Annotated in this window: 49 protein-coding genes (1 of these 49 running past the window's edge); 24 read left to right on the top strand and 25 right to left on the bottom strand. The window is 37.8% G+C overall.

What is annotated here, in order from left to right; all coding sequences use genetic code 11:
• The 4 genes from eno to ZA05_RS09225 all read left to right on the top strand — a co-directional run.
• Positions 1-541, top strand: the end of a protein-coding gene (gene eno, locus ZA05_RS09240; protein ID WP_053991415.1) for a phosphopyruvate hydratase. 749 nt of this gene lie to the left of the window's left edge; only the last 541 of its 1290 coding nucleotides appear in the window; its start codon lies beyond the left edge, outside the window; the stop codon is at positions 539-541.
• A 235-nt stretch (positions 542-776) separates the two neighbouring features.
• On the top strand, positions 777-2342 hold the full coding sequence (locus ZA05_RS09235; RefSeq protein WP_053991414.1) for a glycogen synthase: 1566 nt from the start codon (positions 777-779) through the stop codon (positions 2340-2342).
• Positions 2343-2524: 182 nt separating this feature from the next.
• Positions 2525-3811: a citrate synthase gene (locus ZA05_RS09230; RefSeq protein ID WP_053991413.1), complete on the top strand. Its 1287-nt coding sequence runs from the start codon at positions 2525-2527 to the stop codon at positions 3809-3811.
• 82 nt (positions 3812-3893) lie between these two features.
• Positions 3894-4808 (top strand): dimethylarginine dimethylaminohydrolase family protein, encoded by a 915-nt coding sequence (locus ZA05_RS09225; protein WP_053991412.1) that lies wholly within the window; start codon positions 3894-3896, stop codon positions 4806-4808.
• 45 nt (positions 4809-4853) lie between these two features.
• On the opposite strand, the gene ZA05_RS09220 is transcribed toward ZA05_RS09225, so the two are convergent.
• The 6 genes from ZA05_RS09220 to rsfS form a co-directional block, all read right to left on the bottom strand.
• The gene (locus ZA05_RS09220; RefSeq protein ID WP_053991411.1) at positions 4854-5129 is read right to left on the bottom strand and encodes an acyl-CoA-binding protein; all 276 of its coding nucleotides are present in this window, start codon (positions 5127-5129) and stop codon (positions 4854-4856) included.
• Positions 5129-5779, bottom strand: a complete 651-nt coding sequence (locus ZA05_RS09215) for a phosphatidylserine decarboxylase family protein (protein WP_053991410.1) — start codon at positions 5777-5779, stop codon at positions 5129-5131. The genes ZA05_RS09220 and ZA05_RS09215 overlap by 1 nt, the downstream gene beginning before the upstream one ends.
• On the bottom strand, positions 5769-6587 hold the full coding sequence (locus ZA05_RS09210) for a phosphatidate cytidylyltransferase (protein WP_053991409.1): 819 nt from the start codon (positions 6585-6587) through the stop codon (positions 5769-5771). The genes ZA05_RS09215 and ZA05_RS09210 overlap by 11 nt, the downstream gene beginning before the upstream one ends.
• A 44-nt stretch (positions 6588-6631) precedes the next feature.
• Positions 6632-7243, bottom strand: coding sequence for an LUD domain-containing protein (locus tag ZA05_RS09205; RefSeq protein ID WP_053991408.1), 612 nt, complete (start codon positions 7241-7243; stop codon positions 6632-6634).
• 112 nt (positions 7244-7355) lie between these two features.
• Positions 7356-9284 (bottom strand): ATP-dependent zinc metalloprotease FtsH, encoded by a 1929-nt coding sequence (ftsH, locus tag ZA05_RS09200; protein ID WP_053991407.1) that lies wholly within the window; start codon positions 9282-9284, stop codon positions 7356-7358.
• 10 nt (positions 9285-9294) lie between these two features.
• The gene (gene rsfS / locus ZA05_RS09195; protein WP_053991406.1) at positions 9295-9666 is read right to left on the bottom strand and encodes a ribosome silencing factor; all 372 of its coding nucleotides are present in this window, start codon (positions 9664-9666) and stop codon (positions 9295-9297) included.
• A 96-nt stretch (positions 9667-9762) separates the two neighbouring features.
• On the opposite strand from rsfS, the gene ZA05_RS09190 reads away from it, so the two are divergent.
• Positions 9763-10494 (top strand): biotin--[acetyl-CoA-carboxylase] ligase, encoded by a 732-nt coding sequence (locus tag ZA05_RS09190; protein ID WP_053991405.1) that lies wholly within the window; start codon positions 9763-9765, stop codon positions 10492-10494.
• On the opposite strand, the gene ZA05_RS09185 is transcribed toward ZA05_RS09190, so the two are convergent.
• Complete coding sequence (locus ZA05_RS09185) at positions 10491-10886, bottom strand: SRPBCC family protein (protein ID WP_053991404.1); 396 nt, start codon at positions 10884-10886, stop codon at positions 10491-10493. The genes ZA05_RS09190 and ZA05_RS09185 overlap by 4 nt on opposite strands.
• 22 nt (positions 10887-10908) lie before the next feature.
• Positions 10909-11553, bottom strand: coding sequence for an orotate phosphoribosyltransferase (pyrE, locus tag ZA05_RS09180; RefSeq protein ID WP_053991403.1), 645 nt, complete (start codon positions 11551-11553; stop codon positions 10909-10911).
• A gap of 121 nt (positions 11554-11674) precedes the next feature.
• Here pyrE and ZA05_RS09175 point away from each other — a divergent pair, with 121 nt between their 5' ends.
• Both ZA05_RS09175 and ctlX read left to right on the top strand, forming a co-directional pair.
• Complete coding sequence (locus ZA05_RS09175) at positions 11675-12256, top strand: NUDIX hydrolase (protein WP_053991402.1); 582 nt, start codon at positions 11675-11677, stop codon at positions 12254-12256.
• Positions 12257-12357: 101 nt separating this feature from the next.
• Positions 12358-13305 carry a citrulline utilization hydrolase CtlX gene (gene ctlX, locus ZA05_RS09170; RefSeq protein ID WP_053991401.1) on the top strand — a complete coding sequence of 316 codons (948 nt, stop codon included), beginning with the start codon at positions 12358-12360 and terminating at the stop codon, positions 13303-13305.
• Between the two features lie 63 nt (positions 13306-13368).
• On the opposite strand, the gene ZA05_RS09165 is transcribed toward ctlX, so the two are convergent.
• A complete protein-coding gene (locus tag ZA05_RS09165; RefSeq protein ID WP_053991400.1) occupies positions 13369-15432 on the bottom strand; it encodes a tetratricopeptide repeat-containing sensor histidine kinase in 2064 nt (687 codons plus the stop codon).
• Between the two features lie 546 nt (positions 15433-15978).
• Between ZA05_RS09165 and argS the strand changes: the two genes are divergently transcribed.
• Positions 15979-17757 (top strand): arginine--tRNA ligase, encoded by a 1779-nt coding sequence (gene argS, locus ZA05_RS09160; RefSeq protein ID WP_053991399.1) that lies wholly within the window; start codon positions 15979-15981, stop codon positions 17755-17757.
• Positions 17758-17784: 27 nt separating this feature from the next.
• On the opposite strand, the gene ZA05_RS09155 is transcribed toward argS, so the two are convergent.
• The 3 genes from ZA05_RS09155 to ZA05_RS09145 all read right to left on the bottom strand — a co-directional run bounded on the left by ZA05_RS09155 (position 17785) and on the right by ZA05_RS09145 (position 21582).
• Entirely contained in the window at positions 17785-20097 is a 2313-nt protein-coding gene (locus tag ZA05_RS09155) for a TonB-dependent siderophore receptor (RefSeq protein ID WP_053991398.1), read from the bottom strand.
• A complete protein-coding gene (locus ZA05_RS09150; protein ID WP_053991397.1) occupies positions 20090-20986 on the bottom strand; it encodes a FecR family protein in 897 nt (298 codons plus the stop codon). Before ZA05_RS09150 ends, ZA05_RS09155 begins: the two co-directional genes overlap by 8 nt.
• 77 nt (positions 20987-21063) lie before the next feature.
• Positions 21064-21582: an RNA polymerase sigma factor gene (locus tag ZA05_RS09145; RefSeq protein ID WP_053991396.1), complete on the bottom strand. Its 519-nt coding sequence runs from the start codon at positions 21580-21582 to the stop codon at positions 21064-21066.
• Between the two features lie 159 nt (positions 21583-21741).
• Between ZA05_RS09145 and ZA05_RS09140 the strand changes: the two genes are divergently transcribed.
• The 7 genes from ZA05_RS09140 (at position 21742) to folD (ending at position 33302) form a co-directional block, all read left to right on the top strand.
• Positions 21742-23700 (top strand): hypothetical protein, encoded by a 1959-nt coding sequence (locus ZA05_RS09140; protein WP_157514635.1) that lies wholly within the window; start codon positions 21742-21744, stop codon positions 23698-23700.
• Between the two features lie 256 nt (positions 23701-23956).
• On the top strand, positions 23957-25978 hold the full coding sequence (locus ZA05_RS09135) for a WG repeat-containing protein (protein WP_082333731.1): 2022 nt from the start codon (positions 23957-23959) through the stop codon (positions 25976-25978).
• Positions 25979-26065: 87 nt separating this feature from the next.
• The gene (locus tag ZA05_RS09130) at positions 26066-27409 is read left to right on the top strand and encodes an SWIM zinc finger family protein (RefSeq protein ID WP_053991393.1); all 1344 of its coding nucleotides are present in this window, start codon (positions 26066-26068) and stop codon (positions 27407-27409) included.
• Between the two features lies 1 nt (position 27410).
• Positions 27411-30377 (top strand): DUF6493 family protein, encoded by a 2967-nt coding sequence (locus ZA05_RS09125; protein WP_053991392.1) that lies wholly within the window; start codon positions 27411-27413, stop codon positions 30375-30377.
• Between the two features lie 253 nt (positions 30378-30630).
• Positions 30631-31959 (top strand): signal recognition particle protein, encoded by a 1329-nt coding sequence (gene ffh / locus ZA05_RS09120; protein WP_053991391.1) that lies wholly within the window; start codon positions 30631-30633, stop codon positions 31957-31959.
• A 42-nt stretch (positions 31960-32001) separates the two neighbouring features.
• Positions 32002-32373, top strand: coding sequence for a four helix bundle protein (locus ZA05_RS09115; RefSeq protein WP_053991390.1), 372 nt, complete (start codon positions 32002-32004; stop codon positions 32371-32373).
• Between the two features lie 44 nt (positions 32374-32417).
• Positions 32418-33302 (top strand): bifunctional methylenetetrahydrofolate dehydrogenase/methenyltetrahydrofolate cyclohydrolase FolD, encoded by an 885-nt coding sequence (folD, locus tag ZA05_RS09110; protein WP_053991389.1) that lies wholly within the window; start codon positions 32418-32420, stop codon positions 33300-33302.
• Positions 33303-33363: 61 nt separating this feature from the next.
• On the opposite strand, the gene rluF is transcribed toward folD, so the two are convergent.
• Genes rluF through ZA05_RS09080 form a run of 6 tightly spaced genes read right to left on the bottom strand, consistent with a single transcriptional unit; the run spans position 33364 to position 38442 of the window.
• On the bottom strand, positions 33364-34122 hold the full coding sequence (gene rluF / locus ZA05_RS09105) for a 23S rRNA pseudouridine(2604) synthase RluF (protein ID WP_053991388.1): 759 nt from the start codon (positions 34120-34122) through the stop codon (positions 33364-33366).
• Between the two features lie 16 nt (positions 34123-34138).
• Complete coding sequence (locus tag ZA05_RS09100; protein ID WP_053991387.1) at positions 34139-34966, bottom strand: alpha/beta fold hydrolase; 828 nt, start codon at positions 34964-34966, stop codon at positions 34139-34141.
• Positions 34966-35328: a cupin domain-containing protein gene (locus ZA05_RS09095; RefSeq protein ID WP_053991386.1), complete on the bottom strand. Its 363-nt coding sequence runs from the start codon at positions 35326-35328 to the stop codon at positions 34966-34968. Before ZA05_RS09095 ends, ZA05_RS09100 begins: the two co-directional genes overlap by 1 nt.
• A 5-nt stretch (positions 35329-35333) precedes the next feature.
• A complete protein-coding gene (locus ZA05_RS09090; protein WP_053991385.1) occupies positions 35334-36299 on the bottom strand; it encodes a YitT family protein in 966 nt (321 codons plus the stop codon).
• Positions 36300-36314: 15 nt separating this feature from the next.
• On the bottom strand, positions 36315-36869 hold the full coding sequence (locus ZA05_RS09085; protein ID WP_053975694.1) for a hypothetical protein: 555 nt from the start codon (positions 36867-36869) through the stop codon (positions 36315-36317).
• Positions 36870-36909: 40 nt separating this feature from the next.
• Complete coding sequence (locus ZA05_RS09080) at positions 36910-38442, bottom strand: helicase HerA-like domain-containing protein (protein WP_053991384.1); 1533 nt, start codon at positions 38440-38442, stop codon at positions 36910-36912.
• Positions 38443-38546: 104 nt separating this feature from the next.
• Between ZA05_RS09080 and ZA05_RS09075 the strand changes: the two genes are divergently transcribed.
• Positions 38547-39176 carry a 7-carboxy-7-deazaguanine synthase QueE gene (locus ZA05_RS09075; RefSeq protein ID WP_053991383.1) on the top strand — a complete coding sequence of 210 codons (630 nt, stop codon included), beginning with the start codon at positions 38547-38549 and terminating at the stop codon, positions 39174-39176.
• Positions 39177-39227: 51 nt separating this feature from the next.
• Here the strand turns inward: ZA05_RS09075 and ZA05_RS09070 are convergent, their stop codons facing one another.
• Positions 39228-39764 (bottom strand): DUF2911 domain-containing protein, encoded by a 537-nt coding sequence (locus ZA05_RS09070; RefSeq protein ID WP_053991382.1) that lies wholly within the window; start codon positions 39762-39764, stop codon positions 39228-39230.
• A 234-nt stretch (positions 39765-39998) separates the two neighbouring features.
• Here ZA05_RS09070 and asnB point away from each other — a divergent pair, with 234 nt between their 5' ends.
• Both asnB and gyrB read left to right on the top strand, forming a co-directional pair.
• A complete protein-coding gene (gene asnB, locus ZA05_RS09065; RefSeq protein WP_053991381.1) occupies positions 39999-41663 on the top strand; it encodes an asparagine synthase B in 1665 nt (554 codons plus the stop codon).
• A 376-nt stretch (positions 41664-42039) separates the two neighbouring features.
• Positions 42040-43980 (top strand): DNA topoisomerase (ATP-hydrolyzing) subunit B, encoded by a 1941-nt coding sequence (gene gyrB / locus ZA05_RS09060; protein ID WP_053991380.1) that lies wholly within the window; start codon positions 42040-42042, stop codon positions 43978-43980.
• Between the two features lie 52 nt (positions 43981-44032).
• Here the strand turns inward: gyrB and ZA05_RS09055 are convergent, their stop codons facing one another.
• Positions 44033-44368 (bottom strand): cupin domain-containing protein, encoded by a 336-nt coding sequence (locus ZA05_RS09055; protein WP_053991379.1) that lies wholly within the window; start codon positions 44366-44368, stop codon positions 44033-44035.
• Positions 44369-44605: 237 nt separating this feature from the next.
• On the opposite strand from ZA05_RS09055, the gene mdh reads away from it, so the two are divergent.
• The 4 genes from mdh (at position 44606) to ZA05_RS09035 (ending at position 49877) form a co-directional block, all read left to right on the top strand.
• Positions 44606-45532, top strand: a complete 927-nt coding sequence (gene mdh, locus ZA05_RS09050) for a malate dehydrogenase (RefSeq protein WP_053991378.1) — start codon at positions 44606-44608, stop codon at positions 45530-45532.
• 150 nt (positions 45533-45682) lie between these two features.
• Complete coding sequence (locus tag ZA05_RS09045) at positions 45683-46321, top strand: hypothetical protein (protein ID WP_053991377.1); 639 nt, start codon at positions 45683-45685, stop codon at positions 46319-46321.
• 202 nt (positions 46322-46523) lie between these two features.
• A complete protein-coding gene (gene secDF, locus ZA05_RS09040; RefSeq protein WP_053991376.1) occupies positions 46524-49544 on the top strand; it encodes a protein translocase subunit SecDF in 3021 nt (1006 codons plus the stop codon).
• 168 nt (positions 49545-49712) lie between these two features.
• Positions 49713-49877: a hypothetical protein gene (locus ZA05_RS09035; RefSeq protein ID WP_157514633.1), complete on the top strand. Its 165-nt coding sequence runs from the start codon at positions 49713-49715 to the stop codon at positions 49875-49877.
• A gap of 213 nt (positions 49878-50090) precedes the next feature.
• Here ZA05_RS09035 and ZA05_RS09030 read toward each other — a convergent pair whose 3' ends face one another.
• The 5 genes from ZA05_RS09030 to folE form a co-directional block, all read right to left on the bottom strand.
• Positions 50091-50585: a DUF192 domain-containing protein gene (locus ZA05_RS09030; protein WP_053991374.1), complete on the bottom strand. Its 495-nt coding sequence runs from the start codon at positions 50583-50585 to the stop codon at positions 50091-50093.
• A gap of 1 nt (position 50586) precedes the next feature.
• Positions 50587-51417 (bottom strand): prolipoprotein diacylglyceryl transferase, encoded by an 831-nt coding sequence (lgt, locus tag ZA05_RS09025; RefSeq protein WP_053991373.1) that lies wholly within the window; start codon positions 51415-51417, stop codon positions 50587-50589.
• A 79-nt stretch (positions 51418-51496) separates the two neighbouring features.
• Entirely contained in the window at positions 51497-51718 is a 222-nt protein-coding gene (yidD, locus tag ZA05_RS18025; RefSeq protein WP_076664186.1) for a membrane protein insertion efficiency factor YidD, read from the bottom strand.
• A 74-nt stretch (positions 51719-51792) separates the two neighbouring features.
• Positions 51793-53274: a cysteine--tRNA ligase gene (cysS, locus tag ZA05_RS09020; RefSeq protein WP_053991372.1), complete on the bottom strand. Its 1482-nt coding sequence runs from the start codon at positions 53272-53274 to the stop codon at positions 51793-51795.
• A gap of 27 nt (positions 53275-53301) precedes the next feature.
• Positions 53302-53979: a GTP cyclohydrolase I FolE gene (gene folE / locus ZA05_RS09015; RefSeq protein WP_053991371.1), complete on the bottom strand. Its 678-nt coding sequence runs from the start codon at positions 53977-53979 to the stop codon at positions 53302-53304.
• 194 nt (positions 53980-54173) lie between these two features.
• Between folE and ZA05_RS09010 the strand changes: the two genes are divergently transcribed.
• Both ZA05_RS09010 and ZA05_RS09005 read left to right on the top strand, forming a co-directional pair.
• Positions 54174-54650, top strand: coding sequence for a hypothetical protein (locus ZA05_RS09010; protein WP_053991370.1), 477 nt, complete (start codon positions 54174-54176; stop codon positions 54648-54650).
• Between the two features lie 17 nt (positions 54651-54667).
• Positions 54668-57671, top strand: a 3004-nt coding sequence (locus ZA05_RS09005; RefSeq protein ID WP_157514631.1) for a PKD domain-containing protein, incomplete at its 3' end; no start/stop codon positions are given.

Raw genomic sequence — 57671 nt, 5'->3', positions numbered from 1 at the left:
TGGAAAATACGACTACACTAAATTTGAAGGCGATAAAGGAGTGGTAAGAACTTCTGAAGAGCAAGCAAATTATCTTGCAGAATTGGTATCTAAATATCCAATTATCTCTATCGAAGATGGTATGGATGAAAACGATTGGGATGGTTGGAAGTATTTAACCGAACTTATCGGAGATAAAGTGCAATTGGTAGGAGATGACCTTTATGTAACCAATGTAGAGCGTTTATCAAAAGGTATCGAGAATGGAATTGCAAACTCTATTTTGATCAAAGTAAACCAAATTGGAACTCTATCTGAAACTATTGCAGCTGTAAATATGGCTCACAATGCTGGATATACTTCTGTGATGTCCCACCGTTCTGGAGAAACTGAGGACAACACCATTGCTGACTTGGCTGTAGCCTTAAATACGGGGCAAATCAAGACTGGTTCTGCTTCACGTAGTGACCGTATGGCTAAATACAACCAATTGTTGCGCATTGAGGAAGAGTTGGGAGATGTAGCCTACTATCCACAAGCAAATGCATTTAAAGTGAAATAACCATAATTTTAAGTGATATTTTTAAAAGAGCCTTCTGCCTTAGCAGAAGGCTCTTTTGTTACTGAACAGTTTTTTCAATTTTAATATTGAAATAATATGTAAATATTTTATTACTCAATTTATTTTAAGTAATTTATGATGGAATTTAATGCTTAAATCCAAGTCCGTGCTATTCCGCATTGGCACTTCAAAATAAAATATAGAAAATCTGTAGTTCAACCCTAAACCTCTTTACATGCAGTCAAACTTTCTTTTTGTTTCAGCCGAAAATGATGCGATCAAAAACTGTAAAGCAGGAGGGATGGGTGATGTAGTAAGGGATGTGCCAAGACAAATTGCAGCATTTGGAGATAGAGCGCATGTAATCACGCCAGCATATAGCAGGCTTCATGTAAATGGAGAAAAGATTTCTGAAGTACATTTTTCCTATCGTGGCCAAATAGAAATAGCTGAAGTCTATAAAGTTCCTCCAAAAAAGGAATTCAAAAATATAAGCCATTACGTAATTCATCATCCAGAAATTGTGTCTGGAAATATTGCCCACATTTACTTTAATGACCCAGAACAACCTTTCTATACGGATGCATGCATGTTTTCCTTGTTTTGTATTGCGGTCGCGCAAGCTATAAAGCAAGATGTGTTTGGGCATTTGGAGGTGGTGCATCTACATGATTGGCATTCTAGTTTGTTGCTATTTCTTAGGGCGTATCACCCTGCTTATGGATTTTTGAATAACACTAGATTTGTGTATTCAATACATAACCTGGCAATACAGGGGATTAGGCCTTTTGAAGGAAGTAGGTCCTCTCTAAAGGCTTTTTATCCAGAAGTTGAGTTTGACTATGATCGTTTGAAAGATCCCAGATATCATGATTGCATCAATCTTATGGCTTTGGGAATCAAGTTTGCCAATGCGGTGCATACTGTATCGCCTTCCTATAAAGAAGATATTATGAAGCCAAGCGACTTTCCAAATTTTATTGGAGGAGAAGGTCTAGAAGGGATTCTAAAGGAAGCAAATGATGAAAAGCGCTTGTTTGGTATTTTGAATGGCTGCAATTACAAGAATATTAATCTGGTGCCACATGGAGCCTTTTATGTAAATGCCATTCAGGCAATTTTTGAGTGGCTCCAAGAACCAGAAAAGGAGTATAAGGCCAATTTTCTCATTCATACAGGAGAGAAAATTGTAAAATTGATTAAGGATCCTGCCAAATTTGTTTGTGCTAGCGTAGCAAGACTAACCGAACAGAAATTCTACTTTTATAAAAACTCTCCAGAATTATTGGTGTCTATACTGGAGAAATTAAAAGCTGTAAATGGTATTTACGCTGTTTTGGGAACCGGTGCTCCTGAATATGAAGAACTGCTTCATAAACTTAGTTACGAGCATGAAAACTTTATCTTTTTTAATGGGCAGTCCGAAGAGGTGATAGACTCCATCTATACAGAATCTAATCTTTATCTAATGCCAAGCCTTTTTGAGCCTTGTGGCATTAGTCAAATGTTGGCAATGCGCAATGCGCAACCCTGCTTGGTTCATCATACCGGAGGCTTGAAAGATACGGTTGTGCATTTCAAAACGGGCTTTGCTTTTGATGGTGCTACTATTGATGAAAAAACACAAAATTTTATAAAAGTGTTCCAAGAGGCTTTGGATGTATTTTTTGATGATAAACCCAAATGGGATGATATTTGCTTAAATGCTAAAAGCCAAAAATTTACATGGAAATCTTCCGTTGTGGAATATTACCACAAATTATATCAGTTGGAAGTGAATGTGAAAAATTACCAAGAATAAAGACTATCTGTTGAAAATAAGATACTTATGAAATCGTCAATTCTCACCCTGTTTTAAGTATCAATTTTATGAATATTTCAATAGTCAAATCCTTTGTTGAGAAGCTTTAATAATCGTGAGATATTTCATAAATTTGGAGCTGTCGTTTCAAGACAACAATTTAAAAAACTTTTTATTGAAATATGTCAGATAAAGCTATATTAGAAATTAACGGTCAAAAACACGAATTTCCTTTAATTACAGGGTCAGAAGATGAAGTTGCAATTGATATCAAAACTTTACGGAGTGCTACCAATGGAGTGATTACCATTGATCCGGGGTACAAAAACACAGGGTCTTGTGAAAGTGCTATTACATTTTTGGATGGAGAGAAAGGAATTCTGAGGTACAGAGGTTATTCTATAGAAGAATTAGCCGAAAAGGCCGACTTTTTGGAAGTAGCTTATTTGTTGATTTTTGGAGAATTGCCAACGCAAGAGCAATTGGACAAATTCCATTCAGACATAAAAAAGCATTCAGTAGTAGACGATGATATTAAAAAGATTGTGGACGCCTTTCCAAGGTCTGCACACCCAATGGGAGTGTTATCATCTTTAACGAGTGCACTAACGGCATTTAACCCTTCTTCGGTAAATGTAGATTCAGAGGAAGAAATGTACAATGCCATTGTTCGAATTTTGGCTAAGTTTCCAGTATTGGTGGCATGGACCATGCACAAGAAATTAGGGTTGCCATTGGATTATGGAGATAAGAATTTAGGATATGTGGAGAACATTTTAAAAATGTTGTTCAAGCAGCCTAATGAAGAGTACGTTCAAAATCCAATTTTGATCAATGCTTTGGATAAGTTGTTGATCCTTCATGCCGATCATGAGCAAAACTGCTCGACTTCTACAGTAAGAATTGTAGGATCATCTCATGCTGGTTTATTTGCATCGCTTTCAGCTGGTATTTCTGCGCTTTGGGGACCTCTACATGGAGGAGCTAACCAGGCTGTTTTGGAAATGTTGGAAGCTATCAAGGCCGACGGTGGAGATACTAAAAAATATATGGGCAAAGCCAAAGACAAGGAAGATCCATTCCGTTTGATGGGATTCGGACACCGTGTGTATAAAAACTTTGATCCTAGAGCCAAGATCATCAAAAAGGCTGCAGATGAAGTTTTAGGTGATTTAGGAATTGAAGACCCTATCTTGGATATCGCCAAAGGATTGGAAAAGGAAGCTTTGGAAGACAACTATTTTGTTGATAGAAAATTGTATCCAAACGTAGATTTCTACTCAGGAATCATTTATAGAGCTATGGGAATCCCAACAGATATGTTTACGGTTATGTTTGCTTTGGGTAGACTGCCAGGATGGATTGCCCAATGGAGAGAAATGAGATTGCGTAAAGAGCCAATTGGCCGTCCTCGTCAAGTTTATGTAGGGGAAACGCTTAGATCTTTTAAAGATATAAAAGACAGATAAAAGATTTTATAAATAGAAAAAACTGCCTTAAAATTGCATAAGCTCTTTTGGGCAGTTTTTTTTTTTATAATAGAGACACTTTATGTTACAATTACATGTCAATGATGAGACGTCACGTCTAAGAGCCGTTGTTTTAGGAACAGCTGAAAGTATTGGTCCAATCCCTTCTATAGACGAAGCTTATGATCCTAAATCAATAGAACACATCAAAGCGGGCACTTATCCAAAGGAAGGTGATATGATTAAGGAAATGGACGCCGTGGCCAAGGTATTTGAAAAGTATGATGTAAAAGTGTTTCGCCCAAAAACCATAAAGGATTACAATCAAATTTTTGCCCGGGACATTGCCTTTGTTATAGACGATAAACTAATTAAAGCCAATATTCTTCCAGACCGCGAGCGAGAGGTAGAAGCCATCCAACATGTAATAGACCAAATACCTTCGGAAAATGTCATTACGCTGCCGGAAGATTGTCATGTGGAGGGAGGAGATGTAATGCCTTACGGAGAGTTTATCTTTGTTGGTACTTATTCTGGATCAGATTATTCCAATTACATTACGGCTAGAACCAATATGGACGCCGTAATTGCACTTCAGGAGTTGTTTCCGGAGAAAACAGTAAAGGCCTTTGAACTTCGTAAATCCAATACCAATGCCAAGGAAAATGCTTTGCATTTGGATTGTTGTTTCCAACCCATAGGAAAGGATAAGGCCATTATCCATAAAAATGGGTTTTTGGTGGAGAGTGAATATAATTGGCTCGTGGATTTCTTCGGAAAGGAGAATATTTTTGAAATTACGAAAGATGAAATGTACAATATGTATAGTAATGTGTTTTCCATTTCTGAAAAGGTCGTGATTTCAGAAAAAAAATTTACCAGATTAAACACTTGGTTGAGAGAACAAGGCTTTACGGTAGAGGAAGTGCCTTATGCAGAAATAGCAAAGCAGGAAGGCTTGTTACGCTGTTCTACGATGCCATTGATTCGGGATTAGGTTTCTTTCTTAATTGAGAAAAGGACGGGAACGAAGATAAGTTCCTTATTTACGATACAGAAAGTAGTTTTTAACCAATTCAATATAGGTGCGTTTGGCTTCTTCTTTGGTGACATTTTGAGCCTGTACCTGAAAAAGAGCATTGGTCTTAAAAGCGTTGATAATGGCCTTTCGGCTACTTGGACGACCATAATCATCGGTAGCCCTTTTATAGTAAGCGTAAAGACGTAACAATAGGTCTGCAGGAAAGGGTTCCGTATAACTGTTAACCATTTTTACGGCTTCCTTAAATTCAATATCCAATGCTTCTTCAGGTGTCATTATATCTCGGCTAAAATACTTTCGCCTCCTTTCACAACGTCATTCAAACTTACTTTAATATCGGCATCCAAAGGTAAAAATACATCCACTCTTGACCCGAATTTTATAAAGCCAGAATCTGCACCCTGTATGGCTTTATCATTTTCCTTGGCATAGTTAACGATACGTTTGGCCAAAGCACCGGCAATTTGACGGTAAAGCACGTTTCCAAATTTTGGATTGTCTACCACCACTGTGGTCCGTTCGTTCTCTTCACTTGCTTTTGGGTGCCATGCCACCAAATATTTTCCAGGATGGTATTTGCTGTATACCACATTACCTCCAACTGGGTAACGAGTAACATGAACATTTATAGGAGACATGAAAACGGATACTTGTATACGCTTTTCATTAAAAAATTCTTTTTCAAAAACTTCTTCAATAACCACCACTTTACCATCCACGGGGGAAAGGGCATGGTGTTCGTTTGCTACCGTATTTCTTTTGGGGTTTCTAAAGAACTGTAAAATCAAGATTAGGAAAGCCAAAGCAGCCAGCATTAAAACTGTACGTAGCCAAGGTAATTGAACCGTGTAATCAATGGTCATTAATAGAGCAACAACAATAACCAGTGTAATGAAAATAATTTTATGTCCTTCTTTATGAAACATAGGTAAATCTTAAATATAAATAGATAAAAGGTGCCGCAAATATAATACTGTCCAGACGGTCCAATAACCCACCATGGCCAGGCATTATTACGCCGCTATCCTTGACGTTAGCTTGTCTTTTAAACTTAGACTCTATCAAATCTCCCAAAGTGCCAAAAACACTTGCTATAATTGCTAGCACGAGCCAATGGTTAAAATCTAAAGTATCTGTAAATTTAGCAATAAAATAGCTAGCTACACAGGAAAAAAACAATCCTCCCAAAAATCCTTCAACAGTTTTCTTTGGAGACACTTTAGCGAAGAGTTTTTGCTTTCCGAAATTCTTTCCAACCAAATAGGCAAAGGTATCATTGGTCCACAAAATTATAAAGGTTCCCAAAAGTAACAGTGGCGTGAAATTGTGATTGTAGTTGGCAATTAAAAACAAAAAGACAAAACCACTGGATAAGTAAAACGTCGTGATGATATATCTTTTTGAACTGAAAAGAGGAATGGTCTTTTCAGAAAATAAATCCTTGATAAGGAACAATTGTACAAAGATGGTAATGACATGCAATATTTGGATGGAATCGTTGAATCCCGATTTTGAGTTCACAATGGAAACCCAATAGCCAAACACAAAATAAAGAATTGTAAAGATGATGTAGGGGAGAAACTTCTCCAGTCCAATCAACTTTTTAAACTCCGCCAAACACACTAGACCAAATAGGTAAAATAAGACCGCCAAAGCCGATTTCCAGCAAAGAGATAGCATGAGTAAGCTGATATATAAAATACCCGATAAGGTCCTGGTAACAAGTTCTTTCATGAATTGTTTTTAAAATGCTTAGAAGAAAGAATTAAGACGTGTGCCTACAAATCCTCAAGTAGTAGCAAATATAAGTTTTTTGAACTACTTCCGTAGGAAAGGAAATCTTTATCTTCTGCAGGCGCCTTAAAGTGCTTAATGGTAGTAATGTTGGTAGGAATCTTTTCCTTGTTTTTACCTTTTATGCCTCTAAGTCCCTCTCCAATATTTTCTACAAATTGACTAGTAGTGGCATAAATTATAAAATTTGGAGGTAGTTCTTTTAGCTTTTTTTCGGCAATTTGATTAGAAGAAATCAATAAAGAACCATCGTCGGAAATCAGATATTCACAAGTAGATAAAAAGTAGGTGGCTTCTGAAAGGTTTTTGGTAGACTTGTATTCCATTCCCTTGAAAAGCTCCTTTAAGCGATCATCCAACAGCAATACGGATTCGTTTTGCCAATCATTTTCGCTTAAAATCAATCTGAGGCTTTCCCTAATTTCATCGAGGTTTTCGCAATACAGAAATTTACCACCATTAGCCTTGAAATTGATAGTGAATCTTTCATCTACAGGTAGCTTGATCTCCGGCATGTACTTGCCTCTCTCTTCGTTTTTTATGTTATCCTCTTCATTATCAGACTTAAGTCCGAAGATTTTACGAAATAGACTCATGTATGAATTGCTATTAACCCGGGTTATTCGTATTGTATTAATTCAAATATAAAAAAACTTAAACTAACACATGGTTAATTTAAGTTTTTTATAAAAACATTAGGTGTTTTTCCTATGCTTCTTCTACCTTGTCAAAAGGTCTTTTTCCGAAGATCTTTTCAAGGTTATCTTTGAAGATGACTTCTTTGTCAAGAAGTACTTCTGCCAACTCAGTTAGCTTATCTTTGTTCTCTTCAAGAATCTTGATAGCACGAGCATATTGCTCTTCAATAATATCAGAAATCTCTTTATCAATCAACTCTGCAGTTTGTTCGCTATAAGGTTTTGTAAAGCCATATTCTGATTGTCCTGAAGAATCGTAATAAGTTAAATTCCCAACTTTATCACTTAGTCCGTAAATGGTAACCATAGCTCTTGCTTGTTTGGTCACTTTTTCAAGATCGCTCAAAGCTCCTGTAGAAATCTTGTCGAAAATTACCTTTTCAGCAGCTCTTCCTCCCAAGGCAGCACACATCTCGTCCAACATTTGCTCAGGACGCACAATCAAGCGTTCTTCTGGCAAATACCAAGCGGCACCAAGTGATTGTCCACGAGGCACAATAGTAACTTTTACCAAAGGCGCAGCGTGTTCCAACATCCAGCTTATGGTGGCATGACCAGCTTCGTGATAAGCCACGGCGCGTTTTTCTTCTGGAGTGATGATTTTGTTCTTCTTCTCCAATCCTCCAACGATACGGTCTACAGCATCCAAAAAGTCTTGCTTATCTACCGCTTTTTTACCATTTCTAGCCGCAATTAATGCCGCTTCATTACATACGTTGGCAATATCAGCTCCAGAGAATCCTGGGGTTTGTTTGGCAAGGAAATCGATATCCAATTTTTCGGATTGCTTGATAGGTCTCAAGTGTACCTCAAAAATTTCTTTACGTTCCCTTACGTCTGGAAGGTCCACGAAAATCTGACGGTCGAAACGACCAGCACGCATAAGGGCTTTATCCAAAACATCAGCTCTGTTGGTAGCGGCCAATACAATGACGTTGGTGTTGGTTCCAAAACCATCCATCTCTGTCAAAAGCTGGTTAAGCGTGTTTTCACGTTCGTCGTTAGATCCAGAGAAATTGCTTTTACCACGGGCTCTACCAATGGCATCGATTTCATCAATAAATATGATAGAAGGTGATTTTTCTTTTGCTTGCTTAAACAAATCCCTTACCCGAGAAGCACCAACCCCTACAAACATCTCCACAAAATCCGATCCCGATAAAGAGAAGAACGGTACTTTGGCTTCACCGGCAACAGCTTTTGCCAATAAGGTTTTACCAGTACCTGGAGGTCCTACCAATAAGGCTCCTTTCGGGATTTTTCCTCCTAATGAGGTATATTTTTCGGGGTTTTTAAGGAAATCTACAATTTCCTGAACCTCTTCTTTGGCACCTTCCAGTCCAGCTACATCTTTAAAGGATGTCTTAACATCTGTTTTTTCATCAAAAAGTTTAGCTTTTGATTTCCCGATGTTGAAAATCTGTCCGCCAGCACCACCGGCACCACCAGACGACATACGACGCATGATGAATATCCAAACAGCGATAATCAATACAAATGGTAAAAGAGATATAAGGAAGTTACCCCAAAGGTTTTCTTCCGTTTTATATTTTACTTCAGTACTAAGGTTATTGTTCTTAATAGTTTCATTAATACCTTTTTCAAAGTTTTGTAAATCACCAAATTCAAACGAATAATTCGGTAAAGGCGAAACCGTAGGGAAGATACTGTTAGGAACGGTTTTTTTATGAATTTCTTTGTTCTGTGCTTCGTCGGTTAGGTAAACCTTGGCCTCCCTTTTATTAATAATTTCAATTTTGGAAACATCTCCTTCTTTAAGGAATTCCAAGAATTGTTGAGGTGTGGTGGTGGCGGTAGCTTCGCTTCCGAAGCCTCCCGCAAATAGTTGAACTGCTAAAATCCCCAATATTGCGATTCCGTAAATCCAATAGAGGTTAAATTTTGGTTTTTTATTGGTGTTCTTTTTGTCGTTAGCCATTAATACTCTTTTAGTAACTTGTTTCTATAACGGTTGTTTTTGCGTCTCCCCAAAGACTTTCTATGTCGTAGTATTCCCTAATTTGTTTTTGGAACACATGTACTACCACATTGACGTAATCAATGAGTACCCATTCGGCATTATCGACACCTTCGACATGCCAAGGGTTATCCTTGAGTGTTTTACTAACCTTTTTTTGGATGGAATTGACTATGGCGTTTACCTGGGTATTGGAAGTTCCTTCGCAAACAATAAAATAATCACAGACAGTGTTTTCAATTTCTCTTAAATCTAGAATTGTAATCTCCTTCCCTTTAACATCTTCAATACCAGCTAATATGGTTGCTATTAGTTGATCTACATTACTGTTTTTTTTAGCCATTAAATTGATTTAGTTTTGTGCAAAGTTATTATTTTTTTAGTTCTTTTGAACCTTAATTTTTATTAAGAATATTATAAATTAACAAATATTATCCTAATGCACATTATCAAACTTAGTGCCATTGATTCTACAAATAGTTATTTAAGGCAGTTGAGTACTGCTCAAGACCTTGAAGATTATACGGTTGTGATGACGGAAAGGCAAACCCAAGGGAGGGGGCAGATGGGGACAGAATGGACTTCGCAAGAAGCCAAAAACCTTACTGTTAGTGTGTTTAAGGATATTTCTTTTTTGAAAGTTGAAGATCAATTTTTTATCAGTATTGCAGTTGCTTTGGCAGTTTCGGATGTATTGAGGCAGTGTAATCTTAAAAGGGTCAAAGTGAAATGGCCAAACGACATTTTGTCAGAAAATAAGAAAATAGCTGGAATTCTTATTGAAAATGTCATCAAACAAAACCAAATTCAATACACCATTATTGGAATTGGACTTAATGTAAACCAAACTGAATACGTCAATTTGCCTCAAGCTTCGTCAATGCGTTTAATGGCAGGTAATGTTTTTGACCGTGATGAAGTATTGACTTTGGTAATTCAAAAAATGGAGCTGTATTTTGGAATGTTGGAAAATGGGCAGACCAAAAGCCTTAAAAAGTTGTACGAGAAGCGATTGTTTAGAATAAATAAGCCTTCAACATTTAAGGATGTTGAAGGCCATCTATTTTCTGGTTTTATCAAAGGTGTGACCAACTCTGGCAGTCTTGAAGTTCTTTTGGAAGATGAAGTTTTAAAAACATTCGATCTTAAAGAAATTACCTTATTGTATTAAAGCGTTGTTGTCATTTTGGTTACGAGCGTTTCTATGAATTTGGAGATGGGCCCTTTGACCATCATCGCCATCATAGGGTTGAAATCGCCTGTAAAGGCTAGCTGTACTTCACTTTTGTTGTCCGCAGTTTCTTCAATATTTCCGATTAAAGAAAAGTCCATTTTGCCTCCAGCGGCTCCTAAAACAATTTTGTTGGGAGCTTCAGTTTCTTTCTTTTTCAAGACTATTTCAGGCATTCCTTTTAAGGCAAACAAAAAGGTGTCGTCCCCTAAAATTTCAAATTTGCTAATGTTTTCTGGCATTAACTTTTCAAAATTTTTCACTTCCGATAAGAAATCAAAGGTTTCTTGAGGGGATTTATTTACGATTACTTTTGGGGATTCTAAATTCATATCTTATTTTTTTATACCTATATCAATTAGCGTTCCATTCGCTAGGATTGGCGTTCCATTGTGCCAAAAGTTCCTGTTGCTGTTTGGTGATATAGTTGGTTTCTAAGGCTTGGTCCAATAAGCTTTCGTAGTTGCCTAGGGTTTGTAGTTGGATACCGGCCTCTTCAAAACTTTGTTTGGAAACTTCAAAGCCATAAGTGAAAATGGCAATCATGCCTTTTACGTTAGCATCGGCATTTTTAAGTGCTTTTACAGCATTCAAGCTACTTTTCCCTGTGCTTATTAAATCTTCAACCACTACAACATTTTGTCCTTTTTCAAGGTGGCCTTCAATTTGGTTTTGGCGCCCGTGGGATTTTGCCTCAGGTCTTACATAAACAAAAGGCAGCCCTAAGTATTCGGCAACCAATATGCCTATTCCAATGGCTCCAGTGGCAACTCCTGCAATAACATCTGGCTTTCCATATTGCTTTTCAATTTGTTTAGCCATGGTTTCGCGAATGTAGTTGCGAATGAGGGGATAGGATAAAATAATTCTATTGTCGCAGTAAATAGGTGATTTCCATCCAGAAGCCCAAGTAAACGGTTCTTTTGGGCTAAGTTTTATAGCGTTGATTTGCAATAAAACTTCTGCGGTTTTTTTGGCGGTATGTTTATTAAAAATCATAGGACAAAACTACACATTTTTGGCATAAGTAAATTTGAAAATTTTAAATAAAATTAAAATGGAATTCCTCTGTATGAATTAAAAAGTAATATTTTTACGGCTTAAACTATCAGCATTATCAATGTACCAAGTCTTTGTCAACGACAAACCAATTATATTAACGACGGTTGTTAGTGAGGAAACCAATTTTAAAAATTACCTTTTGGATACAGTCAATATCAGTAAGGTAATTAAGGAACTCAATACAACCTCATTGGAGGAGGTCAGGCTTATTCATAAAAATCCTGATAAGCTTTTAAAGAAGTTTCTCAAGAAACTGCCCAATGTTGTTGCTGGTGGAGGAAAGGTTGTGAATGATAAAGAAGAAGTACTGTTTATCTATCGCAATAAAAAATGGGATTTGCCCAAAGGTAAGGCAGAAGGGAAGGAGTCTATAGAGGAAACTTCTGTTAGGGAAGTGGAGGAGGAAACGGGAGTTAAAGGACTTGAAATTATCAAACCATTGGATATTACTTACCATATTTTTAAACGCAATGGGAAACATAAAATTAAGATTACCCATTGGTTTGAAATGAAAACTACCTATGATGGCAAATTGGAGCCACAGGAAAACGAGGGGATAACCAAAGTAAAATGGTTGGGTCAGGCTGAGCAGGAAAAAGCTATGACCAATTCCTACGCCAATATTAAAATCCTTATGTAGACAATCAGCGAGTAATGATGAATTTTTTGAGGAACGAATCTTAACATTTTGGGTAAGATACTCGATCAAAAAAGTTAAATTTGCCTGCAAATTTCTGGATCATGCCACAAACTACAAATACCATTTTAATGATTCGTCCTGTGAATTTCAGGATGAACGAACAGACAGCTGTAAATAACTACTTCCAAGAAGATTTGGATCTAGTTCAGGCAGAAATCAATACAAAGGCTCAAAACGAATTTGATGCTTTTGTTGAGAAGTTACGTGCAGTTGGGGTAAATGTAGTAATTGTAAACGACGATCCTTCTCTGGATACCCCTGATTCTATTTTTCCTAACAACTGGGTGAGTTTTCATGAAAATGGAGATGTCGCCTTGTACCCTATGTTTGCTGAAAACAGAAGGAGGGAGCGTCGTGAGGATGTGTTTGTAACATTGGAAAAAGAAGGGTTTGCCATTGAAAATATTGTGGATTATACCAGTGCCGAAGAAGAAGGTGTGTTTTTGGAAGGTACCGGAAGTCTGCTCTTGGATCGTGTAAACGGTAAGGCCTACTGCGCGCTTTCGCCTAGGGCAGATGAAGAGTTGTTTATAGAATTTTGTGAAGATTTTGAATATACTCCAGTAGTATTTACGGCATTTCAAACCGTGGACGGGAAGCGTTTACCTATTTATCACACCAATGTAATGATGTGTTTGGCTGAAACCTTTGCAGTTATCTGTTTGGACAGTATCGATGATAAAAAAGAGCGAAAAAATGTGCTTACACATCTAAAGAATGATGGCAAAGAAGTGATTGCTATAACTGAAGCCCAAATGCATCAGTTTGCTGGCAATATGTTGCAGGTAAGAGGAGAAGGTGATCAGCGTTTCTTGGTAATGAGTCAATCGGCCTATGATAGTTTGACTAAAGACCAAATTGCTAAAATTGAAAAACATTGTCCTATTTTGTCAAGTTCACTTGAAACTATTGAAACCTGTGGTGGTGGAAGTGCCCGTTGTATGATGGCGGAAGTGTTTTTGCCACGTACTGGGTTGAGATTGGCTTAATAAACGGGGTTTAAACTATCAAACTTTACCTGCCTGAAAGTCTCTTTGCTTTAGCTTAGAGGTTTACTTATTTGGCTTCGATTTAGGTAATTCCACAAAGAACTTGCTTCCTACGTTAGGAGTGCTTTCTACCCAAATTTTTCCGTTGTTCAGCTCTACCAGTTCTTTACAGATAGTAAGTCCTAAACCAGTGCCTTTTTCACTTTTGGTACCAACTGTAGTAAAGGTATTGTTCTTGAAGAGCTTTTCCATGTTTTCTTCTGAAATGCCTACACCGGTATCTTCAACACAAATTAAGGATCTGCCATTTCTGTCGATGTTGGAAACCGTGATGATATCTCCAACTTTACTGAACTTTACAGCATTGGTCAATAGGTTTTGAATGACAATCTCAACCATGCTTCTATCGGCATAGATAAAGTCGCGTTGGGATTCGTCAATTAATACAATGCGTTTTTGCTCCACTTTTTGTTCAATCAAACTAATCTTAGTCTGGAATACTTCTTGAATATTGAACAGTTCTGGATTTGGTTCCAAGTTCTGCATTTGCGATTTTGACCAGTTCAACAAATTAAACAATAATAAGGAAGCATTATTGGCATTTTCACTAAGCTCTGGGATAAGGTCGTAGAATTCTTCTTTCGATAAGCTGTCCTCTTTTAATAGATCGATAAAGCCTTTGATGGAAGAAACAGAATCTTTTAAGTCGTGCGAAACAATAGAAAACAAACGATCCTTCACTTTGTTGATTTCTTCCAAGTGAAGGGATTGCTCTAAAATGGCCTCGTTTTGCATTTGTATTTGTTTGTTCTTTTCTTCAAGTTCCTTAGTGTAGGCCAATCTGCTTTTTCGCCTTAAATAAATCAGCATTAAAAATGTAAGGGCTATTAGGAATGCGGCCACCAATACATAGGAAATGAGTTTCAACTTTTTAACTTCCTTGCTATTTTTGGAAGTTAGTGAAGGAATAATGGTGGATGCTTCTTCTTGATTTGAGAAGTCTAACGGCTTTTCTTCTTTTATAATGGCATCTGTGTTGACCGGAATTTTGGGTTGGTTTTGCCTGGCGAGTTCCTCCTTGAGGGCATAATATTTCCCTTGCCAGAAGAAAGCGTTATGAAATTGCCCTTGCATGGAATCCAGTTGCTTGTGAAGCTCGTAATTTTTTAATAACTCCAGTTTATCTGAGCCATCTTTCGCCAAAGCATAAGCCTCGTCCAATTGCCGCTCGGCCAAGCGTGTTTTGTTTTGGGTTAGGTTGAGTTTTCCAACAGAGTTGAGGGATCGCAATAGGCCTTCTTTGTTGTTTCTTCTACGGTTAAATTTTAGGCCTTCCACTAAATAGTCGGCGGCTTTGTCGTAATCTTTAAAGCGCAAATATTCTTCCCCAATTCTTGGAAGAATTTCTCCTTTGAGGTCTTGGTCTTTCTCTGGGTTGAGTAATTCCATGACCTTTTCGTAGTACTCGATGGCTTTGCGGTGCTCTCTTCGTAACGAATACAGCTGCGCGATATTTTTGGTAGACGTTTTAATGCCAATACTGTCCTGTAATTGTTCGCGAACGCTTAAGGCTTTAAGGTTGAACTCAATGGCCTTGTCTATCTGCTGGGTCTTGAAATAGGCTTCAGCCAAATTATTGTATGCCGAGCTCAATTCTTCCCTAAGATTTTTGGTTTCGAAAATATTGATGGCCGAAAGCGAGTTTTCCAACCCCACAATATAGTTTCCGCGCTTAATTTCGATGAGGCCCATACAATTGCTCACTTTGGCAATACCCAAAGTGTCGTTAAGCTGTTGGTATAATTTTCTGGATTTGTTAAAGCTGTCTATGGAGTTATAGTAGTCGCCTCGTTCGGAATAGATAAGGGCTTTGTAATAAACCGACTCGGCAACGCCTTTGGTGTAATTAAGCGATTTTGACAAGCGCTCTGTTTGGTCAACAAACATGGAGGCTTTTTGGTAATCCTTGGCCTTGTAAAGGTTTTTTATTAGTAATAAAGAGGTTTCAACCTTTACAGAATCTTGTTTTTGGTAGGCTAATTCTAGGGTAAGACTGTCTATCTCCCTAGTTTGAGAATAACTAAGAAGGGCAGAAAATAAAGCAGCTAAGGTGATTAACTGTTTCATTTTCCAAATAATGTTTTACTTGTTGCAATACTGTTTTTAAGCCAACTTGCCTTGAGGGAGAGGTGAAGTAAGGACACAAAATACAATAATAACAATCCTACTACGGGTTGAATATTAAGTATCATCAATATTTGGGACTTTGATTAATAGCTCCCTTCAAAAATCTTTAAAAGCCAAGTAAAAATCTAATTTTTGGGTTTTAATGCCAAAAAATTAGATAAAGTGAACGGTATCTCCTACTAAAAAATGAAAGTATCGACGAAATGCAAAGAATTGGCAAATTTTATGTGAAGTTTCTGTTAAATTTTGAATTTTTTTAAATGATTTTGTAAGTGGTTGAATTGTAGGTTTTTGATGGTTTGTGACATTTTTTAACCCATATCTTTGGAGAAGGTAAGGCTGTTATCAAAAAATGGGGCTGTTTTCAAATATTAAATCTGTAGATATCCTCGTAGAAATTGAAGTCTTATGGAGATGTTTGTTCTAGGGTATTGTTATTGAAATACTGTTAAAAGTACTATCTTTGCACACTTAAAAATAAGCAAAATGAACCTTCAAGACACTTTATCGAAATACGTAAAACAAGCAATTAAAGATATTTTTAATGCTGAATTGGAAACTGTAGAATTTCAGGCAACCCGTAAGGAATTTGCAGGAGATATAACAGTGGTCGTATTTCCTATGTTACGTGTCGTAAAAGGAAATCCTGTTCAAATAGGAGAGCAGATTGGAACCTATCTGGTTGAGCATGTTGAGGAGGTGAAAGCCTACAATGTTGTGAAGGGCTTTTTGAATGTTGAAATTGACGATGCTTATTATTTAAACTTTTTTACATCTATTTCAGGAAATGCCGATTACGGTTTTGTAACCCCAGAACCTAATGACAAGGCAATCATGGTGGAGTATTCTTCTCCTAATACCAATAAGCCTCTGCATTTGGGACATATTAGAAATAACTTGTTAGGATATAGTGTTTCTGAAATATTGAAGGCTTCAGGTAAAAAGGTCTACAAAACACAAATTATCAACGACCGTGGAATCCACATTTGTAAAAGTATGTTGGCTTGGAAACGATATGGTAACGGTGAAACACCTGAAAGCTCAGGTTTAAAAGGCGATAAACTGGTTGGGAATTACTACGTAAAGTTCGATCAGGAATATAAAAATGAAATCCTGGAATTAGTAGTTCAGGGCTTATCTGAGGAAGAAGCCAAAAAACAGGCGCCTATTTTATTGGAAGCTCAGGATATGTTGCGTCAATGGGAAGCAGGAGATAAAGAAGTCGTTGAACTGTGGACCCAAATGAATGGTTGGGTGTATGATGGTTTTGATATCACTTATAAGAATTTGGGAGTTGATTTTGACCACTTGTACTATGAAAGCCAAACCTACTTATTAGGAAAGGAATTTGTAACTGAAGGATTAAAATCGGGAGTGTTTTATAAGAAAGAAGACGGTTCTGTTTGGTGTGACCTGACTGAAGATGGTTTGGACGAAAAATTGGTGCTGAGAGCCGATGGTACTGCAGTTTATATGACCCAAGATATCGGTACCGCCATTCAACGAATTAAGGATCATCCAGATGTTGGCGGAATGGTGTATACCGTGGGTAACGAACAGGATTACCATTTCCAAGTGTTGTTTTTGATTCTGAAAAAACTGGGGTTTGACTGGGCCAAAAATTTGTACCACTTAAGTTATGGAATGGTGGATTTGCCTTCTGGAAAAATGAAAAGTAGAGAAGGAACCGTCGTAGATGCCGATGATTTGGTAGATGAAATGGCCGCGACAGCCAAAGAAATTTCGGATGAATTAGGGAAATTGGATGGTTATACCGAAGCAGAAAAAATAGAGCTTTACAAAACAATTGGTTTGGGAGCTTTGAAGTATTACATTTTAAAGGTTGATCCTAAAAAACGAATTTTGTTCGATCCAAAAGAATCTATCGATTTCCAAGGGAATACAGGGCCTTTCATTCAATATACATATGCGAGAATTCAATCTATTTTGAGGAAGGCAGGAAGTGCATTGGAAGGAACTTATGGAAACATCTCATTACATGACAAGGAGAAAGAGCTATTAAAGCAATTACAGTTGTTTCCTGAGGTTGTGCAAAACGCAGCTAGCAATCATAGTCCTGCATTAATTGCCAATTATACGTACGATTTGGTGAAGGAGTTCAACTCATTCTACCAAAATGTATCTATCCTGGGAGCCGATAATGACAATGACAAAAACTTTAGAGTTCAGTTGTCAAAAATGGTTGGAGTAGTGGTTAAAAACGCTTTCAGTCTTTTGGGGATCAACGTGCCAGAGCGCATGTAGATTTAAGGCTGTAGTTGTTTTTATAATTTAAAAATTCACTCTAAAACTTACATTGGGCGTAATTCCAAGAGAGCTGATTTCTACCTTAGAAACGGTGTCTTCATTCAACGTATAATAGGTGTTTACTACATTTTTGCGGTTGAGCAAATTCCATATGGACATGCCTATAATGGCATGCGATGTTTGACTTGTTTTGAAAGTGTAATTAGCAGAAAGATCGGTTCTTAAATAGTCCTTTAAGTTACTGCCGTTTGGAGCGCTATATTCAATGGTATTATTGGAGTTATCTTGAATGCTTGCTGGTAAAGTGATGGGTTTGCCACTATGCCAATTCACGCCAAGAGCCACTTTAAGACTGTTCATTTGGTAGGTTCCTGCAAAGGTTAGAGCATGTTTGATGTTTAGGTTGTTTGGGAAGTCGTTCCCTTCATTGAATTCCTCAAAAGTATAATCGTTGCTACTGTTGGAGTAACTAAACCACGCACTTGTAGATTTAAATTGTTTATGCACCAAAAAGTCGATGCCCTTGGTGAAATAAGACCCTATCGTGTTTAGAAACTGGTATTGATTCTGGAATCCTTGACTTCTACTGTTAATGCCCTCTACTTTTTTAGCAAATATCTCGGCACTTACAAGTAATTTGTTTTTGTTGTAATGAACCCCAAATGAAGCCTGTTTGCTTTGTATAATTGGGATGTTATCGTTGTTTGAAAGTACCCAACGGCGTTTTTCAATTCCTAAGAAATCATCCTGCAAATCGATAATCTGTGCCATGGTCTGGCTTTTGAATTCAGCATGGAATTCGGCCCTAAAGGCATTGTTGAGTTTATGGCTTACGGACAGTCTGGGTTCCGTGTATAATTCGTTTAACTTTTCAATAATATTAGTGCGCAAACCAATACGAGCATAGGTATTTTTGTTGATTGAGGTAAATTCCGCTTCGGCATAAAGGGCATGAATGCGGTTAATTTCCTTAGAATAATCATGGTATTCTGGATTGAGAACATCTTCCGAATTTTTTACAATTACACCGTTGAACTGGTAACCGCCGTAGATTTTAAGATTTTGGTCTACGTGGTTAGTGACGTTTATACGAATGCCTATGTCGCTCACAGCGTTTTTTTGCATCAATCGCTGTTCGTCTATCAAATCGTAATTGGTCGTGTTCAAATCATAATTAGACCAATAAACTTGGGTGGTTGTGGTAAATTTGCTGTTCCAATATTTTAAATACTCTAAACCTAACGCAAGATTGTCCTGTTCCAGACTACTATTCAAGGTTTCTAAAGTATCTTCGATATTGGTCTGTTCATCATAATCCAAGTTGTTTCGAATCGTCAAAAAATTAAATCGTAATTGGTCTGAGTCACTGATGTCATACAAAAATTTGGTTGAGATATCGTAAAAGTAAAAATGCTCATTATTACGAATGACTTGGGACGATTCGTCGGTTCCCGAAAGGTCTGAATCCTGGAAGGCTCTTTTGTAATATTGTTCGTAGGTTGGTGTAATGATTAAATCGGAAATGGAGCGTCTTGCGGCTATTTGGATTTCTGTTTTTTCTGAAAGAGGTATTTTAGAAAACACATCGGCACTGATAAGATTGAAGCCTGTGCCAACTTTAAAATCTTGATCTAGGCTATTGGATTGCTTCATGTTGATCAAACTTGAAACACCGTCCCCAAACCTTACACTAGTTCCGTTTTTGGAAACATCTACAGATTTGGTTAAATAAGGATTGAAAGCCGATACCAAACCAAAAAAATGTCCAGATTGGTACATCTTGATGCCATCCCACAAAATAAGGTTTTCATCGTGGGTACCACCTCTTACATTAATGTTGGATACGGTTTCATTAACACTAATAATTCCTGGCAATGCTTGAATGGTCTGCAAAATATCGGGTTCAATAAGACCTGGCAGGATTCCAAACTTGCGTGTTTCAATAGTAACTTTTCCATCATTCTTTTTGGAAATCCCTTTGGTAAGGAAGTTGTTGATGACAACCTCTTCCAGTTTCTGGGTAATCACTTCACTTAAAGGATTGATGCGCTTTGAAATCACGACACTTTTGGCATCTATGACAATAAAGTCCAAATTGGTTTCAACTTTGAGGAGTTCCAAAGCTTCTTCCAGAGATAAGTGGTCAGGAGGCTGCGTAGTATAAATGGCTTCAACCGTTTTATCTATATAACTAAAGTGAATGTCGTAACGGTCTTCTAAGGTGTTTAAAATAGATATGAGAGGCTGTTCGTTTTTTAAGGATTGTTGCCCTACAACACTATTGACACCAAAAAAGAACAATGAAATGAAAAGAAAACAAACTTCCTTTTTACTCACGTATTAAAGTAATGGTATTAGCAGTTTTAGTAAATCTTAATTGGAGTGGTAAGGTAATGGATTTTAAGGCAACATCCATGTTTTTATGAGTAAAACTTCCCGTGAATAATTGAGACGTATCTATGTCCTGAAGTTGGATAGTCACGTTATATTGTCTTTCAAACTCTGAAATGACTTCACTGTAGGGTGTACTTTTAAAGTAGCTTTCGTTGTTGATCCATGAAGGAGCGGGTACTTGGGTAATATCGGTTTCAATATATTTGCCGTTTCTTATCAGGAAATGCTCTCCAGGATGGAGTTTGGTAAGTTCGTTGTTATAGGTCACACCAACTAAACCTTCGTAACAAATGACTTCAAAATAATTATCACGTTCTTTTACGTTGAACTGGGTTCCGTAAACCGTCACGGTGCCAAGATCGGTTTTTACATCAAAGGTGGCGCCTTTGGCCACTTTAAAAAAGGCTTCTCCATCTAGAATCACTTCTCTTTTTTGTTTCCATTGTCTTTTGTTATAAACTAGGGAAGTTAGGGCGTTTAAAGTGACGAGTGATTTGTCTGGCAGCGAAATGGTAGATTTCTCGGCAGCCAAAGTTGTCACGGTAATATCTCTAGAGGAATAAAAATAATATATACCAAACGTTACAAGAAAAATGGCTGCAATTCGCATAATGACCAATGGCATATTGATAACCTTTTTCTTTTTGGACTTGATGCGTTTTAATACCGAGGTTTGGGCTTCTCCAACATTAAATTCGGGAGCCTTAAAGTACTTCATGGACTGGTCCAACTGTGTTAAAGCATGGTAGTCATCAAGCTTTTTAAAAGCCTCATGTTCCTCTTCGCTAAGGTTGTGGTCCAGCCATTTCTGTATTAAATCTTCTCTTTCCATGGTATTCGTTACACCTATATAACAATTAGTCTTCCCAATTTCCTACCCGATATCTTGAAATAGTTGGGGCAGGTGTATTATTTAAATCCTTCTATGTCTTCTTGTAATTTTTTTAGAGCACCATATATGCGCTTTTCAACAGCTTTGGTGGAAATTCCCAAAATCTTGGCAATTTCTTTAAAGCGTTTGCCTTCAACTCTGTTCATCATAAATGCTACTCTTTGGGCTTCTGTTAGGTTGCTTAATGCCTTTTCAAGTTTTTTTAAATACTCTTCCTCCTGCATTAAAAATTCAGGGGTAATCGAGGTATGCGATTTGGGTTTTGTTTGTTGATGCTTGAGGACTACTTTTTGATGGGCAGCCTCGTTGAGCATCAAATTATTTGCTGTAGTAAACAGGAAACTTTTGGCTTTGTTGGGAGGGATTTTACAACAATTTTCCCAAAGTTTGATAAAGGCATCCTGAACTTTGTCCTTAGGGTTCAAACGGTCCCCAAACTTGTAATACAAAAAATCGTGTAAATCTTTTGAGTATTTCTTAAACAACGACGAAAACAGGTGTTCGGCACAGATGTTGTCATGTAATTGTTTGGGCATAGTTTGATTTTCAGCCCATAAACTTATTAAAAATAAATATTAACGGTAGGAATTTTTTGTACCTTCTTGTTTTATAAATGAAAATAAATTTTGCTAACGATGAAATTACCGACCAACCAATTTTTTCGAAACACCTTTTTTTGCCTTTTAACCCTTATCATGGCCACATCTTGTCAAGAGGAAGATGTGGCACCCAACCAACCTGATACGGCAGATGTTGTGAATTTTGATGCAACCTTAGTAAGTGTCATGGCGTTGACTTCTGCAAACGACGGAACCCTGGATGATATTTTGGATAATGCTAGCTGCCTGTCGGTTGATTTGCCTGTAACAGTGATAGTCAATGAAACGTCTATTACCGTTAATACCTTGGAAGATTTACAGGGAATATTGGAGATTTTTGATGAATTTGATGAGGATGATGATACTTTGGAGTTTCTTTATCCAATAACCATTCTGCTTAATGACTATTCGGAAATAGTGATCAACAATGATGAGGAATTGGAGCTGTGGATTGAAACCTGTGAAGAGGCTTTGGAAGTCATTGATTGCATTGATTTTGTCTACCCAATATCATTTTCTATTTACAATTGCAATTCCCAAGCTACCGAAACAGTGACTTTAGAAAGTGATTGGGAACTATATGAATTTCTTCAGGAATTACAGTTGTCTAACGATGCACAACTGTTAGCTAGTATAAATTTTCCAATCACAATGGTATTGCCTACTGGAGATGAAGTTGAAATAGCTTCTAACGAAGCTCTGCTTGAGACTATTGAAAATGCTGCTGAAATCTGTAATGATGATACCTGTTCCGGAATTGAGGTTGATGAACTCCTAACAACTTGTTATTGGGAAGTAGAAAGCTATAATGGTTCAGATGATTTTGAATCATTGAAAATTTACTTGGATGAAAATGGAACTTTGTCTATTGAGGATGGAGATACAACGGTAGCTATTGGAGGCAATTGGCAAACCTCTATGTCGGACCAAGGTGTGATTGTAACTTTGTCGGATTTGACGGCTTTCTCTGAGGATTTGGGAGGGGATTGGTTAGTTGTGGATTGTGGAGAGGAGTATTTTGAATTGGTGAAAACAGTCGGGGATGCACAAATTTCCATCGTGTTGGAAAGAGAATGTGAAGACACTTCGGATTGTAATTTGGAAACCATACAGGAGTTGCTAATGGAATGTAGCCAAATACCAGCCTTAAATAACTATCCACCTTCGTCAACTGTCTTTTTGTTCAATACAGATAATCAATTAACATTGTTAAACGAAGAAGAAGTGTACGATGAAGGCACTTGGGAGCTCACCTTGGAAGAAGGGGAATTGTTTTTAAGTATTAACCTTAATGAGGTGGATACCTATAATGGGGTTTGGCAACTTTTGGAATGTGAGGAAGATGGGGTGTTGTTTATGGATGGCGACACTGCATTGACTTTAATGCAAAATTGCGAAAATGAATCCATTTTTGAGTGTTTTTCAGATACTATTTTGACACAATGTGAAGAAACGCCATATTTTGACGGTTACACAACCTTCAATTTAAATTTTACCTACCCAGATTGTAATCAAGATAATGTTGAGCTAAGCTATTTTGTATCTATGGTAGATGCTGAAAGCTTTATCAATCCAATTTCAAATGTAGTCAACTATAATCCTGGAGAGTTTCCTTATGAGGGGTATGGATATACTGTTTATGCTCGCGTGCAATTAGCAGGAGGAGATGACTTCGAGGTGTTTGAAGTTACTTTGCTTTTGGAAAATTGTTATACTTCAGAATGTTCTGAAGAGCAAGTGGATTCTTATCTAATGGAATGCCATTGGAAAGTGATAGATTTTGAGGATTGGGGGACTGGTGCAACTCCTGAATTTTTAGGTTATGAATTATATTTTAACGAGAATCAGGAATTGGTTGTTTTGGAGGGAGAAGAAACTTCAATTGGTACCTGGATTACCTCAATGAGTAATTATAACACAGTTAAGCTTGATATTTTGGGGGGAGATCAGCCATTTTATAATTATTGGCTGGTTGCCCAATGTACTTCAGAGGAATTGCTGTTGATCGAATTTGGCGGTGGAGGCAAAATGACCCTCGTTAAAGAGTGTCAGTAAGATAGTTTTTTTTAGTTTTTAGGTTGTAAAAAGGGGTTGCTCGCCATAGCAATCTCTTTTTTTATACGTAAAGTTCGAATTTAATTGTTTTAGCTTTTTATACCCCTCATAATTATTTCTGAAAAGTAAAATACAATATGCGATTTATTTTTTTTAGGAATTTTCTTTCTATAAATTACTTGTAAAATTAAAAAGTCATTTTCCTTTTACTATATTTAAACCAACCAACTTCGCGTTAGTAATCTAACTTAAACTGATGCGATTAATAGAAAAAATGAAACAAATACTGGCAATTTTTCTGACAGCCACGACCTTAAGTTGTCAGTTAAACGCTCAAAATGTAAATGAGCGGACAAAAGAACTCTATCCAATTATTGAAAATGAACTTTGGGGATATGTTGATTCTCTTGGAAAGGTCATAGTAGAACCTAAATTTCGTTCAGCCGGACAATTCTCGGAAGGACTTGCACCAGTTAGACTTAATGGAACGTATGGTTATATTGATCAGACAGGTGATTTTGTAATACAACCAAAATACGATGTTGCTTATTCTTTTCAGAAAGGACAAGCCAAAGTTTATATTAATGGAAAACCGTACTATATCAATTTAGAAGGGAAAATAACCTTTGAACACAACTTTTCTGAAATACATGGCTTTGGAACAAATGATTTTTCTATTGTAATTACAAAGGCTGAAAACTATGGGATAATAAATAGAGAGGGCCAATTTCTTGTTGATACCATTTACAAAAGAATTCGACCTTTTTCAGATGAGCTCTCAATTGTTTCAAGTCGAAAGCACGAAACTTATCCAAATAATGATAAGGTAAATCCTACTTCTAAAACTGGAGTTATAAACTCCAAGGGAGAGATTATTGTTCCTTTTGGAGATTATAAGAGTATATCCCCGTTTAGGAATGGATATGCCAAAGTGGAATTGTTTGTTGAACGTCAAAATGGTTATTATGACCATAAAGGAGTTATTGATTCAAGCGGGAAATTAAGATTTGTAGTTCCAGCTAAGAAATGGCATTTTGATTATGGAAGTGGGCACTTTTCTGAAGGCCTTGCTACGGTGGATATATATTCCGTAGATCCTGACACAGTTGATGTTTGGTCATCAAATGATCGATTTAGTTACAAGGGGGTAATTAACTCTGAAGGGAATATCATCTTTAGCAACGATAATTGGGAGGACATTACTCCATTTAGTAATAATAGGGCATTTGTTAAAACCATAGATGAAGATTGGTACCTGATTAACCGAAAAGGACAAATTTTAAATCAACATCCGTATCAGGAAATTCTTTACGAAACTTATGGTGGCAACTCAGAATATCTTTTCCAAAATGGAATTCAATTAGTGGAAACAGAAAAGGGATGGGGGGCTATCGATACGATGGGAAAATATGTAGTGGAGCCTAAAGATATTGGTTTTGGTTATCGTGATTTGTATTGGAGAGGTCAAATCGTTTTTATTAAGGAAGATATCAGCGTTGATAGTGATAAATATTCATATCGCTATGGTTTTTGGAATATCTCTACAGGGCAGGTTATAAATCCCCAGTTTCATGATATTAACTTTTCTGAATTTACCGAGGATTTGATTTATGTAATGGAGGATGACCGAATGGGATATATTGATAAACAGGGAAACTATGTCTGGCGGGAGAAAAAAATAGAACAGGTATCCCATGGAGGGGTCAATATCGATTATATGAATAGGGGGTACTTTTATGCCTCATCTCCTTATAAAGAAGAATTGGCTGGTTTCGGTGGCTGGGGTGGTTCTGGAAATGACTTTAAGCTTATTTCCAACTCTACTAAATTTAAAAATGGTAAGTTGAATATGATTGTAAATCCTCTCCAAAGGGAGAAATATTGGCAAAAATATGATGGTATGAAAATGTATGTAGCCAACACTTCGCAAGATACTATTTTCTTTAAAGCTCAGGACAGTAGACTTTATCTGAAAATACAGGCCCAGAATAAGAATGGGGAATGGAAGGATATTGAATATTTACCTAGTAGTTGGTGTGGCAATAGCTATCATTCTCTATTTCTGCCTCCAAATTATAATTGGGAGTTCGTAATACCAAAGTACGAAGGAGAATTCAATACAAAATTAAGAGCAGAATTACTTTATAGAAAAAAGAAGGACCAAAAGGAAAACAGTGTCCTTTACAGTAATGAATTTTATGGGAGCATAAATCCAGGGCAATTTTGGAGGAAAACGCCTTATCTTCCTACAGGCCTTATGGATCCATACTATGATTAATAATTACAAAAAACTGCAAAAGATACTACAAGCAATTGAGATTGCTTATAACAGCTAGACCATTAGTTGACCTTAAATTTAATTTGGATGACAGAAACATTAAACTATAAATATAATTCACCTTCGAGTTTAGAAAGGAAAAAAGGTAAAGAAAACCTGCTTCTATCAAAATTCAGTGAGGTGAACAGGGGAAATTCACCTTGTTTTTTTTGGGGAAAGTTAAATAACCCTTATGAGTTGTCAAGATGCCTAATAGCATTGTCAAATACAGTTCAATCAAGTTTTAATTTATCTCCATTTCAATTGGCTTTGCTAAAAGACCCCATAGTAACAGCTGGGAACAATCAAATACGATTTGAGGGATTTTCTCATTGTGCTGGGGTCTATGCTAGAGTTGATGTGTTGGAAAATGGACAAGAGGGTGAGTTCTTAGAAAATGGTACTACAAATGTAGACTTCAATACGCCTTTAATTTCAGAGTTGGGAAAAATTAAAAAGAACGATAACCTCGTTTTATCTATTGGTAGGGAAGAGGTTGCATTTCACAAGGGAGGAGAAAGTTTTGTAGAAAGAAAAGTACCCTTGCCAAGCAAATGGATTAAAGGTCTTACAACAGTTCAACACTACTTTTCTGAGTCTGATTTTGCCCTGTCCATGAATAAGATTCAGGCTATTCAACTCTTCAAAACTATCCCAGCAGGAAAAGTAAAGACAGATTACTTTTTAATTAAGCGTGGTAGCAAATATTTATTTAGTCCTTTAAAGGCCTCTAATGCCGCTTGTATAGGAGGAATTCATAGATTGAAACTTCTTCAGCCCTTAATACCTCTAATAAAAGAGTTGAAGGTATTTCCACACAGGGATATGCAGGCGGTAACTTTTATTTTATGCTTTGATGAGTTGAATTTTGTCTTTTCTGTCTCTAGGGATTTTTGGAGGGGGTTTTCAGGAGAAGGTGCTGTGTTGGAGTCCTTGATAGAAGATTTGCCTAGTTCTTTAATACTAGCGTTTGATAATTATTCTTATGCAAATCAAGAGTTTAATCCTGCATTGTTGTCCTTTGAAGAGGGAATAGACATTTCAAAGGTTGAAATGCTATCTACCAAATTATCTGCTATGGGATTGTTGGGTTATGACTTGTCAAAAAATGGATTTTTCTATAGAAGATTACCCTTTAAACTTGATAGGATTTTATCATTGAATCCTCGGCTTAAGGGAGCGGAAAAGCTTTTAGAAGAAGATAAAGTTTTGATTACCTTAAAAGGGGATAATGAAATAGAAGCTAAAGTAGAGGGAAGCGGTATTCAACATTACGTTGTTGTGAAAGGAGATTTTCAAAAGTGTACTTGTACTTGGTTTAGTAAAAACCAAGGGGAAAGAGGAGCTTGTAAGCACATTTTAGCTGTAAAGAAAAAAGCAAAAACCAAATAATATGCTTGAAAAAGAATTGGAAGGCATTGTACTTCAGGAAAAAGACATTATCCCTTTTTTAAAAAATCTAACACCAAAGGATAAAAGAGAGCTAGTTCCCTTTTTGAAAAAATTTCAAGAAAAAATTTTCGAACATTATAGTATAGAGGAAAAAACAAAATGGGGGATATCCTATTCTTCAAAGCCTATGCACTCTGACGCTAAAAGAGATCTTGTGAGCAAAGCGTGTTACGTTTGTTTCAATAAAACAGATATAAAAAAAGTTTTTTTTAATGTTAGTCAACTGTCTATAAATGATGATTATCTAAATAATATTATCCCTTGGTATACTCCAAAGTGGTATGGAGACCTGATTAATGAAGAATTGCATTGGGGGCTGTCTTATGAAAAGATGATGCTTTTGAAAAAAAAGGAACTGTTAATCCCATCTCGTGCTTTAATATTGGCCAAACTTCCTGATAGTATTATTGAAAGAAAACAGGAAGATGGTAAAAATAGAAGTTTTTACAGGCCAGAAGTCCTTTATAAGTATAAAGAAACCTTAGAGGAGCATATATGGTTGCTTTTTGAAGAAGTATCTTTAATTAATAATTATTACCACTATTTACACCTTGAAAATTATAAAGGAGGAAGGGATATTTGGATTGATACTATCAGTAATTTAACCGTTGAGAATAGACTTGATAGGGAAAGGGTGTTAATAGCAACTATTTATACTTCAACCAAAGGGTTTAATAAAACTCTTAGTGGTTGGTTCTTTGATTTATTAATTAAACTAAATCCTTCTATAGATGAAATATTAGGTTTGCAAAATGAGTTTTTAGCTGCTTTAAATTCCCCATACTCTAAAGTAATAAATACGGTTTTAAAGTATTTTAAATTAGTTGCGAATCAAAAGAAGTTTAAATCTGAAGTATTCATTGAAAACGCTTCTATTTTGTTAAACTCTGAAACAAAATCTGTAGTTAATTCAACTTTAATGATTTTGGAGAAAATTGCTAAAACTAATAAATCTTCAAGTATTTCAATTTGTAAAAAAGCGGCAGAAGCTTTAATAAATGTTGATGAAAAAATACAACTGAGAGCTGCCAAAATAATAGCGAAATACGGTAACCCTCAGAAACAAGAGCTGCTAGATGAAGTTTGTTTGTATACTGATAGCCTGTTCCATTCATCAAAGGAAGTTTTAAATGAATATATTGTCGATTCAGAAGAAATCGAAGAAGAAAATCATGAATTAGAAGAACTCAAAATTATATCAAAAGAAAATGAGGTACCTAAATTGGACTCATTGGATGATTTAATCTTTTTTGTAAGCCAATCTATTGATAATAATGAGGTCTATCATATAGACCTCCTGCTTAGTTGTTTGCCAAAACTCTATCTGCTTTTAAACAAGGATAATGTAGCTAAATTAGAACCAATATTTAAGCGTTCTTTAGATCTATCTTTAAATTTTGACTGGAATAGCCGTATTGGAAATTTGGAATCAGAAGCCGCTTGTTATATCAATGATTTTGCTGAAATATTGATGAGTGAATATCCTTTAGAATTGACAAGTTTTACAAAGGCTAAAAGAGAAAAAGTCAAAAAGCTTAAAAAAGAACGCTTTTACAAATCTCATTATGAGAATAATTTGAAAGAGATTGAACATCAGACAATTCCAGACTATATTTATCAAATACATCATTCCTTATTTATAAAATCTAAATCCTTGATTAAGAGAGGTCTGAATTTGGGGTTGCTTTCTTCTCCAACTCATTCCCCATGCTGGATTGCTCCAAAAATCCTGATTGATAGAATTATATCCTATGAAGAAATAAATGAAACAATTGACTTATACGACTTTCAAATAGCTATTGGTAGACTGCCTAAAAATGAATATTCACAAGATGTTATTGAGAATATCACAAGCATAGTAGATGATGATATTAAAAACGTTTTGAAGTATCATTTCAACCAATTAAACATTCAAAAAGCTAATATATTGAGGCCGGAGTTATGGATTCAAAGTGTATTGAGCAAAAATATAGATACTGACATTAAGTACTTTCAGGAGTTTCTTGCAAATTCTTTACAAAAGGAAATGGGTGGGTATAACTGGGATTGCGGTCCAAGAGAACATTTCTATAAAGATTATGATTATGCAACCAGAAGGTATGTGCAGAAAATGATGATAAGAAAGGAGTTGTGTCTTAAGGATTTTACTATTCAGAAAAAGGAGCCTGAATCAATAGTCTCTTCAATCGTAGGAATATTTAATAAAAGGAAGAAAATGATAGAGGTTAGTAGTATCTACAACTATATACTCTTTAAAAAGCAGAAATATTATACCCCGATCCAGCCTCATGATGATGTGAAATTTTTATTTCTTTCACCAAATAATTCCAGCATGTTTTTAAGTCATGTCATTCATAAAAACTTAAGGGAATCTACTTTTTTTGATGAAACTAGCAAAAAAAACATGGTAAATTTATTGAAAGGATTATATGAAATATGGTACAGAGATGATTTTCATGAGTCAACCTATTTGTTTTTGGCCACTGGGCTACTGTGTAGCGATAAAGTGGCTAGAGAACTTTCTGCAGAAATATGGATTAAAGCAAATAATCATGGCATTATAAATAACAAATTAGTTGGTCAAATTTTGGGTAAGTTGGAGAATGGGGAATATGCACCACTTAAGCGATTTACAGATCTATTAACGGCTAGTCTTTTTAATGTTTCAAAAAAGCACAATCAAGCTCTTGCCTATCTTTTGAATGATATGATTGGCAATATGAATAATACTCCAATAAGGGGAGTCAAGAAATTATTAGAAATATTTTTAGAGTTAAAGCTTTCATTCCCGGAAATTGAAATTAGTGTATTGTCAAAAGAAAAACTGGAAAGTTGGAGACAATCAACAACTCTTAAAGTATTAATTAATAAAATAGAAACCATTGAAATGGCAGTAGTGGAGCCATAGCCGGAATGTAAAAGGGAGGTAAAAAGCAATCCAATGGAAAAATCTTCTTAAGAATTAAAGAAGAGTCGGCTTCGAAATTTTGTGTGACAATACCTGAATTGACAGCTTTTCTAATTTGTTTGATAACCCAATAGTACAAGTTTTTTAATACCTACTGCCATAGCAGCCCTTTTTTCTTTTAGAATTAAGAGGTTTACTTCCTTAATATACTACAAATTGTTAACTTTGCACTTCTTAAAATTTCAGGAATAATATGTTTAATAATTTAAGTGAAAAGTTAGATAAGGCCTTACACGTTCTTAAGGGACATGGAAGTATTACCGAAGTCAATGTAGCGGAAACCCTTAAAGAGGTAAGACGTGCGTTGTTGGATGCCGATGTTAACTTTAAGATAGCCAAAGAATTTACCAATCGTGTAAAAGAAAAAGCACTTGGGCAAGATGTATTGACATCTCTACAGCCTGGGCAATTAATGGTGAAATTGGTCAAGGATGAATTGACCGAGTTAATGGGAGGTGATGCCGAAGGAATAAATCTATCTGAAAACCCTAGCGTTATTTTAATGTCCGGTTTGCAGGGGTCTGGTAAAACTACTTTTTCAGGAAAATTAGCAAATTACCTTAAAAATAAAAAGACCAAGCGTCCATTGTTGGTTGCCTGTGACGTTTACCGTCCAGCGGCGATTGATCAGTTGCACGTTGTTGGGGAGCAGATTAATGTTGAGGTTTATAGCGACAAGGGAAATCCTGATCCGGTTGCTATTGCTCAAGCCGGTATTGCCCATGCAAAAGCCAACGGATTTAATGTGGTAATTATCGATACCGCGGGTCGTTTGGCAGTAGATGAGGCCATGATGACCGAAATCTCAAACATCCATAGTGCTATCCAACCACAAGAAACATTGTTTGTGGTAGATTCCATGACTGGTCAAGATGCGGTTAACACGGCAAAAGCCTTTAACGATGTATTGAACTTTGATGGGGTTATCCTTACCAAATTAGACGGGGATACTCGTGGTGGAGCTGCTATTTCAATTAAGTCTGTTGTAAATAAACCAATCAAGTTTATTGGTACAGGTGAGAAAATGGAAGCCATAGACGTGTTCTATCCTTCACGTATGGCCGACCGTATTTTGGGGATGGGAGACGTTGTGTCCTTGGTTGAGCGTGCACAAGAGCAGTTTGATGAGCAGGAAGCACGTAAACTTCAAAAGAAAATTGCAAAGAACCAGTTCGGGTTTGATGATTTCCTAAAGCAGATTCAACAAATCAAGAAAATGGGTAATATGAAGGACCTTATCGGGATGATTCCTGGTGCAGGTAAAATGATGAAGGATATAGATATCGATGATGATGCCTTTAAAGGAATTGAAGCGATCATTCATTCTATGACTCCAGAAGAGCGTTCTAACCCTTCAATTATCAATGCCAGTCGTAAAAAACGTATAGGTAAAGGTTCTGGAACATCGGTTCAAGAGGTTAATCAATTGCTGAAGCAATTTAACCAAATGAGCAAAATGATGAAGATGATGCAAGGCGGTGGCGGTAAACGCATGATGCAGGCCATGAAGAATATGAGATAAATTCAGTAAACAGTCACAGTTTACAGTATTAATTTTTAGAATATGGATTTCAAAAAATTATTGGCGTACCAAAAAGCATTTGATTTGGCAATGTCAATTTTTGAAATCTCGAAAACATTTCCAAAAGAGGAAACATATTCTTTAACAGATCAAGTCAGAAGAAGTTCTCGTTCGGTTTGTGCTAATTTGTCTGAAGCTTACAGGAAGAGAAGGTATCCTAGACATTTTATTAGTAAGTTAACAGATGCAGATGAGGAGAATTCTGAGACACATACTTGGTTAGATTTTGCATTGACTTGTAACTATATTTCTCAAGAGGACTATACTGGATTGTCTGAAGAATGTATGGAGATTGGGAAATTGATAAATTATATGATTAATAATCCAGAAAAATTCGGAGTTGAAGTTCATTAGTTTTTTAACTGAAAACTGAAAACTGCGACTGAAAACTATATAATATGACAATTTTAGACGGTAAGAAAATCAGCAATGATATTAAAGATGAGATAGCGATTGATGTTCAGGGCATGATTGCTAATGGTGAAAAAGTACCGCATTTAGCTGCAATTTTAGTAGGGACCGATGGTGCGAGTATGACTTACGTGAATGCTAAAGTTAAAGCTTGTGAGAAAATCGGGTTTAATTCAACTTTGATAGACTTGCCCGAAGAAACAACCGAGGCCGTTTTATTGGAAAAAATCCACGAATTAAACACAAATGATGATATTGATGGATTTATCGTTCAGTTGCCTTTGCCGAAGCATATCGATGAGCAAAAAGTATTGATGGCAATCGATCCTGATAAGGATGTTGATGGATTCCACCCAACAAACGTAGGTAGAATGGCTTTGGATTTACCTACCTTTTTACCGGCGACTCCATTTGGGATTATGGAATTGCTGGAGCGCTATAATATAGAAACCTCAGGAAAAAATGTGGTGGTTATGGGACGTAGCCATATTGTTGGCCGCCCTATGAGTATCTTAATGAGCCAAAAGCGTAAGGCTGGAGACGCCACAGTTACTGTGGTACATAGTCGTACTAAAAACTTGGCAGACATTACTCGTAGTGCCGATATTATCGTAGCTGCTATTGGTATTTCTGAATATCTAACAGGTGATATGGTTAAAGATGGCGTGGTAATTATCGATGTAGGGATTACACGAGTGCCAGATGAGACTAAAAAGGCAGGTTACCGTTTAGCTGGTGATGTGGATTTTGCGAGTGTAAGCCCTAAGGCAAGTTATATTACCCCTGTTCCAGGTGGTGTAGGACCTATGACAATTGCGATGTTGCTTAAAAATACCTTATTGGCAAGAGAAAGACATCAAGCAGCAAAATAGAAGTTTTGCTAATACATAATAAAAAAGGAGCTCATTGAGTTCCTTTTTTTATTATGTATATCTAAGGGTTTTTGCGTCTTGTTGGTGGTTTTGGGGTATAGCTTTTGGTTGAGCCTTGCAACAACTTTTCAAGTCCGTTCATTTCCTCTTTGGTAAGTTCACGGTATTCTCCAAGAGGTACATCAAGATTGATATTCATGATTCTTATACGCTTTAAGGTTTTTACTTCGTAACCCAAATACTCGCACATGCGGCGTATTTGTCGGTTGAGCCCTTGGGTTAATACAATCTTAAATTCATACTTGCCTAACTTTTCAACTTTACATTTTCTGGTAACTTGATCTAGAATAGGAACACCGTTGGACATGCGCTCGACAAACGTTTGTGAAATAGGTTTGTCAACAGTTACAATATATTCCTTTTCGTGATTATTGCTGGCTCTCAAAATTTTGTTCACGATATCTCCATCGTCGGTCAATAGAATCAGTCCTTCACTGGGTTTGTCCAATCTTCCTATGGGGAAAATACGTTTAGGGTAATTTATAAAGTCAATGATATTGTTTTTTTCAACTCGGGTATCGGTAGTACATACAATGCCAACAGGTTTGTTGAAAGCGAGGTATACAAAACGCTCCTTGGTATTTTTGATTAATTTTCCGTCTACATGCACCTCGTCCGTTGGAGCTACTTTTGTACCCATTTCAGGAACCTCTCCATTTATGGTCACACGTCCTGCATCAATAAGTTTATCGGCTTCCCTTCTTGAGCAATAGCCAACTTCGCTGAGGTATTTATTAAGTCGTTTCAATTGATCTTCCATGGTGCAAAGATAGTGTTTAACCCTCTAAAAAAGAATGAATATGATTGCTTACCGTAGCATTGTTGAGTGAATGGCCAAAACCATTGGTAGTGATCAATTTACTGTTGTGATAGGCATTTTTAAGTAGAAGGGCATCTTGGTAAGGAATGATTTTATCCAATTCATCATGGATAATCAGTGTTTTTGGTGTGATATTAGAGATGAATTTGGAAGTTGAAAACTCTTTGGGAGTAACGCCAAATCTATCCCTGATAATGGAATTGAGTTGGTGAGTTACCCGCCTATTGTAGCCTAGCATTTCTACATAACGATTCAATATTCCGGAAAACTCGGAAGGTGCTCCCAACAAAATCATTTTTTGTATTGAGGAAATCTGGTGGGTATGTTGAAAATAAACAGAAGCCATCCCTCCAACCGAATGTCCAATAATAATGCTTGGGCTATATTTTTTAGCAACCACATGTATAAATTCAGCATAGAGGAGGGCATTAAAGCGCTTGCTTCCTGAATTGCCATGCGCTGGAGCATCTAAAGCTACAATGTTGTAATCCTTTGACTTTAATTCTAGGATGAGGTTTTTCCAGCGTGCCGAATTGCTTTCCCAACCATGAACCAATAAAACCGTTTCTTTCTTCCCTAGCCAACGATAGGTCATTATAGGAATGTTGTTGTATTGCAATTCTTCCTTGAAAGCTGTGTTTAAAAAATCAGATTGTTCTTCATTAGGCCTTCCTTTTAAAGGAGTTGAAAATAGGCTTAATGCCCTTTCAGCAGCAAAAGATTTCGAGATGAAACTTGAAGTGTTCACACTTAGGCCCACAAGTTTAACCAAAGTATTTTTCATTATGATTCTCTATTGACCAAGTCCATTGAAAACGCGGGTTTGCAAATAGCAAGGTATTCGCAAGGTTCTGTAAATGGATTGGAGTATTGTATTCTAGTATGCTTGTTTATTTTAATGGATTGCCCTGCTTTTAGCACAATGGTTTCTCCTTCAATAATGAATTGCTTTTGACCTTTTATAATAAAAGTATATTCATCAAATTCTGGTGTTTGGAACGGTTCGCTCCAGCCGGGAGGTGCAACCATATGGGCAATGCTTAATTGGGTGTCGCCATTGGTGGCTACTCCAAAATGTTCCTTAATTACTTTTCCATCATCGGTGGGAACAACAAAAGGATTGTCTTGGACGGTATAATTTTTCATTGACTTTATTTTAATGGTTTTCTCTTAATCATGCCTCCTTTAATGTCCTTGACAACTCCCATGATGATGAAAGCGTTTTTGTCTATCTTATCAGTTTCGGTGTGTAATTTAGCCAATTCCAAACGTGTTACTACTGTATAGATAATGTCCTTTTCGTAGCTTTTTCCGTGTTGGCCATAACCGCCTTTTCCAGCGTAAATGGTACATGCCCGACGCAACTTCTCAATAAGCATGATTCGTATTTCTTCATGTTTTTCAGAAATAATGGTCACACCAACATATTCTTCCACACCGTCAACGACAAAATCAACAGTCTTGGCGGCAGCAAGATAGGTGAGGATGGCGTAGAGTGCCGTTTCTATTGAAAGGATATAAGCTCCAAATGAAAAGATAATAATATTGGTCACCAGCAGTACATCGCCAACGGTCATGGATAGCTTTCGGCTTAAATAGATGGCCAAAACTTCTGTTCCGTCGATAACGCTGCCGCCACGCATAGCCATTCCAATTCCCAACCCGAGGAAAAAGCCTCCAAAAACAGCAATGAGCAGTTTGTCATCGGTAATGGTAGGATACTCCACAAAATGCACTACAAAGGCCAAAAAGGCTATTGCGCTAATACTCTTTAAGGCGAACTTTAAATTGAATGTGAGCGCGCCCAGAATCAAAAAGGGGACATTGACCAAGACAAGAAGATAGCCCAGTTCAATGTGGGTGATATTTTCCAATAACAGGGAAATACCCGTGGCGCCTCCGTCAATGAAGCGATTTGGCAATAAAAACCCTTTTAATCCAAATCCAGCCGAAAACACACCAAGGGCAATAAAAAAATAGGACCTGATGGCATGTGACAATTCTACCCGTATGGATGTTACCATTGGCTCAATTTGCTTTTTGGAAACAGGTTTGTGGTCTGTTTCCAAGCGTTTGCGCGCAATGTCGGCGAGTAGTTTTGAAAAAAAAGGGTTCATTGCTTTATTTCATATCTAGTTCCAGTGTACGAAAAAGTATTTTACTTTGGCACTGTCTGGAATTTGTGATTTTTCAATCTTCAAATTCATGTCAAACCTTAAGTTAGCAGGCAATTCTTTTTTGTCAATCGTAAACGAGGCATTGATTTCATCAACAAATACTACAACAGTGTTGATAAGGTTATTGATTCTGGTAATTTTATAAGAATCTTGAATTTCCTTAAATGTACTTACCGTAGAAATGTTTTTTCCGGTTTTGAAACGCGGATCCATAATCTGTACACTTTCTATGGTGGCGGTAGAATCCAATGCTTGAGTTGGAGTCAATACCAATAACTTGTCTCCGGTTTTTGTGAAAATTTCTATATCGCTGCCTCCACTCATATATTCATCACCTGTAATTGGTTGGGCAATGGAATCCTGGGCAAAAATCATTTTGAGATCTTTAACTTTTGTGGAATCGGTAAGCAATCCTACATGTTGCTTTTCTATGGCAAAAGGATCTTGTTCCTTTTTACAGCTTACCGCTAAAATTGATAGAATACTGAGGCTTAAAATAGATTTGTACATTTCTCTAAAAATGGTTTGTAATTAATATTAGGTTAAAGGTTTATTTTAAAACTTTGTTGAGTATACCAAAGACACCACGGATAAATGTGGCACTGGTGACTACTTTTATTAAGGGATCCAAAGAGTTGTCGCGCTTGGTAGAAGTTGTTTGTTTTCTTTGTGCTTTCTCTAAGGCCTTTTGCTCCTGTTGGGCTTTTTCTTGAGTTTCTTTGGCTTGAGCTATCTCAATCTTTTTGTTCAGTAGTTCATAGGCGCTTTCTCTGTCAACAGTCTCATTATATTTTTTGACCAAATTAGATTTGGAAAGTAATTCACTTAATTCTGTTTCGGTTAGAATGTCCATGCGGCTCATGGGAGCACGCATCATGGTTGCTGCTAAAGGCGTTGGTCTTCCTTTTTCGTCTAATGCAGAAACCAAGGCTTCTCCTGTTCCCAATGAAGTCAGGACTTCCGTTGTATCGTAATAGTCTGTTTCAGGATAGTTTTCAGCGGTAAGCTTAATGGCTTTTCGGTCTTTGGCTGTAAAGGCTCGTAGGGCATGTTGTATTTTAAGGCCTAATTGTCCCAAAACGGATTCTGGCACATCGGTAGGGTCTTGCGTTACAAAATAAATCCCGACACCTTTACTTCTGATAAGTTTAATGATACTCTCAATTTGGTTGAGCAAGGCTTTGGAGGCTTCATCAAAAATAAGATGGGCCTCATCGATAAATAGTACAAGCTCTGGTCTTTCGCCATCGCCTTGTTCTGGAAATGTTGAATAGATTTCAGCCAAAAGGCTTAACATAAAGGTTGAGAACAGTTTAGGTCGGTCCTGAATGTCTGTAAGGCGGATGATGTTAATGTACCCTTTGCCTTCTTCATTAACACGTAACAAATCTTGCGGATCAAACGAACGTTCACCAAAAAACAAATCGCCTCCTTGTTGTTCCAGTTCCACAATTTTTCTCAAAATGGCTCCAGTGGAAGAGGTTGAAATACGGCCATAGGCAGCTTCAAATTCTTCTTTGCCCTCATCGGTAGCATATTGAAGAATCTTTTTGAAATCCTTCAAGTCCAACAGCGGCAATTGGTGATCGTCACAGTATTTAAAGATAACTGCGATAATACCTGCCTGGGTTTCGGAGACATCCAAAATTCGGGAAATTAACACAGGGCCAAATTCACTCACTGTGGCTCTTAGCCGAACGCCATCCTGTTCAGAAAGGGTGAGGACTTCAACTGGGAAGGCTTTACTTTCAAAAGGAAGGCCAATGAGTTCGTGGCGTTCTTCAATTTTTGGATGACCTGGACTTGGTTTGGCTAAACCACTAAGGTCACCTTTAATGTCCATAAGCAATACCGGTATTCCTTTTTCAGATAAATTTTCGGCCAACACTTGCAGGGTCTTGGTTTTTCCTGTTCCCGTGGCGCCAGCAATGAGGCCGTGGCGGTTCATGGTTTTTAAAGGGATATTCACAAAGGCTTTTGGTAATGTTTTTCCGTCCAACATGGCCGATCCCACCGTGATATAGTCTCCTTTAAAAGTGTTTCCTTCTTGAATGATATTGAGAAAGTCTTCCGTTTTGCCCATAGTCCCAAAATTTTTATAAAAGTACTAATCTTGCAGCAATACGCTGGAAAATCTTTTCAATATTTTAACAAGAAACTTCTACTAGTAACCTATCTTTGCACTCTATGAAACAAGATGTACAGACCTTGGTAGACAAGGGACTAATGCTGCCTTTGATGGAGGAGTTTTACACCATTCAAGGGGAAGGATTTTATAAAGGAACAGCGGCCTACTTTATTCGTGTAGGTGGTTGTGATGTTGGGTGCCATTGGTGCGATGTGAAGGAAAGTTGGAATGCCGAAATCCATCCGCCTACCGAAACTTCAAAGATTGTAGAAAACGCTGCAAAATATAGTGACACTATTGTGGTTACAGGTGGAGAGCCATTGACTTGGGATATGACTGAGTTGACAAGACAGTTGAAGGAGAGGGGATTGAAAGTTCATATTGAAACATCTGGTGCTTATGAGTTGAGCGGTACTTGGGACTGGATTTGTTTATCACCAAAAAAAATGAAGCTTCCAACACAAAAAGTATATGAAAATGCCAATGAGCTTAAGGTAATTGTCTATAATATGGACGATTTCCGTTTTGCCGAAGAACAGGCGGCCCAAGTGAACAAAGATTGTATTTTGTACTTACAGCCAGAGTGGAGCAAGCGGGAAAAGATGATTCCAGAAATTGTGGATTATGTCATGAAGAATCCAAAGTGGAAAGTGTCTTTACAAACGCATAAGTACTTAAATATACCCTAGCAAAAAGGCCTTGAATTTTCAAGGCCTTTTTGTTGTGCTATGTAGAAAAGTTTATTTCACTTCAATTGGGATGGCGACTCTAAGGGTATCCCATCCTAAATACATGGTGGCATCTTTATCAAAAGTAATTGAAAACGCTTCCAATGCTTTATTGTCTTTACTTACTGGAACAGTAACTCTGGCAACATCTTTAGATTCGTCATAGGAGTATGCTCCCCAAACATTCGTGTCGGAATTCAAAATAATAGTCCATTGTTTCTCGCCAGGGATTGTAAAGAAAGAATAAGTCCCCGCTTTGATGGCTTTGCCAGCAAAATTAACGTCCTTGTAAAAAGTAACCTCAGTTGCTTCATTAGCTCCTGTACGCCAAACTTTGCCTTCAGGAGTCAATTTGCTTAGTGGGCGTCCCTTTAATTGAGGGCGGCTGTATATTACTTTAATGCTCTTGCTGCTTTCTTTATGGCTAGTAGGATATGCAGCTGCATCCATTGGACTTTTGTCTAAATCGCTGAATTCTTGAGCATTTATACCTTGCGACAAAAACATGGTGAATGCCAGTAAAAGTGTTGTGATGATTCTATTTTTCATAAAAATGTTTTTTTTGACTGTTTAAAGATAGAAGAATTTGTAAAAATAGTTTCCGAAAAATCATACATTTTAAATTGACAATTGAAATGTGAATGGCTTAAAACCTTTGTTTTTAAATAACGATTTTTATTTAAAAATATTTTAAAAGTTTCAAATTGAAAGTGTAATGTGTTATTATGTTTTTATTATGATATGTAAAATACATCTTTGACATGTAATTAAAACTTGATTAATATGTGTGGAATTGTATGTGCATTCGATTTAAAACAGAAAGCAGAAGATTTAAGACCCCAAGTATTGGAGATGTCTAAAAAGATCCGTCATCGCGGACCAGATTGGAATGGGATCTTTAATAATGAAAAGGCAATTTTGGCGCATGAACGTTTGGCTATTGTAGATCCCGCCTCAGGGAAACAGCCGCTGTTGAGTGATGATGGTAAGTTGGTGTTGGCGGCCAATGGCGAAATTTATAACCATAGAACTTTGCGTAAGGAGTTCACAGGGACTTATGAATTTAAAACTGAAAGTGATTGCGAAGTTATTTTGGCGCTTTATAAAGAGCGGGGAGTTGATTTTGTAGATGAGCTAAACGGTATTTTTGCCTTTGCTATTTATGATGTAGATAAGGATGAATATTTTGTGGCTCGTGACCATATGGGGATCATTCCTTTATATATAGGATGGGATGCCAACGGAACTTTTTATGTAGCTTCCGAATTGAAAGCACTTGAAGGTATTTGTACTAAAATTGAATTGTTTCCTCCGGGGCATTATTTATATAGTAAGGATGGCGAATTTGTACAGTGGTACAAAAGAGATTGGACCGATTATGATGCGGTAAAGAATAATGAAACGAGTATTGAAAAAATCAAGGAAGCTTTGGAAGCTGCCGTACACAGACAATTGATGAGTGATGTGCCTTATGGAGTACTGTTGTCAGGGGGCTTGGATTCTTCGGTAACATCGGCCATTGCTAAAAAATATGCCCAAAAACGTATTGAAAGCGATGATGTATCGGATGCTTGGTGGCCACAATTACACTCCTTTTCTGTAGGATTGGAAGGTTCTCCGGATTTGGCTGCGGCTAGAAAGGTGGCAGATCACATAGGTACGGTGCACCACGAAATAAAGTTTACTATTCAAGAAGGCTTGGATGCTATCAGGGATGTTATCTACAACTTGGAAACTTATGATATCACTACCATTAGGGCAAGTACACCCATGTATCTAATGGCAAGGGTTATCAAGTCTATGGGAATTAAAATGGTGTTGTCTGGTGAAGGAGCCGATGAGCTGTTTGGAGGTTATTTGTACTTCCATAAAGCGCCAAATGCACAGGAGTTTCATGAGGAAACCGTACGAAAGTTGAGCAAGCTCCATATGTATGATTGCTTGAGAGCCAATAAAAGTTTGGCTGCTTGGGGAATTGAAGGACGTGTACCGTTTTTGGACAAGGAATTTATGGATGTAGCCATGAGTATCAATCCACAGGATAAAATGATCAATGGAGAGCGTATGGAGAAATGGGTAGTGCGTAAGGCCTTTGAAAGCTATTTACCAGAAAGCGTTGCTTGGAGGCAGAAAGAACAATTTAGTGATGGTGTAGGGTATAGCTGGATTGATACCTTGAAGGAATTGGTTAACGAAGCCGTAACCGATGAGCAATTGGCTAATGCTAAGTATAAGTTCCCGATACAAACCCCAACCAATAAAGAGGAGTTCTATTACCGTTCCATTTTTGCAGAGCATTTCCCTAGTGATGCAGCGGCTTTATCGGTACCGCAGGAGGCAAGTGTGGCCTGTAGTACAAAAATCGCTTTGGAATGGGATGAAGCCTTTAAAAATATGAACGATCCATCAGGTAGAGCCGTAGCAAATGTACATGCCGAGGCCTATTAAGGTCTCAATTAGATTTCGTAGTTTTGTTTGTGAAACCTAAAATATCGCTTCTGTGGTATTTTAGGTTTTTTCAATTTTTGCTCGGAAGATAATAACATCGAAAATCAATTTTAAGGCTATTTTTAGCCTTTTTAAGCCACTTTGGAGTAATTAACAATTGTTGATAATTTTGAATCAAACTCTCTAAAAACCTTTTTAATAGCGCTGTAATTTCTTATCTTTGTGAGTACACTAAAAGATGCCGTACCAGGCATTTTTTTATGTGGCATTATAAAAAATACATCCTGTGTTTTTAAGCATTATAAAACATGTTTAGGTTAAATGTTTTAAATTCAGGGTTTTGTGAAATTTTAAAGAAAAAATAACTTATTAATACATGAAGGAAGAATTCAACAAGCACAATTATTCGGCGGATAGTATCCAGGCGCTTGAAGGGATGGAGCACGTACGTATGCGCCCATCCATGTATATTGGTGATGTAGGAGTACGAGGGTTGCACCACTTGGTTTATGAGGTGGTTGATAACTCTATCGATGAGGCTCTTGCAGGACACTGTAACAACATTACAGTTATTATCAACGAAGATAATTCTATTACTTGTGAGGATGACGGACGTGGTATTCCTGTAGATATCCACAAGAAAGAAGGAATTTCTGCTTTGGAAGTGGTAATGACCAAAATTGGTGCTGGAGGTAAATTCGATAAGGATTCCTATAAAGTATCAGGTGGTCTGCACGGGGTAGGTGTGAGTTGTGTGAATGCCTTGTCTGAGCATTTAAAAGCTACCGTTTACAGAGATGGTAAAATTTGGGAACAGGAATACGAAAGAGGAAAATCCATGTATCCTGTAAAAACCATAGGTGAAACTGAGCGTAGAGGTACTACGGTAACCTTTAAACCAGACCCAACGATTTTCCAGCAAACCCTTGAGTATAGCTATGATACCTTGGCAAGTAGAATGCGTGAGTTGGCTTACTTGAACAAGGGGATTACCATTCATCTGTTGGATAAGAGAAACAAGGATGAAAAAGGAGAATATATAGGTGAAACCTTTTATTCTGAAAATGGATTGAAGGAATTCATCACTTACTTGGATGGAAACCGTGAGCCGTTGATGAAGGAAGCCATTGCTTTTGAAGGTGAGAAAAATGGGGTTCCTGTTGAGGTGGCCATGATCTACAATACTTCTTATGCTGAAAATTTACATTCTTATGTAAATAATATTAATACCCACGAAGGAGGAACGCACTTATCTGGTTTTAGAAGAGGGTTGACCCATACCCTGAAAAAGTATGCCGATGAATCTGGAATGTTGGATAAGTTGAAATTTGATATTGCAGGGGATGACTTCCGTGAAGGGTTAACTGCAATCATTTCAGTGAAGGTGGCAGAGCCTCAATTTGAGGGACAGACCAAGACTAAGTTAGGAAACAGAGAAGTGTCTGCCAGTGTAAGTCAGGCGGTTTCTGAAATGTTGACTGACTATTTGGAAGAGCACCCAGAAGATGCTAAAACAATCGTTGAGAAAGTTATCCTTGCTGCCCAAGCACGTCATGCCGCTCAAAAGGCGCGTGAAATGGTGCAACGTAAAACAGTGATGAGCATTGGAGGGCTTCCTGGAAAACTGAGTGACTGTTCAGAGCAGGATCCATCAAAATGTGAAGTGTTCCTTGTCGAGGGGGATTCGGCAGGTGGAACAGCCAAACAAGGTCGTGACAGAGCGTTCCAGGCCATTTTGCCTTTGAGAGGTAAAATCTTGAACGTAGAAAAAGCGATGACCCACAAGGTATTCGAAAATGAAGAGATCAAGAATATATTTACCGCTCTTGGGGTAACAATTGGAACCGAAGAGGACAGTAAAGCCTTGAACCTTTCTAAATTGAGATACCACAAAATTGTGATCATGTGTGATGCCGATATTGATGGTAGCCACATTGCAACCTTGATTTTGACCTTCTTCTTCAGATATATGAAAGAATTGATTGAAAACGGCCATATCTATATTGCAACGCCGCCACTTTACTTGGTGAAGAAAGGAAACAAAAAGCAGTATGCATGGAACGATAAGGAACGTGATTCCATCGCAGAAGAATTTGGTGGAAGCGTAAATGTACAGCGTTACAAAGGTCTTGGAGAGATGAACGCAGAACAGCTTTGGGACACAACCATGAATCCTGAGTTTAGAACCTTACGTCAAGTGAATATTGACAACGGAAGTGAGGCAGACCGTATTTTCTCAATGTTGATGGGAGATGAGGTGCCACCACGTAGAGAATTCATTGAAAAGAATGCCATTTACGCAAACATCGACGCGTAATTGCAAACAGAAATAGGATAAAAAAGAGTGCTGAAAAGCACTCTTTTTTGGTTTATAAAAACTCTTCCCTGATAGGAGAAAAACTATCTATTAATCTCACATGTTCTGTGAGTGTCTGTATGGAATGTTTCAGGTTGGAGGCTACTTTAAAACTGTCGCCAGCCTTCAGTATGTACTGGAGTTCTTCAATAAAAAACAGTAAGGAACCAGCTGCTACGTAGGTAATCTGTTCGTGGGGGTGATGGTGAAACGGATCTGGGGTTTCCATTGGGCCATTGTGAAAATCGATGATGGTAACCATCAGGTCGTTTAGGTGAATAACTTTTCGTTGGATATCGGGATTGGAATTCACAGGTTGAAACCCATCGTCTGCTTTGATAATTTCCATTTTTTTTGTTCTGATTTCGAATTAAAAAAGAAACCAATAAAAGTACGGGATTTTTTTGTGGTTTTGAGTTTAAAATGGTGAAAGTTGAGGGCTGTAATCCCTATTTTTTTGGTTTTCGGAAAGCATCTAAAATAGTTTGAAAAATCAAGGTTTTTTATCTGTTTGGGCTTCATTAACCGTATAAAAATTCGTATTTTTGGCAGACTTAAAATCAACAAATACTAAAATTTTTTTTATATGAAAGTAACAGTAGTTGGGGCTGGTGCGGTTGGTGCCAGTTGCGCGGAATATATTGCAATTAAAGATTTTGCAAGTGAAGTGGTTTTGTTGGATATCAAAGAAGGTTTTGCCGAGGGTAAAGCCATGGATTTGATGCAAACAGCTTCTTTAAATGGGTTTGATACCAAAATTACAGGTGTAACCAACGATTACACAAAAACGGCAGGGAGTGATATCTGTGTCATCACTTCTGGTATTCCTCGTAAGCCGGGAATGACTCGTGAGGAATTGATTGGAATCAATGCCGGCATTGTGAAAACAGTATCTGAAAATTTGATTGCAAATTCACCAGACACTATTATCATTGTGGTAAGTAACCCAATGGATACTATGACCTACTTGGTACACAAAACATCTGGGCTTCCTAAAAACCGTATCATCGGTATGGGAGGAGCTTTGGATTCAGCTCGTTTCAAGTACAGATTGGCAGAGGCTTTAGAAGCGCCTATCAGTGATGTAGACGGAATGGTAATTGGTGGACATAGCGATACAGGTATGGTGCCGTTAACTGCCCATGCAACCAGAAACAGTATTAAAGTAACTGAGTTTCTTTCTGAAGAAAGATTGAACCAAGTTAAGGAAGATACTAAAGTTGGTGGAGCTACTTTAACTAAATTGTTAGGTACGTCTGCTTGGTATGCGCCAGGTGCGGCAGTAAGCGCTTTGGTACAGGCTATTGCTTGCGACCAAAAGAAAATGTTCCCATGTTCTGCTTTGTTGGAAGGTGAGTTCGGTTTGTCTGACTTGTGTATTGGTGTACCTGTAATTTTAGGTAAAAACGGTATTGAAAGCATCGTAGAAATTGAATTGAGCGATGCCGAAAAAGCACATATGGCTGCTAGTGCCGAAGGAGTTACAAAAACCAACGGTTTGTTGGAATTGTAAATCTATAACGTACAATAGATACAAAGGGTTGCCAAATGGCAACCTTTTTTTGTAAGAAGCTATTTATAAGGCTGTTTTAAATCTGATAAAGGGCCTTAATTTATGCGGGATTCAGTGAGTTCAATCTTGAAATTTTTATATATTTGGCGCATGAATTCAAGATGGTACATTAGTACTTTAATAATAATCCTTTCACTTTTAGGGGGAATTGCTACAAAACAGCACAATCCGGTTCCAAATCAGGAAATCGTGCTGCAATTCAGCAATGGGGATGTATCATCTGTTGAGGCCAAAACTACCATTGTTAAGCTAACCCAGCAGTTGCAAATAGCAGGTGTTGAACATCTCAAGGTTAGTGAACTTCAAGACGGACAATTAAAAATCACCTATTATAGCGAAGCCGATGTTGCCAGTATCAAGAAGATATTGACAGAGGATAACTTGTTGGAGCTGGGGTATGCAGGAGTTGAGCACAAAAGCCAATCTCCAAAAATTCCGGTCAAAGATTCTTCGGTTAAGTACGATTTGGATGTTTACGAAATCCACAAGGGAGATCCTTCCGCTTTTGATTTAGGTGGAAAGATGGCTGTGGAACTGAAAGCAGACCACGATCGTTCTTTCATGGCACACGAATCTTTATCTGTAGATGTGTTCAGTATTGACACCGTTTCAACAGATATCAAGGTTGCTTATAAATTCTACAAAAATATTGCGCTTGCAATAGACAATATATCCAAGAAAATTCCAGAGGTAAGGGCAGGCCCCAGCTTGAAGGGGATGTTAGGATAAAATTCTTTCCCACAAAATCATCACTTAAAGGAGCTTTCAACTAACTAGAAAAGGAACAGTGAAAGTCTCAAAAAACACAGCTGGCTTTAGGGAGTCATTCTATAAACAGCTAAGCACATACAAAATCATTTAGAATAATTGTCAAATCAAGGGTAAATTCTATATTTGCCCGATTAAAAAATTGACCAATAAATAATTAAAAATGCAAAACAAAGGATTAGTAAAATTGTTTGCACTATTGTTTGGACTGGTAAGTATCTATCAATTATCATTTACCTTTAAATCCAATCAAATAGACGCAGCTGCAGAAGAAGCAGCATTTAGTAAATACGATACTCCAGAAGAAATCAATGCTGAGGAGATTCGTTATTTGGATTCACTTCAAACCTATAAAGTTGAGGTGGACGGAAAAAGACAAGGAATCAAAGTATTTGACATAGGTATTGCAGATTATACCTATAATGAGGTAAAAGACAAGGCTATGAACCTTGGTTTAGACCTTAAAGGAGGTATCAACGTAATTTTGGAGATTTCGGTTAAGGATATCTTGGAAGGATTGGCTAACCATACTACAGATCCTGTATTCAACAAAGCATTATCTGATGCTGAAGAAATCCAAAAAGATGCTCAAGAACCATATTTGGAATCTTTCTTTACAGCATTCGACGTTATTAAAGGAGATACAAAATTGGCCTCTCCAGACATTTTCGCCAACCGTACCTTGAGTGAAGAGGTAACTATCGATATGTCTGATGATCAAGTTAAGGATGTTATCCAGAAAAAGGTAGATGAGTCTATCGTATCTGCCTTTGAGGTATTGCGCAAGCGTATCGATAAGTTTGGGGTAACGCAGCCAAACATCCAACGTTTAGGAAACTCAGGACGTATTCTTGTAGAGCTTCCTGGTGCTAAGGATGTAGAGCGTGTTAAGAAGTTATTACAAAGTACAGCTCAGTTAGAGTTCTGGGATGCTTACAGAGGTGAGCAGTTTTTGCCATTCTTGGCACAAGCCAATGAAGTGTTGAAGCCAATTGTAAATGCTGAAGAGAAAACTGAAACTGAAGTAGCTGAGGTTGCTGAAATGGCAACAGATTCTACTACTACAGAAGAAGGAAACGCAGATTTATTGGATAAATTGGTAGGTGAAACTTCTGCGGATTCTACAGATGTGGAAGCAAATCCAATTTTGGATTTATTGAGAGGTTACGGAGCAGGAGGTGCTTCTGTAGCAACTTTTGAAGCTAAGGATAAAGACTTGATCACGTCTTACTTGAACAATCCAAAAGTAAGAGCTTTATTGCCAGCTGAGCAACGTTACGTGAAATTTGCATGGGGTATCCAGCCTAAGGACAGTGACTATGTAGATTTATATGCATTGGTTGGAAACAGAGAAAATGAGCCAGAATTGAGTGGAGCTGTAATTACAGATGCACGTCAATCTTACAACCAATTAGGGAAGCCTTCTGTAAGCATGCAAATGAACAGTAAAGGTGCTAAGATTTGGGAAGAAATGACCGGTAGAGCTTACCAACAACAAAGCCAAATTGCCATTGTATTGGATGACATCGTGTACTCTGCGCCTGGTGTAAGTACAGGACCTATCTCTGGAGGTAACTCTGAAATTTCTGGTGCTTTCACATTAAATGAAGCAGTGGATTTAGCAAACGTATTGAGAGCTGGTAAATTACCTGCGTCTGCGGATATTGTTCAAGCTGATGAGGTTGGGCCATCTTTAGGTAAAGAAGCTATCGATTCTGGTATCAAATCATTTATGATTGCCTTGGCTTTAGTATTGGTATGGATGATTTTATACTACGGTGTTGCTGGTAGCTTTGCAGATATCGCATTGTTGTTCAATATCTTGTTGATTTTTGGTGTGCTTTCAGGATTGGGAGCTGTATTGACACTTCCTGGTTTAGCGGGTATCGTATTGACCATTGGTATGTCGGTGGATGCTAACGTACTTATTTTTGAACGTGTCAGGGAAGAGATTGCAGCAGGTAAGACTCAGCAGGAAGCAATAAAGGACGGTTTCTCAAATGCATTGTCTTCAATTTTAGATGCTAACATTACAACAGGTCTTACTGCGATTATCTTATTCGTATTCGGTACAGGTCCAATCAAGGGATTCGCAACGACTTTATTAATTGGTATCGTAACATCTTTGTTCACGGCAATTTTCATTACAAGATTGTTGGTAGACTGGTATGTAAACAAAGGAAAGTCTTTAGAGTTCTCTACAGGATTGACAAAAGGTTTGTTCAAAAACATGAACATCAACTTTATCACCAAGAGAAAAGTTGCTTACGTTATTTCTGGAGTTTTATTGGTATTGAGTATCGGGTCTTTGGCTACTAAAGGTTTGGATCAAGGTATCGATTTTGTTGGAGGTAGAACTTACCAAGTACGTTTTACTGAGGATGTAAAACCAGAAGATGTTAAGAAAGATTTGATGGAGAAATTTGGTAGTGCCGAAGTGAAAACTATCGGAAACTCTCACCAATTAAAGATTTCTACAAAATATAAAGTAAATGAAAATTCAGCAGAAGCTGATGAGGAAGTACAAACAATGTTGTTTGACGCCTTGACTCCTTACTTGCCTTCAGGAATCAGCTACCAAGATTTTGCTGATGGTAAAAACAATGTAGGTAAAGTATTGTCAAGTAAAGTTAGTCCAACCATTGCCGATGATATCAAGAAAGAATCGTTTTGGGCGGTATTAGGGTCTTTGGTTGTAGTATTCCTTTACATCTTGTTACGTTTCAAGAAATGGCAATTCTCATTGGGTGCTGTTGCGGCGGTATTCCACGATATTATTATTGTATTGGGTGTGTTCTCTATCACGCATTCTTTCATGCCATTTAGCATGGAAATCGATCAAGCTTTCATCGCGGCCATCTTGACGGTAATTGGTTACTCGCTTAACGATACCGTGGTTGTGTTTGACCGTATTAGAGAAGTGCTTGCAGAGAAATTAGGATTCAAAGGAGGCGCTAATATCAACACTGCAATCAACAGTACATTGAGTAGAACCTTGAATACTTCCCTTACTACTTTGGTAGTATTGTTGGCCATGTTTACCTTTGGAGCAGACTCATTAAGAGGTCTATTGTTTGCCTTGATCGTTGGGGTAGTAGTAGGTACTTACTCTTCTGTATTCATTGCAACACCTATCATGTATGATTCTTTAAAGGATAAAGGTGAAGCACCAAAAGAAGACTAACAATTTCTTTATATAATTTGAAAAAGGCTACCGTTTTGGTAGCCTTTTTTATTGGCTAATTATTAACTAAAAATTACGTTGCCCTCTAATTTTTGAATCGAATATTTGACTAATTTTGAATCGAAAAATTAGACGTTACGTTTATGATTATTTTTGACTTATTGGAGTGTGAAAACACAACTTACAACTCCTAGAAAACTTCTCTTTGTTTCTCGATGGGGAGAAATATTGGAAATTGCCTATGCAGCTTCACTAAAAGGCAATAAAGTAAAAATGTGTATTGAAGATAAGGACTCTCGGGACATTGGTTTTGGAGCGGATATCTATATCTAGGTTTTATTTTCACCATGGAAGCCCTTATGGGCAGAAATTGGGTTCGGAATGGTTGAGGTTGGTAAGGAAACCTATCCTCAAAATGGCCTTTGGTTAGCTGTTAAAGATGAAAATTTGCATAGTTTTTATGCAAAGAATGGCTATGCAAAAAGTGAAAGCAGCGCAACGACAAATGGTAATACAGAAATCATCTATAGTTGTCCGTCGTTGCTTTTAGAGTCTAGTAAAATCGATACGATCTCCAGTACTTAAATTCCATTCATCAGAAAGGCCTCCGTTAATTTCCAATACATATTGGGCTGGGGCAGTGGAAGGCAAGGAACTTTCATCAAAAGGCTTGGCATTTTTGTGGATATTGATAATGGTTTTATCCTTATCAATAAAGATAATGTCCAAAGGAATCCGTGTGTTTTTCATATAAAAACTATGGAATTCTTCCCTTGGAAATATAAACAACATGCCTTGGTTGTTTTCCATACTGTTGCGATACATCAAGCCCGTTTGGGTTTGATAGTCGTCATCTGCAATTTCAATGGAAATGGTTTTTATTTGAGAGTCGGAAGCTGCTTTGTAGAGACTAAGTGTACCTTCTTTTTTAAATTCAACAATAACCTCCTTGACAGCCTTGGGTTCGTCCTTACAGGATATAACCGCTAGAGTTATAAACATGGAGAGGAGAAGAAGGCTTACAATGGATATTTTACGCATTTTAGCTCAATTCAGTTTTCGGTTTGTATACAAACATGAAGTAAAGGCCAATAAGAATAAAAGGAATACTTAACCATTGTCCTGTGTTCAAAGCCCAATCGGCACGTTCTGCATTTTGTGCTTCCTTCACAAATTCTACGCAGAAACGGATAGTCCATAAAAGCACGAGGAACAAACCAAATAAAAAGCCTTGTTGTTTGCTTTTGTTGGTTTTCCAATAGAAGTACCACAAAATTAAAAATACAAATACATATGAAAATGATTCGTAAAGTTGAGCAGGATGTCTTGGAACTTGCATGTCCTGAGGTAGTTGTTTAAAGATCACGCCGTAGTCGCTTCCCGTTGGTTTTCCTATGATTTCAGAATTGATGAAATTCCCCAATCTTACAAATACAGCACCAGACGCTACCGGAATTACCACGCGGTCTAAAATCCAAAGCACGGATTTGTGAAGTACTTTTTTGTTATATAAGTACATGGAAACAATCATGGCTATGGCAGCACCGTGACTGGCCAAACCTTGAAAGCCTGTAAAATGAATACCTCCTTTAAAACTGAACGGTAAAAAGATGCTGAAAAAGTCTTCCTTGAACAATTCCGGCTGGTAAAAAATCACATGTCCCAATCGGGCCCCCAACATAATCCCTACTACAGAATAGATGAAAAGCGAATCCAAAGAGGCGTCACTTTGGTTTTCGTGTTTGTAGATACGTTTCATAATGGCAAGTCCAAGAACAAACGCCACAATCCACATCATACTGTAATAGTGTAAGGTAAAAAAGCCTAAATCGATTCCTTTTGAAGGGTCCCAAACGAAGGATAAAAAATGCATATGATAAAAATTTTCAAGGGTAAATATAGTACTTTGAAAAAGACTACACGTTATGGTTTTGGTAAATTAATCTGTTGGGTTAGGGAACAGGGTCGTAGCCACTGCCACCCCAAGGGTGACAACTCAAAATTCGTTTTATGGAGAGCCAGCCGCCTTTAAAAAGGCCGTGTTTTTGGAGCGCTTCTTTGGTGTAGTGTGAGCAGGTTGGTTGGTAACGGCAAGTAGACGGTGTGAATGGGGATATCATTGTTTGATATACCTTGATAAGAAATAGAAAAGGAGCAATGAGCAACTTTTTCATGAGGCTAAATTATAATTAAATAAGGGCGCAATACTATTGCACCCTTTTATGATATAGGTAGACTGCACAACCAATTAGTTGGTCGTAAAAGTGGTGCCGTCTTTACCGTCTTTTAATTGAATTCCTGCTTCAGCCAATTCGTCTCTAATTTTGTCAGACATGGCAAAATCTTTATTGGCTCTTGCTTCCTGTCTTAATTTGATCAACAGTTCTACAGCACCTGAAAGTTTATCTGTTCCAGAATCTTCTGCAGTTACATTCACCAAACCTAAAATGTCAAACACAAAGGCATGGATCGTTTCCTTTAAAGTCTTTAAATCTTCTTCGGAAATGTTGGCGCTTCCTTCTTTCAATTGATTGATGAACTTAACGGCCTCAAACAAGTTGGCAACCAAAATAGGGGTGTTAAAGTCATCGTTCATGGCGTCGTAGCAGCTCTGTTTCCATTCCAAAACATTGAAAGTAGAATTGCCTGAAGGCGTAATGCTATCCAAGACATTAATGGCATCCATAAGTCTGTAGAACCCTTTTTCACTTGCCAACAAGCCATTATTGGTAAAATCCAGGACACTTCTATAGTGCGCCTGAAGCATGAAGAAACGGGCAACACTCGGTGAATAAGCTTTGGTAATGTGAGGATTGTCTCCTGAGAAAATTTCATTTGGCAAAATGTAATTTCCAGTAGATTTTGCCATTTTCTTACCATTCATGATCAGCATGTTGGCATGCATCCAATAGTTTACAGGTGCGTGGTTGTTGCAAGCTTCGGCTTGAGCGATTTCACATTCGTGGTGCGGAAATTTCAAATCCATTCCACCTCCGTGAATATCAAATTGCTCTCCCAAATATTTGGTGCTCATGGCGGTACACTCCAAGTGCCAACCAGGGAAGCCGTCACTCCAAGGTGAAGGCCAACGCATGATATGCTGTGGCTCAGCTTTTTTCCAAAGCGCAAAATCCTGTGGGTTTTTCTTGTCGGTTTGGCCATCCAGCGCACGTGTGTTGTGAATTAAATCTTCTACATTACGCTTGCTCAAGATGCCGTAAGCCTTGGTTTCGTTGTATTTTAAAACATCAAAATAAACCGAACCATTGACTTCGTAAGCCAACCCATTATCAATGATTTTTTTGATAAGTTCAATTTGCTCTATGATATGGCCCGTAGCTGTCGGCTCAATGCTTGGAGGTAAAAAATTGAAAGTATTCAGTATGTTATGGAAATCAACGGTGTAACGCTGCACAACCTCCATAGGTTCAATTTGTTCCAGACGGGCTTTTTTGGCAATACGGTCTTCTCCAACATCAGCATCGTTTTCTAGGTGACCAGCATCTGTAATATTTCTAACATAACGAACTTTATACCCTAAGTGCTTTAGATATCTAAAAATGACATCAAAGGACATAAAGGTTCTTACATTTCCTAAGTGGACATTACTATAAACCGTAGGACCACAAACGTACATGCCTACATAACCGTCGTTAATAGGTTTGAACGCTTCTTTTTGTCCGCTAAGTGAATTGTATATAGAAATAGGTTGTTGCTCGTATAGTTGCATACTGATGTATTACGTTAGGTTTTTAAACTAAAATTGGGTGTCTAATTTAATATAATCCAGAAATTCTCTACGGGTTTCTTTCTCTTTAAATTTTCCACCAAATTCCGAAGTTACTGTGCTGCAGTCAACATCTCTGATTCCTCTAGAGTTCACACATAAATGTTTAGCATCGATAACACAGGCAACATCTTCAGTATTTAAAACCTCTTGAAGTTCTTTAACTATTTGAATGGTCAAACGTTCCTGTACTTGCGGACGTCTGGCAAAATAATCAACAATACGGTTCATTTTGGAAAGGCCAACTACCGTTCCATTGGAGATATAGGCAACATGGGCCTTCCCTACGATAGGGAGCAAATGGTGCTCACAAGTGGAATACACGGTAATGTTTTTTTCCACCAACATCTCCCCGTATTTGTATTTATTGTCAAAAGTGGAAGCGTTGGGCTTTTTGTCGGGGTTAAGACCTCCAAAAATTTCTTTCACGAACATTTTGGCAACACGCATTGGGGTTCCTTTCAAACTATCGTCGGTTAAATCCAGACCTAAGGTTTCCATAATATGACGCACATCATCCTTGATGATATCGATTTTTTCATCATTGGAAAGTTTGAAGGCATCTTCTCTCATTGGTGTATTTGCCGAAGTACCAATATGATCGTTCCCTAAAGCTTCAAAATCTTCTATGTCGTTTTCTATTTTCATTTCAAAAATTCAAAATAAGCTCTTATTAAACAGATTGCAAAGATAAGCAATTAAAAAAATCAAATTGCGGGTAGGGGTTTTTTAATTTGAGCTGTTATATCATTGCACAAAACAAGTGTTAAAATCATTAAGTAAGTACTAATATTTTATTAAAAATTCCTTAAATTCCGCACCTTTAAAAACTAAACTACAATATGAATTTAAAACTACCCTCCCTACTTGTCGTAGGTTTTGCACTTTTTTTTATAAATATTTCTGTCGGACAAACGCGATCTAACCAACAAACTTTAACAACGATTGTTTACAATGACAATGTAAATGCGCCTTTTACTCAAAAGGAACTTGCGCAAATTGATGAGGTGTATGGAGCTCAGGCCGAAAAGTATGTGTTTAAGTATCCTCAAAGAGTTAAGGAGATTAAGAATTTACTTAGAAACAGAATTAGCATAAGTATGCTGTCCAATCCGCAAGACCAAAAAGATTGTACCCTGTTGTCCGAAGTTCCTTTGTGTAATTATTATGTAAATGATTTAAAGAGGGATATAGTTTTCAATCCAGAAAATTTTAATCCATTAAAATACTTGTTCAATGTAAACGGTCTTTCTGGACAGATGTACCGAGTGGACAACACCAATTATTTCATTATTATAAAGTCTCAATTTCAAAAATAATCCCTCACTACAGAATTATGAAAAGAACACTACTCGTATTTTTCTTGATATCTTCTTTTGTCTCTTTTTCACAGGATCTCCTAATGCAAGATGGAACATTCTCCCAATGTTCTGGTATGTTTTATGACTCAGGAGGAGCGGCAGGAAACTATGCCTCAGGGGAAGATATTGTAATTACTATATGCCCAGAGAATGATGGGCAGCTCGTACAGCTCAACTTTACAGCTTTTAGTACCCAATTAGGAGCAGATACTATGACTATTTATGATGGGGATAGTGTGGCTGCTGACGCTTTTGGGACTTTTGATGGAGCTAACAATCCTGGGTTTGTAACCGCGACGCCCGATAATACATCGGGATGTTTAACCATTCAGTTCGTATCAAACGATTCTGGGGTCACTACGGGGTGGGCTGCTGAGATATCGTGTATGACTCCTTGTCAAACTGTATTGTCCCAATTGGATTCTGCAACACCAACCCCCAACGCTGATGGCTATATTGAAGTATGTATAAATGAGCCGGTGACGGTAACAGGAAGCGGGGATTTTGAATTTGATGGCACAGGAGCTACCTATGAGTGGATATCTAGTGATGGGCAAAGTGCCGAAGGACAGACGGCCACATTTTCATTTGCCGAGCCAGGGGTTTATCTTCTCAACTTGAATGTTAGGGATGGGAATACTAGTGTGGACCCGGAGGGGTGTGCTAACACCAATTTAATTAATCAAGTAGTACAGGTGGCACCGGCACCTGATTTTACTGGTACACAAGCTGCTGAATCTGTCTTGTGTTTTGGAGAGTCAACAACTATTGATGGTGTTGTGAATGCTGTAGAATATATAAATGAATGTACACCACCTGTAAGTGGAACTACCTTTTTGCCTGATGGATCTGGTGCCGTATACAGTACTTGTATCACAGTGGATTGTTTTGCTTCCGACCAAACTTTGACAGACGCCAATCAATTATTGGATGTTTGTGTGAATATGGAGCACTCTTATTCAGGAGATTTGGATATTACCATTATTTCTCCAAATGGTCAAGAAGCCGAATTGTTTGTGCAAGCAGGAGGAGGAACATATTTTGGAGGTGCCAACGATGATAATTCAAATACTCCGGGTGTTGGAGCAGATTATTGCTGGTCCATGTCAGGAACAACATTGCTTCAAAATGCACCAACAATTACAGCAGGGTCAAATCCTCCTGGAAATTCTTGGGCTCCAGGAACCTATTTACCAATAGAATCCTTTGCTTCCTTAATCGGAAGTCCATTAAATGGAGATTGGTGTATCGAAATCGTTGATAATTTAAGTATTGATAATGGCTATATTTTCTCTTGGGGAATGAATTTTGATCCAAATATTCAACCTCCTGAGTTGTCTTTTACAGCTGATATTGAAACAGGATCTTGGGGACCAGATGCCTCAATCATTGATACAACAGATAATGTTATTACAGTGCAGCCTACAACTGCGGGCATGCATTGTTATACCTATACGTCAATTGATAGTTTTGGCTGTGAATATTCAGAAGAAGTGTGTATTGAAGTATTGCCAGAAATCGTAACAGAGGCGCCTAACAATTTATATGTTTGTGATAATGGTGCGCCTCCATATATTTTTAATTTAGAGTCCAATACATCGGTGGTATTGGCTAGTGCCGCTAACCAAAGTGAATTGGAAGTTACTTTCCATGAAAGTCAGCAAGATGCCGATGATGATACCAATGAAATTTCTACATCTGGTGCATATCCTGGAACGGACGGGCAAACTATTTATATTAGGGTTGAATACTTGGATTCTGGATGTTACGAAGTGTTGCCGTTTACGTTGAATGTTACAGGACAGCCTACAATTAATTCTGTGCTGGATTTGGAACTTTGTGACGATATAAGTAATGATGGCTTTGAATCCTTTGACCTAACCGTTCAAGATTTTGGAATTTTAGGGCCACAGCCAGGTAGTGACTTTTTAGTGACTTATTATACTAGTTTTGCCGAAGCAGATGAGGGTGCTGGAGCTTTGGTAAGCCCTTATACAAATACAGTGAATCCGCAACCAATTTATGTGAGGGTGGAAAGTGTTGGAGATTCCAATTGTTATATTGCATCTGCAAATCCTGTATTCAATTTAATAGTGAACCATAGGGCGGAAGCTTTTGAATCGACAGATCTTTATCTTTGTACTGAAGATGCTTCTAGTCCAGATCAAGCTACGTTCGACCTCACCTCTCAGGACAGTTTCATCTTGGGAGCTCAGGACCCTTCGGTCTATACTGTAGGGTACTATACCAGCCTTACGGATGCCGAACTGGCCCAGGGAGCCATCGCGACACCATCGGCCTATGGCAACACCACGAACCCACAGACCATTTATGTAAGGGTGGAGGACCCTGCCTATCCAGACTGTTACGGTACCTCCAGTTTCCAGCTGTTTGTGAACCCATTGCCAAGCTACGTGGACCCGACCCCGTTGGAAGTGTGTGACGACAACGTGCCTGACGGTTCAACGGACATTGACCTTACCATAAAGAATTCAGAGATCAACGGAAACAACCCCGGTTATTCCGTAAGTTATTATAATTCACTTGCAGATGCCGAGTCAGGGGCCAATGCCCTTGCCATCCCATATTTCGGAATGACGGGAGAGACGGTTTTCGTACGTATAGAAGATATCCAAACGGGCTGTTACAGCACCACGACTTTGGAGCTTGTGGTAGAACAGGCTCCGGAGGCCAACATCCCTGACGCGTTGGAGTACTGTGATGCGGACAGCGACGGCTTTGGCGTGTTCGACCTTTCGGATGCGGATGCGGCCATCACTGGCGGTGCGACGGGCCTTGTGCTGACCTACCACGAGACCTTTGCGGACGCGGACAACGGTGTGAACGCCCTGTCTAGCCCCTACAACAATATTGTGGCCAATGACCAGATCCTCTATGTGCGCGTGGAGAGCGCCACGATCGCCACGGACTGTGCGACGATCGTTGAGCTGGCCCTTGTGGTGCACCCGACGCCACAGC

The organism is Mangrovimonas sp. TPBH4 (assembly GCF_001280505.1).
Classification (GTDB): Bacteria; Bacteroidota; Bacteroidia; order Flavobacteriales; family Flavobacteriaceae; genus Mangrovimonas_A.
This window is presented reverse-complemented; position numbering and strand designations above follow the sequence as displayed.

Excerpts from the sequence above, each read along its gene's own strand:
- ZA05_RS09235 (WP_053991414.1), top strand. The coding sequence starts at position 777 with ATGCAGTCAAACTTTCTTTTTGTTTCAGCCGAAAATGATGCGATCAAA.
- ZA05_RS09230 (WP_053991413.1), top strand. The coding sequence starts at position 2,525 with ATGTCAGATAAAGCTATATTAGAAATTAACGGTCAAAAACACGAATTT.
- ZA05_RS09225 (WP_053991412.1), top strand. The coding sequence starts at position 3,894 with ATGTTACAATTACATGTCAATGATGAGACGTCACGTCTAAGAGCCGTT.
- ZA05_RS09220 (WP_053991411.1), bottom strand. The coding sequence starts at position 5,129 with ATGACACCTGAAGAAGCATTGGATATTGAATTTAAGGAAGCCGTAAAA.
- ZA05_RS09215 (WP_053991410.1), bottom strand. The coding sequence starts at position 5,779 with ATGTTTCATAAAGAAGGACATAAAATTATTTTCATTACACTGGTTATT.
- ZA05_RS09210 (WP_053991409.1), bottom strand. The coding sequence starts at position 6,587 with ATGAAAGAACTTGTTACCAGGACCTTATCGGGTATTTTATATATCAGC.
- ZA05_RS09205 (WP_053991408.1), bottom strand. The coding sequence starts at position 7,243 with ATGAGTCTATTTCGTAAAATCTTCGGACTTAAGTCTGATAATGAAGAG.
- ftsH (WP_053991407.1), bottom strand. The coding sequence starts at position 9,284 with ATGGCTAACGACAAAAAGAACACCAATAAAAAACCAAAATTTAACCTC.
- rsfS (WP_053991406.1), bottom strand. The coding sequence starts at position 9,666 with ATGGCTAAAAAAAACAGTAATGTAGATCAACTAATAGCAACCATATTA.
- ZA05_RS09190 (WP_053991405.1), top strand. The coding sequence starts at position 9,763 with ATGCACATTATCAAACTTAGTGCCATTGATTCTACAAATAGTTATTTA.
- ZA05_RS09185 (WP_053991404.1), bottom strand. The coding sequence starts at position 10,886 with ATGAATTTAGAATCCCCAAAAGTAATCGTAAATAAATCCCCTCAAGAA.
- pyrE (WP_053991403.1), bottom strand. The coding sequence starts at position 11,553 with ATGATTTTTAATAAACATACCGCCAAAAAAACCGCAGAAGTTTTATTG.
- ZA05_RS09175 (WP_053991402.1), top strand. The coding sequence starts at position 11,675 with ATGTACCAAGTCTTTGTCAACGACAAACCAATTATATTAACGACGGTT.
- ctlX (WP_053991401.1), top strand. The coding sequence starts at position 12,358 with ATGCCACAAACTACAAATACCATTTTAATGATTCGTCCTGTGAATTTC.
- ZA05_RS09165 (WP_053991400.1), bottom strand. The coding sequence starts at position 15,432 with ATGAAACAGTTAATCACCTTAGCTGCTTTATTTTCTGCCCTTCTTAGT.
- argS (WP_053991399.1), top strand. The coding sequence starts at position 15,979 with ATGAACCTTCAAGACACTTTATCGAAATACGTAAAACAAGCAATTAAA.
- ZA05_RS09150 (WP_053991397.1), bottom strand. The coding sequence starts at position 20,986 with ATGGAAAGAGAAGATTTAATACAGAAATGGCTGGACCACAACCTTAGC.
- ZA05_RS09145 (WP_053991396.1), bottom strand. The coding sequence starts at position 21,582 with ATGCCCAAACAATTACATGACAACATCTGTGCCGAACACCTGTTTTCG.
- ZA05_RS09140 (WP_157514635.1), top strand. The coding sequence starts at position 21,742 with ATGGCCACATCTTGTCAAGAGGAAGATGTGGCACCCAACCAACCTGAT.
- ZA05_RS09135 (WP_082333731.1), top strand. The coding sequence starts at position 23,957 with ATGCGATTAATAGAAAAAATGAAACAAATACTGGCAATTTTTCTGACA.
- ZA05_RS09130 (WP_053991393.1), top strand. The coding sequence starts at position 26,066 with ATGACAGAAACATTAAACTATAAATATAATTCACCTTCGAGTTTAGAA.
- ZA05_RS09125 (WP_053991392.1), top strand. The coding sequence starts at position 27,411 with ATGCTTGAAAAAGAATTGGAAGGCATTGTACTTCAGGAAAAAGACATT.
- ffh (WP_053991391.1), top strand. The coding sequence starts at position 30,631 with ATGTTTAATAATTTAAGTGAAAAGTTAGATAAGGCCTTACACGTTCTT.
- ZA05_RS09115 (WP_053991390.1), top strand. The coding sequence starts at position 32,002 with ATGGATTTCAAAAAATTATTGGCGTACCAAAAAGCATTTGATTTGGCA.
- folD (WP_053991389.1), top strand. The coding sequence starts at position 32,418 with ATGACAATTTTAGACGGTAAGAAAATCAGCAATGATATTAAAGATGAG.
- rluF (WP_053991388.1), bottom strand. The coding sequence starts at position 34,122 with ATGGAAGATCAATTGAAACGACTTAATAAATACCTCAGCGAAGTTGGC.
- ZA05_RS09100 (WP_053991387.1), bottom strand. The coding sequence starts at position 34,966 with ATGAAAAATACTTTGGTTAAACTTGTGGGCCTAAGTGTGAACACTTCA.
- ZA05_RS09095 (WP_053991386.1), bottom strand. The coding sequence starts at position 35,328 with ATGAAAAATTATACCGTCCAAGACAATCCTTTTGTTGTTCCCACCGAT.
- ZA05_RS09090 (WP_053991385.1), bottom strand. The coding sequence starts at position 36,299 with ATGAACCCTTTTTTTTCAAAACTACTCGCCGACATTGCGCGCAAACGC.
- ZA05_RS09085 (WP_053975694.1), bottom strand. The coding sequence starts at position 36,869 with ATGTACAAATCTATTTTAAGCCTCAGTATTCTATCAATTTTAGCGGTA.
- ZA05_RS09080 (WP_053991384.1), bottom strand. The coding sequence starts at position 38,442 with ATGGGCAAAACGGAAGACTTTCTCAATATCATTCAAGAAGGAAACACT.
- ZA05_RS09075 (WP_053991383.1), top strand. The coding sequence starts at position 38,547 with ATGAAACAAGATGTACAGACCTTGGTAGACAAGGGACTAATGCTGCCT.
- ZA05_RS09070 (WP_053991382.1), bottom strand. The coding sequence starts at position 39,764 with ATGAAAAATAGAATCATCACAACACTTTTACTGGCATTCACCATGTTT.
- asnB (WP_053991381.1), top strand. The coding sequence starts at position 39,999 with ATGTGTGGAATTGTATGTGCATTCGATTTAAAACAGAAAGCAGAAGAT.
- gyrB (WP_053991380.1), top strand. The coding sequence starts at position 42,040 with ATGAAGGAAGAATTCAACAAGCACAATTATTCGGCGGATAGTATCCAG.
- ZA05_RS09055 (WP_053991379.1), bottom strand. The coding sequence starts at position 44,368 with ATGGAAATTATCAAAGCAGACGATGGGTTTCAACCTGTGAATTCCAAT.
- mdh (WP_053991378.1), top strand. The coding sequence starts at position 44,606 with ATGAAAGTAACAGTAGTTGGGGCTGGTGCGGTTGGTGCCAGTTGCGCG.
- ZA05_RS09045 (WP_053991377.1), top strand. The coding sequence starts at position 45,683 with ATGAATTCAAGATGGTACATTAGTACTTTAATAATAATCCTTTCACTT.
- secDF (WP_053991376.1), top strand. The coding sequence starts at position 46,524 with ATGCAAAACAAAGGATTAGTAAAATTGTTTGCACTATTGTTTGGACTG.
- ZA05_RS09030 (WP_053991374.1), bottom strand. The coding sequence starts at position 50,585 with ATGCGTAAAATATCCATTGTAAGCCTTCTTCTCCTCTCCATGTTTATA.
- lgt (WP_053991373.1), bottom strand. The coding sequence starts at position 51,417 with ATGCATTTTTTATCCTTCGTTTGGGACCCTTCAAAAGGAATCGATTTA.
- yidD (WP_076664186.1), bottom strand. The coding sequence starts at position 51,718 with ATGAAAAAGTTGCTCATTGCTCCTTTTCTATTTCTTATCAAGGTATAT.
- cysS (WP_053991372.1), bottom strand. The coding sequence starts at position 53,274 with ATGCAACTATACGAGCAACAACCTATTTCTATATACAATTCACTTAGC.
- folE (WP_053991371.1), bottom strand. The coding sequence starts at position 53,979 with ATGAAAATAGAAAACGACATAGAAGATTTTGAAGCTTTAGGGAACGAT.
- ZA05_RS09010 (WP_053991370.1), top strand. The coding sequence starts at position 54,174 with ATGAATTTAAAACTACCCTCCCTACTTGTCGTAGGTTTTGCACTTTTT.